The following is a 57671-nucleotide window of genomic DNA, read 5'->3' as shown; positions in this document are numbered from 1 at the left end:
ACCTGGGCCTTCACCGGCATCGCGAGCGAGAGCCAGATCCAGACCCTCGCCAACAGCACCGAGATCACCACGTATCCGCCCACCGCGCCCGAGCTGCTGCTCACGTTCGACGAGTGCGACGGCACCACGGTCTACGACTACTCCGGCAAGGGCCACGACGCCACGCTCAACGGCACCGCGAGCTGGGTGGAGGACGCACGCGGAAGCTGCGCCGCCCAGCTGACCGGCGGCGCCTACGCCAGCTCGACCTCACCGGTGCGGACTGACCGGGCCTTCTCGGTGACGGCCTGGGTCAAGCTGGACAGCGCCACCGCCAACCACGCCGCCGTGTCCCAGGACAGCGCCGGAGGCAGCGCCTTCTACCTGGGCTACGAGCAGGCCACCCAACGCTGGATCATGCGCATCAGGGCGAACGACACCTCGACCGCCGCCGCCCGCACCGCCGTCTCCACCGCCGCACCGGCCATCGGAACGTGGACCCACCTGGCCGGCGTCTACGACCCGACCAGCAAGAAGATCAGCCTGTACGTCAACGGCACGCTGCAGGGCTCGACCACCCACGACACCCCGTGGAACGGCAGCGGCGCGCTGCAGATCGGCCGCACCAAGTTCGTCAGCGGCAGCTACGGCAACGCCTTCCCCGGCGCCCTCGACGAGGTCCACGCCTACCAGGGCGCCCTCACCACCGAGGAAATCACCCTCCTCGCCAATTCCTGACGCCGCTGGGCCCTCAGGGGCCCAGCCCGCGTTCCCCCTTTCCCCGCCTGACACAGGCTTTCTGGAGGTAACCCGTGGGCAGCACGCTGCCACGCAGGCGAGACCGCTGGATCCGGGCACTGGCCGTGCTCGCGCTCAGCGGTGTCGGATTGACCACCCTGCACGCCCAACCGGTCAGCGCCGAGCCGCAGAAGAACGGCCGGCCGGACGTCACCAGTCATGACCGCGTCGCCAAGGGCGGCCAGGTGGCCGTACGCGACCGCAAGCCGGATCCGGCTACCAAGCACACGCCGATCCTCGCGACCATCGACTGGCCGCGCGCCGTCACGGTGGAAGCGGACTTGGGCGCCCCTCTCAGCGGCTCACCTCTCCAGCTCAGCGTCCCTGCCACGCCGAAGAGCAAGAGCGCTGCTCATGCCGCGGGCGGCAAGGTCAAGCTCCAGGTGCACGACCGGGCCGCCGCACAGCGAGTCGGCCTGGACGGCCCGCTCTTCAGCCTGTCCCAGAGCGAGGGGCAGCCCGGCCGAGCCGAGATCAAGCTGAACTACTCGTCGTTCAAGCACGCATATGGCGGCTCGTACGGCAGCCGGCTGCGCCTGGTGAGTCTGCCTGCCTGCGCGCTGACCAGCCCGGACAAGCCAGAGTGTCGCCAGACGACGGCGATCGCGTCGGCCAACGACCCTGCGGCGAGCACGCTCACCGGTGAGATCACGCTCAACGCGGACGCGCGTTCGCTGACCGCGAGCGGTCCGATGGTGCTGGCCGCCACCACCGGGCCGTCGGGCAGCCAGGGCGACTACCGGGCGACCTCGCTGTCTGCCTCGGCCACCTGGTCCGCAGGCGCCAACACGGGCGACTTCACCTGGTCGTACCCGATGCGCGTGCCGCCCGTGCCCGGCGACCTCACCCCGGACCTGGCCGTCTCCTACTCCTCGGCCAGTGTGGACGGCAAGACCGCCAACACCAACAGCCAGACCTCGTGGGTGGGTGAGGGCTTCCAGCTCTCCCCCGGCTTCATCGAGCGCAGCTACAAAGCCTGCCAGGACGACGGCGAGGGCACGGACCTGGAGAAGCCCGGCGACCTGTGCTGGGCCTACCCCAACGCCACCCTCACCTGGAACGGCAAGGGCGGCGACCTCGTCCAGACCGCTCCCGGCTCGGACGTCTGGAAGCTCAAGGACGACGACGGCACCCGCATCGAGCACCTGACTGGCACCACCAACGGCGACGACAACGGTGAGCACTGGCGGATCACCACCACCGACGGCACCCAGTACTTCTTCGGCCTGAACCGCCTGCCCGGCTGGAACGGCAGCGGCGCCACCAAGTCGGCCCTGACCGTCCCGGTCTTCGGCAACAACTCGGGCGAGCCCTGCAACGGCGGAGGCTTCGCCGACTCCTGGTGCCAGCAGGCCTACCGCTGGAACCTCGACTACGTCGTGGACCCGTCCGGCAACGCCATGGCGTACTACTACGAGGTCGAGGGCAACCATTACGGCCGCAACCTGAAGAAGGCGGACGACACCCCCTACGACCGCGGCTCCTGGCTGGACCACATCGACTACGGCCTGCGCTCCGACGCCGTCTACACCGGCAAGCCGCTGGGCCGGGTCGACTTCGAGGTCGCCGAACGCTGCATCCCCGAGTCCGGGTTCGACTGCGCTCCCGACAAGATCGACAACCAGCCGCAGCAGTGGCCGGACGTGCCCTGGGACCAGCAGTGCAAGAACGCCGACGGCGAATGCGAGCAGGTCTTCGCGCCCGCCTTCTTCACCCGTAAGCGCCTGACCAAGGTCACCACCAGCGTTCTCAAGGCCGACGGCTCCTACCGTCCCGTTGACTCCTGGGCACTGGACCACAGCTGGGGTGAGGCGGACGCCGACAAGGCGCTGCTGCTGAAGTCCATCCAGCACACCGGTCTGGCCACCGGCACCCCGGCCAGCCTGCCTCCGGTCACGTTCAACCACGTCCAGCTCATGAACCGGCTGGACAAGCAGGGCGACGACATCCCGCCGTTCGTCAAGTACCGGCTCGGGACGATCTACGACGAGTCCGGCGGTCAGCTGGACGTCAGCTACAGCGAGCCCGAATGCACCCTGGACAGCCTCCCTGCGCCCTCGGACAACGGCAAGCGCTGTTTCCCGGTGTTCTGGGAGCCGGGCGGCACCGCGAACCCCGTCCGGGACTGGTTCCACAAGTACGTGGTCACCAAGGTAATCGCCTCCGACCGCACCGGGCTCGCGCCCGACATGGTCACCAGCTACGCCTACGAGGGCGGCGCGGCCTGGCACTTCGACGACGACGACGGCCTGGTCAAGGAGAAGTACAAGACGTGGGGTCAGTGGCGAGGCTACGGCAAGGTCACCACGCGCACCGGCGGCGGCCCCGAGGTCGGCATGAAGACCGAGCAGACCTCGCTGTACCTGCGCGGCATGAACGGCGACCGGGCCACCAAGGACGGTTCCGACACCAAGACCGTGACCGTCTCCGACGGCGAGGGCGGCACGCACACCGACCATGAGAGCCTGGACGGCTTCCTGCTCAAGACCACCACGTACGACAAGCCCGGCGGCGCGGTCGTGTCCAAGACGGTCAACACGCCGTGGCGGCACCAGTCCGCCAGCCGCACCCGGCCCTGGGGCACCGTCAACGCGGCCCTGACCGGGATCGGCAGCACCCGCACCTGGACTGCACTGGAGGCGGGCGGCTGGCGGGAGACCCGCGTCGACCACGCCTACGACACCACCTACGGCCTGCGCACCCAGTCCGACGACAAGGGCGACGTCGCCACCACGGCCGACGACCAGTGCGTCCGCATCACCTACGCCACGCCCAACACCCGTGACTGGCTGATCAACTACGTCTCCCGTGAGGAGACCGTCGCCGTGGCGTGCGCCACGGCCCCTGATCGCTCCAAGCAGGTCATCGCCGACGTACGCACCTACTTCGACAACGGCGCACTCGGCGCGGCCCCGTCCAAGGGCCAGTCGACCAAGGCCGAGAAGCTGGCCACGCACAACGGCACCACGGCCACGTACGCGACGGTCGGCACCACCACGTACGACGCCTACGGCCGCGAGCTGACCTCGACGGACGCGGCGGGACGCACCTCGACCACCGCCTATACGCCCGCGAAGGGCCTGGCCACGTCGATCGCCAGCACCACCCCTTCCGCCAAGGCCGGGGACGCGGCGACCGCGCTGACCACCACGACCGAACTCGACGCGGCCTGGAGCCTGCCCACCGCCAACATCGACGCGGCCGGGTCGCGTACCGACCTGACCTATGACGGGCTCGGCCGCCTCATCGGCGTCTGGCTGCCGAACAACCCCAAGTCAGCCGGGCTGAACGCCAACACCGAGTACAGCTACACGATCAAGAGCGGCGCCATCGTCGCGGTCGGTACCCGCTCGCTGAACAATTCCGGCGGCTACCGTCCGTGGAGCTACACGCTCATGGACGGTCTGCTGCGCCCGCGTCAGACGCAGTCACCCGGCCCGAACGGCGGCCGCCTGCTGACCGACACCCTCTACAACGAGCGGGGCCTGGTCGACCGCAGTTACGCCGCCTACTACGCCACCGGCGCGCCGGAGCCGTCGCTGTTCAAGGTGACCGACGGCGTGGAGTCGCAGGCGGCCTACGAGTACGACGGCCTGGGCCGCGTCACGGTCGAGAAGCTACTGGCCGGCAACGGCGTCGGTCAGGAGAAGTGGCGCACCACCACCAGCTACGGCGGTGACCGCGTGCACGTGGATCCGCCGTCCGGCGGCACTCCCATCACGACGATCACCGACGCGCGTGGCCAGGTGAGCGAGAAGCGCCAGTACAAGGGCGACAGCCCCACCGGCGCCTACGACGCGACCACCTACGGCTACACGCCGGCCGGGCGGGTCGGCAAGGTCACCGACGGATCCGGCAATGTCTGGACGTACACCTACGACCAGCGCGGCCGCCTCATCGAGAGCTCCGACCCGGACAAGGGCGTCACCAAGACCGCCTACGACGACCTCGACCGCGTCACCTCCAGCACGGACGCCCGCGGCAAGACCGTCTGGACCGGCTACGACGACCTCGACCGCGTCACCCAGACCCGCGACGGCTCGGCCACCGGAACACTGCTGACCGAGTTCGTCTACGACACCCTGCGCAAGGGCGCCATCACCTCCTCCACCCGCTGGTCGACCGGACAGGCGTACACGAGCGCGGTCACCGCCTACGACACGATGGGCCGGGCCACCCAGACCAAGGTCACCGTCCCGTCGGCCGAAGGCACGCTCGCCGGCAGCTACCAGTTCGGCACCAGCTACAACCTGGACGGCACCGTCCAGTCCATCGGCTATCCGCAGGCCGGCGGCATGAACGCCGAGAACGCCGTCTACGGCTACGACGAACTGGCCCGGCCCACCACCCTCACCTCCAACCTGAACACCTACGTGACGGCCACCACCTACGGCCTGACCGGCAAGGTGGGCCAGTACGAGGTCGGCACCACGGCGGGCAAGCGCTCCTGGTTCACCTACTCCTACGAGTTCGGCACCCAGCGCCTGGCCAACTCCCGGGTGGAACGCGAGAACCAGACCGGCGTGGACCGCTCGGCCACCTACCGCTATGACCCCGCCGGCAACATCACCTCCATCGCGGACGTGTCCAAGTCGGGCACCGACACGCAGTGTTTCGGCTACGACTACCTGCGCCGCCTGACCGAGGCCTGGACCGAGGGCGACACCGACTGCGCAGCCGCCCCCGCCTCCAGCGTGATCGGCGGCATCCAGCCGTACTGGCAGTCCTACGCCTACGACGCCACCGGCAACCGCACGAAGGAGACCCAGCACGGCGTGGGCGGTGCGGCCGACACCGTCCGCACCTACACCTACCCCGCTGCCGGCCAGGGCCAGCACCGGCTCTCGTCGGTCACCCAGACCGGCGCGGCAGGCGCGCGTACCGACAGCTTCGGCTACGACCAGGTCGGCAACACCACCACCCGCAAGATCGGCGCAACCAGCCAGACACTCACCTGGGACACCGAAGGACGTCTGGAGAAGGTCACCGACGGCACCAAGACCAGCACCTACCTCTACGACGCCGACGGCAACCGGCTGATCCGCCGCGACGGCACCACCGTCACCCTGTACCTGCCCTTCGGCATGGAGCTGAAGAAGACGACCGTCGTCTCCGGCACCCGGTACTACAACCTGGACGGCCAGACCGTCGCCGTCCGCGTCGGTGCCAGCGCGGTCAGCTTCCTCGCCCCGGACCACCAGGGGACCGGGCAGGTGGCCATCCAGGGCGCCACGCAGATCGTGTCGCTGCGTCGTACCCTGCCCTTCGGCGCGCTGCGCGGCTCGACCGGCGTCTGGCCGGGCGACCACGGCTTCCTCGGCACCGGCATCAACGACAGCACCGGCCTCACTCATCTCGGCGCCCGCGAGTACGACCCGCTCCTCGGACGGTTCGCCAGCGTGGACCCGGTCATGGACCTGACCGACCCCCAGCAGATCCACGGCTACGCCTACGCCGGCAACAACCCGCTCACCTGGAGCGACCCCACCGGCCTGCTGACGGCCTGCGCCTCCTCCTGCGAAGCGGGCGACACCACCTACACGCCGAAACCCAAGCCCAAGCCCGCGGCCAAGCCGTCCACCTCCACGCCCACGTCCACATCCAGCGGAAGCCGTGCCGCCGGCACCGCCGCCGCCCAGCAGGCGGTGGCCACCGCCCAGACCAAGGTCGAGGCGGAGAAGCAGAAGATCATCCAAACCGTGGTGGCGCTGGCGAAGATCGCAGCAGACGAGGTCGGCCTCACCGCCGGCATCGACTGTTTCACCACCGGTGACCTCGCCGCCTGTGGTGAGACCGCGGTCAACGTCCTCACCTCGGTGGCGGGCGGCGTCCTCGGCAAGGCCGCCGTCAAGTACGGTCTGCCCTGGAAGTGGGGCAAGGCCATCGAAATCGGCAAGAAGGTCGGCAGCCTGCTGGTCAAGGCCAAGGACTCCTTCGTCGGCTGGCTGAAGGCCAAGGACGAGCTCGCCGTCGCCGAACGAACCTTGGCGAACTGCCTGACCAACAGCTTCGTCCCCGGCACGGCCGTCCTGATGGCCGACGGCAGCACCAAGCCCATCGAGAAGGTCGAACTCGGCGACAAGGTCAAGGCGACCGATCCGAAGACGGGCAAGACAACCTCACGGCCCGTCGTCAATGTCATCACCGGCGAGGGCAAGAAGAACCTCGTCCAGATCACCGTCGACACCGATGGCAACAAGGGCCAGGCCACCGGCGTGATGATCGCCACCGATGGCCACCTGTTCTGGGATGAATCCCGTAAGGGCTGGATCGAAGCGGATGAACTGACGCCAGGCGCGTGGCTCCGTACCTCTAGGGGTGCGTGGGTCCAGGTCATAGAGATCCAAAATTGGACGACGCAGCTACGCGTCCACAATCTGACTGTCGCCGGTGTACACACGTACTATGTCGGTGCCGGCAATCAAAAGGTGCTGGTTCACAATTGTGGTGCCGGCACTGGAATCGATCTCAACCTGAAGTACAAGCCAGGGTGGGATGCGTCGCAGAGGGCAGCGGCTGACGCGAAGGTTGCGGCGTTGAATGCCGATGGTAACCTGACAGTCACCACAGTTCAGCGGGCTGGCACGTCGGCCGCTTCCCGGTACAAGAAGGCTGGGAATTCCGTTTCGTCGGGCGAGGATGTCGATCACACAAAGGACCTGCAGCTCGGTGGTGCGGACAACGTGAGCAACATGAATCCACTCAACTTCTCTGTCAACAGAAGCCTGGGTGCCCAGATCGGAAATCAGCTACGCGGCGTTCCGGTAGGCACACATGTGTGTAGAGTAACCATCTGTTAGGGGTAACAATGCTTGATCGGTTCCTGCAGGCCTATGAGCTGACGGCGAATGTGGGGACCGACGGTGGCGTCCCTCGGGATGAGGGACGCCACGCAGCAGCCGACCGCCTGTTGTCGGGGTACGGCGGGTCTACTTTCAATGACGGCCTGTACAGGATTCACACATGGAAATCTCGTGCAGAGGCTGACGCCTTCGCCGCTCACGCCTTTCCAGAGTTCGGCAATCTGTCCTGCTTCGGGTTCGACTGGTTGGGGCGGCAGTTCTCCCTGGACCTCCGCGTAGAGACGGAAGACCCTCCGATCCTCATGCTTGAGCCTGGGACCGGCCAGGCCTTGGAAATCCCGGTGCCCTTCTCTGATTTTCACAATGGCGAGTTGGTCGACTACGCCGACGAAGCCTTGGCCAAGAGCTTCTATCAGGAGTGGCGGACTGCCGACGCGACGCCCCTGGGCTTCGGAGAGTGCGTGGGTTACAACGTTCCACTTTTCCTGGGTGGCGAGGATCACTTGGTCAATCTGAGTCGATTCGATATCGAGATCTACTGGCACATTATTGGTGAGCTCCGGCAAGGAACATCGAAGTTGGCTCCGGGAACGAGGATCGACGATATTACAATCACGGACGAAGTTCGCCGTAGTTGATGGGCACCTGTACCGCTTCAAAGGTCGTCGCGGGGGGCTTGACCTGCAGATCGACCTGAGGTGCCGGCTCAGGCAAGGTCGGTTCTTGTGTCTCTTGTCCGGTGCCAGAACTGATTGCAGCGGGTCTGACCTGGTCCTCTAGGCTCGACTCTCGTGCTGTTTCGCCTTCTGTATCTGCTGGTGGTCAGGGTGTTCGGCTGGCTGGAGCTGCTCGCACGGGGCAGTGCCTCCGCAGAGGTGGAGATCTTGGTGTTGCGGCATGAGGTCGCGGTGCTGCGTCGCCAGATCCCCCAGCCCAGGCCGGACTGTGCCGATCGGGCGCTGCTGACCGCGCTGGCAAGACTGTTACCCGCTCGTCTTCGACTGCATCGGCATCGCAACGCCCGGCACGCTGCCGGCCTGGCATCGCAGGCTGGTCAAGAAGAAGTGGACCCACCACGCCGCACAGGGCCGGCCCCCGCTCTCTGAACAGATCCGCTATCTGATCGTCCGATTGGCTCGGGGAATCCACGCTGGGACATCGGCGCATCGAGGGTGAGCTCCTCGGTCTTGGCCACAGCGTGGGAGAGGGGACGGTCCGCCGGGTTCTGGCGGCGACGGGATTGGAGCCCGCGCCGCGCCGGGCTTCACCGACCCGGCGCCAGTTCCTCATCTCTCAAGCCTCCGGCATCCTGGCATGCGACTTTCTCCACGTCGATACGGTGTTCCCCAAGCGCCTGTACGTGTTGTTCGTCATGGAGATCGAAACGCGGCGCGTGCGCATCCTCGGTGCCATGGCACATCCAACCGGCGCCTGGACGGCGCAGCAGGCACGCAATCTGCTGATGGAACTGGGCGAGCGAGCCGACAAGTTCCGGTTCCTGATCCGGAACAGGGACGGCAAGTTCGGCAGAGCATGCGACGAGGTGCTCATCGGCGCCGACGTGCGCGTCCTGAAGATTCCGCCGCGCTCGCCACGGGCGCACGCGTTCGCCGAGCGAGTCGTCGGCACACTTCGACGCGAATGCCTCGACCACCTGATCATCTATGGTGAACGGCACCTGCGTACACTTCTGGCCGCCTATGAACGCCATTTCAGCCAGCATCGCCCGCATCAGGGCCGTTCGCTCCGCCCGCTGATGCACCACCCCAGCGAAGTGATTGACATGACCGCCCCGAATCCACCGTCGAAGGACTGTCACCGGACTGATCAGCGAGTACCACAGAGTAGCCTGACCGCCTTGCAACTGCCCCGCTCAGCAACAGCATCGGCGTTTTGGCACCGCACACCCGGTCCGGGTGATCTGCTCATATCTGCGCATGCCGTGTGCGCCGCCATGCGAGGACCGTGTCGAGAAGATGGGCTCAAGAGGCAGTCGGTATGTCGTTGCCGGGTTCCAGGGTGGCCAGATACTCGGCGGCCGTGGTGGCCTCGGACACGCCGAGCCGCTGGTAAAGCGCCACCGCCTGGCGCAGCCCGGCCACCGCGGCGTCCCGGTTTCCGTTCGCGGCCGCACAGCGGGCGATGCCGTCCAACGCGTGCGCCTCATCCAACGGGCTGTCGACCTGCTGGGCCAGGTCCAGCGCCTGCCGGTACACCCTGGCTGCCTGCTCCGGCCCAGCGGAGACCGATAGCAGGTCGCCGGTGTAGTTGAGCGTCTCGGCTTCCCCTTGCCGGTCGCCTACCTGCCGGAACAAGCTCAGCGCCCGCGCCAGCAGATCGGCGGCCGTCAGATGGTCTCCGGTTTGCGTGTGCACGCAGCCCAACAGCTGTACCGCGTTGGCTTGCCCGTGCCGGTTGCCGAACTGTTCGTACAGGGCCAGTGCTCGCTCGCTCAGGTCGGCGGCCTGCGCGTACTGACCGGCCAGGCGCCGGACCTGCCCCAGGCTCTGGAGGGCGTTGGCTTGCCCGAGCCGATCACCGAGCTGCGCATACAGGGCCAGCGCCCGCTCGCTCAGATCGGCGGCCTGCGCATACTCCCCGGCCAGGCGCCGGACCTGCCCCAGGCTCTTGAGGGCGTTGGCTTGCCCGAGCCGATCACCGAGCTGCGCATACAGGGCCAGCGCCCGCTCGCTCAGGTCGGCGGCCTGCGCGTACTGACCGGCCAGGCGCCGAACCTGCCCCAGGACCTGAAGGGCGTTAGCTTGCCCGAGCCGATCACCGAGCTGCGCATACAGGGCCAGCGCCCGCTCGCTCAGATCGGCGGCCTGCGCATACTCCCCGGCCACGCGCCGGACCTGCCCCAGCTCTCGGAGGGCGGTGGCTTGCCCGAGCCGGTCGCCGAGCTGCTCGTACAGGGCCAGCGCTCGCTCGCTCAGATCGGCGGCCTGCGCGTACTGACCGGCCAGGCGCCGGACCTGCCCCAGGCTCTGGAGGGCGTTGGCTTGCCCGAGCCGATCACCGAGCTGCGCATACAGGGCCAGCGCCCGCTCGCTCAGATCGGCCGCCTGCGCATACTCCCCGGCCACGCGCCGGACCTGCCCCAGCTCTCGGAGGGCGTCGGCTTGCCCGAGCCCATCACCGAGCTGCTCGGACAGCGCCAGCGCCCGCTCGCTCAGATCGGCCGCCTGCGCGTACTCCCCGGCCATGCGCCAGACCTGGCCCAGGCTCTGGAGGGCGTTGGCTTGCCCGAGCCGATCACCGAGCTGCGCATACAGGGCCAGCGCCCGCTCGCTCAGATCGGCCGCCTGCGCATACTCCCCGACCCGGAGCCGGACCTGCCCCAGGACCTGGAGGGCGTTGGCTTGCCCGAGCTGGTTGCCGAGCTGCTCGTACAGCGCCAGTGCTCGCTCGCACAGGTCGGCGGCTTGCGCATACTCCCCGGTCAGGCGCCGGATGTCGGCTAGATGGTGCAGGGCGTTGGCTTCGGCAGCGGGGTCATGCTGGTGGCGGGCAGCTGTGGCGGCGGTGTGATGCAGGGTGGCGGCCTGCTGCCAAGGGCCTTCCTGGCGCAGGTAGGCGGCCATGGCGGCGGTGAGGTCGATGAGGGGCCGGTGCTGACTGTGGGTGGTGGCGTGGTCCAGGCAGGCCAGCAGGTTGTGATGTTCGGTACGCATCCATGCCAGCGCCGTGTCGCGGTCGGCCAGGTCTGGCCGAGCGTGGCCGGAGGTGGAGGTGGCTGGGGGGGAGGAGGGACGTGAGGTCCGGTTCAGGTACTGGTCGGCGGCTTGGGCGGTGCGGGTGTAGTGGGCGAGCAGCCGTTCGGTGGCCTGCTCGCGTTGTCCGGCTGTGTCGCACGTGGTGGCCAGGTCGTGGGTGTAAGCGCGGAGCAGGTCGTGCAGCCGGTATCGGCTGGGGGCAGTTTCGTCGAGGAGATGGTCGGCATACAGCGCCTCCAGCTCGCGGCGGGCCTGAGCCAGGGGGATGTCGGCCAGGGCGGCGGCTGCGTAGGCGTCGATGTCGGGTCCGGGGTGCAGGCCGAGGTGCCGGTAAAGTCGCTGCCGGTCAGCCGGTAGGTGCTGGTAGGACATGTCGAAGACGGTGCGTACCGCCCGGTCGCCAGCCTCCAGCTCGCCCAACCGGTTCTCGGCGGCGGCGAACTCGGCGGCGAGCGTGTGCAGGGGCCACGCATGCCGGTGCGCGATCCGGCCGGCCATGAGGGCGATCGCCAGCGGCAAGTGTCCGCACAACTGCACGAGTTCGGTCACGGCTGCGGCGTCAGCTCCGGTCAGGGGGCCGCGTCCGGCCAGCCGGGTGAACAACGCGGTCGCCTGCTCGGGTGGGAGAGGGGCCAAGGGAAGAGCTTCGGCGCCGTCGAGGCCGATCATTCGGGAGCGGCTGGTGATCAGTACCAGGGAGCCGGGCGTGCCGGGGAGCAGCGGGTCGACCTGGGAGGGCCCGGAGGCGTCGTCGAGGATGAGCAGCATCTTCTTGCCTGCCAGACGGGAGCGCCAGCGGGCGGCCCGCTCGCCGAGGTCGTCGGGGATGTGGCGGGGGTCCATGCCGGTGCGGGCCAGCAGCCGGCCCAGGGTTTCGGCCGGGTCAGCGGCTGGGATGCCGGGGGTGTGGGTGTAGAGGTCGACGAACAGTTGTCCGTCGGGGTAGTCGGCGGCGAGCAGGTGCGCCACGTGCACCGCCAGCGCGGTCTTGCCCACGCCGGGCATGCCGTCGACGGCATGGATGGCCACGATCCCGGTGCTCAGCGCGGCGGCGGTGAGCAGGTGGCGCACTTCGGCGTCGCGGCCGGTGAAGGCGGCCACGTCGCGAGGCAGAGTGCGCATCTCCGGCGGTGGGGGCGGTGAGGCTGGGGCGATGGTGATGTCGCGGGCGTTGTAGACGCGCATGCCTTCGCCGAGGTTGTACTGCAGGCCCACCAGGGGCGCGGCGGGGACATCGGCGGACGGGCCGGGGACGACCGGTGGCTGCGCGGGATCACCGGATGGAGGCTCGTCCGGTGCGGGGATGGGAACGCTGGAATCGTCCATGTGGGCCATGCCTCCTCCAGGCACGGGGGTGCCGATGACGATACGTTCGCCACGAGGCGGGGTCACCCGATCGGTCAGTTCCGCTATTGCCGCACGTGTGGTGCGGCCGACGGCACATGGGCCCGGTGCTGCGGATCAACCGGGCAGGGGGCGGAGTGAGCGCCTGGCATGCCCCGGCTGTGGCCGGTTCAGCGGTAGTGCCTGCATCCAGGCCGCGGTAGCGGAAGCCGGTGGCACGAGTCGGTGAGATGGGCACGACACCGTCGCTTGGCGCAACGTCGTCGCGTTGCCGACCGGGGGCCCGCCTGCGGGTGGACCCGCGGCCGGGCTCGTGGCCGGTTCCGGGGCTGCTCGAGGGGCTGCTGGCGGCGTAGGGCGAGGGACAGTGTGATCGAGATGGTCACCAGCAGCGCAGCGGGCAGCAGCGGGTTGACTTGCGCCAGCGCGGTGAGCGCGAGTCCCCAGACGGCCAGGGCAGGCCGGGAGGGTGAGGTCCGTACCCGCCGCGGGGCGCGCCACGCCGGATCGGGTGGCCGGTGTGGCGGCGGCGGTTCGTGGCCTATCAGTGTCCAGGCTGACTGCTCGCAGGCCGCGTCGATCCAGCGGGCCCAGCCGTGGTGAGCCTTAGGGGTGGCGGATGACCACCCTGAGCCTAGGGTGCCAGCGGTTCTCTCGGGCTGGCCCTGTGAGTCATCATTGATGTGCATCATAATGAATCAAAAATGAATCGCAGCTCGTAGAGCGTCAAGGGCTCGATGCCGAATCAGCCTGTATCCGCATAGACATAAGTCTGTGAGGCGGCTATGAAGCGGACCGCCTGGATTTCATCATCGGGAGAGAGAATGGCATCAAGATGGATCAATGGGGGTGCGGGATGGCGCCGCTGCCAGCCGCGGCTGCACAAGGAGAGGTCGGCATCGTGATGACCGAGGGCACCGCGCCGGACCCTGACCGCCCGCAGCCGCGCGGGAAGCGCCAGCGGCTGGCGGGTGAGCTGCGGCGGCTCCGCGACCTGGCTGGGCTGTCCGGCCGGGAGCTCGCTAGCCGGTTGGGGGTGAGTCAGTCCAAGATCTCACGGATCGAGTCCACCGCCCTGTTGCCGTCCTTGCCTGACGTTGAGGCTTGGGCCGAGGCCGTGCTCGCTTCGCATGAAGACCTTGAGCTGCTACGCGAGCTGACCCGTGAGGCATTCAGCGAAGCGCACACCTGGCGGACCCGCGCCCAGGCACTCCCTGACGTCCAGGAGGAGCTCCGCCGCCGCGATATCGACGCTCAAACGCTGCTTAACTTGCAGCTCACCGTAATTCCGGGGCTATTGCAGACCGCTGCCTACGCCCGCCAGATGTTCACCACGTTTGTCATCTCCTACACGCCTGAGGAGGTGGCTGCCTGGATCGCCGCCCGCATCGACCGGCAAGTGATTCTCTACGGCGAGAAGCATCTGGAGTTCCTGATCGGAGAGGCGGCGCTGCGTATCCGCTACGGCCCGGTGCGCGACCATCTGGCCCAGCTGGACCGGATCGCTTCCCTGACGACGCTGGCCAACGTTCGGATCGGCCTGATCCCGCACCGCCACCAGGCCCACACGCAAGCCCTGCACGGCTTCATCCTCTACCAGGGCGCTCGGCCGCAAGACACGCTGGTGACCGTGGAGGCCCTGCACGGCCAGCTGTACGTCACCGATCCCGACAGCATCGACCTCTACCGCCGCCAATGGGATCTGCTGCGAGCCTCTGCACTGTTCGATGCACAGGCCCGCGCGTTCCTGCAGCAGCTCATCGCTGAGATCGGCGAGCAGGAGCCATGACCATCATCGTCCGCGTTCCGGCCAGTCCTCCCTGGCCAGCAGCTCACTTCAGGCGAGGCGGAGCGTTCCGGCGTGCTGCCCGGGACGCTCCGCCTCGGCGGCTAAGCCGCTTCGTTGTCGATCAGGTCGATCAGGTGGTCGAACTGCCCGTCCTTGACCCCGGCCAGGAAGGCCGCCCACTCACTGCGGCTGAACCACAGCACCTGCCCGTCGGGGACCTTGGAGTCACGGACCACGACCCCGCCGCCAGCCGGCTGCAGCTGCACGCAATCGCCGCCGCCACTGCTGTAGGCGCTCTTGACCCACGCGACCGTCCCCCGCTGCCCGTTGTCCATCGCCATCACCTGTGTCCTTCTCGCTCCGGCAGGTCCCTCCTGCCAGGCACTGCCCACAATGCGACACCGACCTGGGCGACCGGCTTGCAGACGACCTGGGTGAGAACCTGGCAGGACCTGGCAGGTCACTTGGGAGGCCCGCGCACAGCCCTACGGCAGGGGCCAACCCGCACGACGGATACCTGTCGCACTGTTGGTTCCCCTCGCTTCCGCGTCCGATCAGAGCCCCTGCTTGCCCCCAAATCACGGAGACGACATGGAGTTCCGGCTCCTGGGCCCGGTCCAGGCCATCACCGGCGACGGCCGCCAGACCGACCTCGGCCCGCCCATGCACCGCCTGCTGCTGGCCGTCCTGCTGGCCGCTGACGGCCGACCGGTTCCCGCCGACACACTCATCACCAGGCTGTGGGACCACCAACCTGCCACCGCCCGCGACCTGCTGCACGGCTACGCCAGCAAACTCCGCGCCCGCCTGACCACCCCCACCGGCGCCGTGGACGACACACCGGCGATGCCGCCCGCGCACGAACACGGCTACCGCCTGCCCGTCGCCCGCCACCAGGTCGACGCCCACCGCTTCCATGACGCCCTGGCCGCAGCCCGCGCCCTGCCCCCCGGCGACCCGGCCACAACGGCGCGGCTGCTGCGCCAGGCCCTGGCCCACTGGCACCCCCACGGTCGTGTCGGCGACGACCTACGGCCGGCCGAACCACTGGCCGGACTGGGCGGCGCCTGGGCCGAGGACTACCGCGCCTGCCTGCTCGGCGAGCACCGCGCGGCCCTGCTCGAATGCCTGCGCGCCGAACTCACCCTGGACCGCCACGGCGCGATCATCCCCCAGCTGGAACACCTGGCCCGCGCCGACCCCACCGACGAGACCATCACCGCCCTCCTCCTGCACGCCTGCCACCAGGCCGGCCGGCAGGCCCACGCCACCCGCGCCTATCGCGAGCACTACGACCACCTCCGGCAGGCATCCCTGGTCCCCAGCCCGGAGCTCAACCGGCTGTACACGCAGATCCTCAACAACGACCCCGCCCTCAGCAGGCCGCCGCACACCGACATCGCCCGCCTCACCCCACCCGTCCCCGACCGGCCGCACACCCCCGGTCCGCTGCCGACCCTGCCCGCCACACCGCTTCCCGACCCCCACGACCACGACGACGCTGACTCAGTAGATGGCGAGCAGTCCCAACGCCCCGAGCCCACCACCGATCCCGGCACCGCCATGCCCCCCTCGCCCACATTGGGCTCGTTGATCGGCATTCAGGTCAACAGCGGCCCGGGCGCTCGGGTCTACAACGTCGGCGGCAGGATGACCGTCCACGAGGCCCCGCCGAGCTGATCACCACAGGGCTATGCCGACTGGGCCAGGCTGGGCGGTGTAGTTCAGCGGTGGGTGATCCACCAGAACAGCAGGCCGACCAGGCCGGCTCCAGTGGCTTTGGCGGCGCCTTGAGCGAGGGCGATGACGAGGGTGCGGCGAAGGCGCCGGACGCTGGCAGAGCGGCGCCGCGGCGAGCACGGATCTCCATCGGGCGCTGGGGTATCGGTGTTGGTCATGCCCGCATCACACCCGCCACGCCGACGATGTTGAAGGTATGCCGGAAGGGTCCGGACTTGCGAGGCTACGCTCCTGGTGAGCGGCGATCCTAGCCGGTCCGTGCCGGATCCGGATGACGGTCCCCGACAAGTGAGGAGGCGGGTTGCGTCATGGCGGTGTTCCGCCCGGAAGGCTCGACCTCCCAGGTCCTGGCGGAGCTGGCCCGGCTGTGGGACCAGGCCCGCGTTCACAGGCCAGGCGCAGTGATGCAGAAAGAGCTCGCGAAGGCCTCGGGCGTGCCGTACACGACGGTGAACGGCTGGGCGACAGGCAAGGCAGAACCTCGTGATCTCGATCAGCTGGTCAGGATCGGTGTGACCTTGGCCGCGTGGGCGCAGGAACGTGCCCCCTCCGCGCGGGCGTGGGATCAGCTGATGAGGGCAGATAGAGCCCGCCGCGATGCTGCGAGCCCCGCCGTGGCAGGTCAGCGGCGGGGCTGGCCACTGGCGGAGGTGTCTGACCCGTTCCGCTTCGGGCTGGAGGTGCATCGCGCCATCGACGTCGGCGATGCCGCCTTGCCGGCGCTTCCGGTGTACGTGCCGCGCGCGCATGACCGCGTACTGGAACAGGCGGTGGCGGCCGCCGCCGGCGGTACCAGCGGCATCGCGGTGCTGGTCGGCGGGTCCTCCACCGGTAAGACCCGCGCCTGCTGGCAGGCTCTTGACCTGCTGCGCGGGCGGGAGGAGCCGTGGCGGCTGTGGCATCCCATCGACCCCACGCGCCCCGACGCCGTCCTGGCCGAACTGGCCCAGATCGGGCCGTACACGGTGGTGTGGCTGAATGAGGCCCAGTTCTACCTCGCCGACACCGTTCAGGGCGAGCGCGTGGCCGCCGGGTTGCGCGAACTGCTGCGCGCCCCGGAGCAGGGCCCGGTGCTGGTGCTGGCCACCTTGTGGCGGCAGCACTGGACAGCCCTGACCACCCAGCCGAGCCCCGGATCATCCGCCCCGCACGCCCAAGCTCGGGAACTGCTGGATGGGTGCGGGCACTGCTCGCCCGCGATCTCGCCGCGCACGTCGCGCTGGACGATCCGGGCAGGGTGAGCTGGCTGCTGGACAGTCTGCGGGAGACCGGGGCCAGGGACCAGATGCGGGCACTGGCCAAGAGGCTTCCTGCCGCAGGGCTATTCGAAAAGTTCATTTGGATCGATGATCATCGGGAGCAGTTCCAATTCGGACGGGAACCCGATGGAACCGCCGCTGATCCCTGGGACTGGGGAAAACTGGATTGATCAAGGCCCGCTCTGCCTGACGGATCCGGCCGCGGCGGATTTCGGATGCGGACGACCTTCCGTACCTGTTCAGCGCGTTCATCTAACGACCGTTTGACGAACGCGTCCCGGATGCCTCGCCGAAGGAGGGCCTCCGTCCGCCGTGTCCGGTTCGAGCGTTCATTTTTCCGTTCATTTTCTGCCGGGACCTGTCATTGTTCAAATTCCTCGCGCATGACGTTTGATGAACGGAAGGCGGCCGCGTGGCGCTCATCGGCCTGGTCCGAGTCAGCACCGACAAGCAGAAGACCCAACGCCAGCACGACGCCCTCGACCCGATCTGCCTGAAGGTGTTCGAGGAGAAGATCAGCGGCAAGCTCGCCACCGATGACCGGCCCGTCCTCCTGGAGGCGCTCTCCTACATGCGCGATGGGGACATGCTGACCGTCCAGGAGGTCGACCGGCTCGGCCGCAACCTCCTGGAAGGACTCATCGTCCTCAACGACCTGTTCCAGCGCGGCATCGCGGTCAGGGTGCTGAAGGGCATCGTGGCCGGCGAGCACACCGAGCGCTCCCTGATCCTCGACCTGGCCCTGGCCCTGTCAGAGGACCGGCGCCGCGACATCGTCCGCAAGACCAAGAACGGCGCGGAGGCGGCCCGCCGCCGCGGCCAGGTCGGCGGACGCCGACCCGTGGTCGACGACGACAAGCGCGCCGCGATCCTCGCCCGCCGCGAGCGCGGGGAATCCATCCGCACCATTGCCGCCGGCGTCAACGTCTCCATCGGCGTCGTCCACAAGACCCTCGCAGACACCAAGGAGGGCGCAGGCATCGCCCCGGAGGGCTGACCGTCGCCTCCGTCCCCAAAGTGGGCCTCCATGCCGCCCGTATGGAAGGGAGCCGCCGCACTGGAGGAGGCCAAGACCACTGCCGAGGCGTCGGCCCGGGAGGCGGACGCTCCCGCCGGCGAGCTCTTGGCGCTGCTGCGCCAGCGCGACACCCCGCCTGACCAGCCGGACACCCCATGACGCCAGGCCGGGGAAGGGCCCCGGCCTGCGGAAGGAGAGACCGACATGAACGGAAACATCGACGGCATCACCGTGGCGCTATTGCGCAAGCTCAAGCCCGAGGCCCAGACCGAGTTCCTGGCCAGTCCGAGTTCCGGGGACTCTCGGATGCCGACCGTAATCGGATGTATGAGCCCGACGCTGCAATGTCGGAAACCGAACGCCGGGGGTCCCGACTCCCGCGCTGGTCACGCTGACCCACCCTCCACCTTGAACCCGATCGCCGACCCAGTACAGATGGCGATTGTACGACGTAGTAGATGGGTGCGGCTGATGGTGGCCTGGGGCATCGAGTGACACGAAGTAGAGGAAAGGAGTTTCCCCTTCACCTATTTCCGTGATACGCCTCAATATTTAAGATTACCGACGTGTCAGTTTTAATGGAACCGTTCTTGAGGGTCTCTGCCATGCCTGGATAAATGCTCGCGAGATTGCGGCCTACAGCGATGGTATCGGCGCGTACCTGTTGGCTTGAAGGCGATACAACTCGTAGAAGGGACCTTGGCGAGACACAAGTTCGTCATGGTCACCCGACTCGGCGACGCGGCCATTCGCCAGGACGTAGGCGCGGTCGCAGTATCGCACATTCTCCAGCCGATGTGTGATGAGGATGACCGCCTTGTCCTTGGCGTAGACCCGCAACGCGTCGAGAAACGCTTGTTCGCCGCGAGCATCCAAGGCAGCGGTTGGTTCGTCACAAATCAGCAAAGCAGGATCACGATAGAATGCTCTGGCCGCGGCTATGCGCTGCCACTGGCCTTTGGACAACTCGTGACCGCTCTTGAAACGCCGGTCGAGAAGCGTGTCATAGCCTGCATCCAGCCCTTCGACGACCACATTCACGCCAGATCTGAAGGCAGCCGTACTCAAGCGTTCCTGGTCCGCAGGAAGGCCCATAGTGATGTTCTCTCGGACCGAAAAGGGCCAGTGGGTGAAGTCCTGGGCGATGAATCCGATGTGCCGCCATAACTCTTCCTGGCGAATGCCCACCAGTGATTCGCCGTTCCAGCGGATCTCCCCGTGGTCGGGATCATAAAGGGCTGCGATAAGCTTCGCGACCGTGCTCTTCCCCGAGCCGTTCTCGCCCACCAAGGCAATCATCTCTCCACGGCTTACCCGAATCGACACGTCGCTGACAGCGGGGGACGTTCCGCCTGGATACGAGAAGCTCACCCCGCTGAGTTCGAACTGGGCAGGTTGGGCAAGCGCCACGACAGGGGATTGGCTGGGCGAGACACCGTCCTTCGGTCGAACAGAGGAGGCGGAGTCACTTCCCCGAGCCGCCGTGACCTCGAGGAATTCCACCAGATCCAAGAAGTACAAGCCCGACTCGTAGCAGCCGTTGAGCGAGATGACTAGGGCACCCAAAGAACTACTGCCCAGCTGAATGGCGAAGATGGCAGCACCAGCAGCCGAGAGCGGCATGACTCCTGAGGCGAACAAGACGCCAAGTGCCGCATAAACCAGCCCGATGCCAATTCCACGTAGCACTGTCCCGGTGAACCCGATGACTAGTTCCCGACGGGCAAGCCCCAGTTCCAACCCTTCCTCGTGCCGGGCGATGGCATTGTACTCCACGAGCAGGAAATCTCTCATGGTGAAGGCTCTTACCTCGAGTGCGGCACTTCTTCCAACCATCAGATCGTGAAGCATCCATTTTCTGCGCCGACTCGAAGCCAGCCGAAAGATCGTTTCAAAGCGCATGCGGGCCGAGCGGGCCGTGGTCCAGGCCTGTACCGCGATCGCGGCAGTGAGCAGTGGCAGGAGCACCGGGTGCAACACAGTAAGCGCTCCCGCCGCGGCCATCACACCCATCAGCGCCCCGAGAACGTCTACAGCACGGCTCACCATCTGCGGGGCTTCGTAGAGCCCACGATCGCGAGCGCGCGTCATCGAGTCATGGAACGTCGGATTGTCGAAGTCAGCCAGCGGCACTTTGCTGGCACCCTCCGCAAGTCTGACGGCCACGATCCGCTCGACCTGCGGTCTCAGTCTTGCCTGCGCCCACCGGGCAAGCGACAAGAGCCAGCTGCGCGCGCCGCCCGCGGCCACCACCGCGACGATCGGGCCCAGCGTCTCTAGCAAGGCCTCCCTTGTCAGGTTGGGCGACGATAGTAGTTGGGTAAGCAACTGTGCCCCTGACACCAACCCGAGGCATGCGCACAGCCCCGCCAGAGAGTTGAAGGCGATGACCGATGCCAGATCCCGTCGGCTCGCCTGCCAGCCAAGGCGCAGCGCCTGACGGAGCAGCTCAGGCAATCGCCTGACCACCTGCCACATGGTTGTCGAGATCATCTGGGCTTCGTGCGCTTGCCAGCTAGCCAGCGCAAGGTCATTCGAGTCCGCCGGTTTCTCCGGCGCTGCGACAGTCGCCGACTTTGCCATGGCACCTCCTCTACTCGTGCTGCATCGCGAATGCTGCACCGCAACAAATTCGCCAAACGATCTTCTTGTCTCACAACCCATGCTTCCGCTGCGAGGCGTGACCGCTCGACTAGACACCGAAGACGGCGGTCCAGTTGGTCGTGGCATCTCCGTCGAGGTATACCTTCAGAGCTAGAGCAATTCCTGCCGACCCTTCAAGCAGGCCCGGAATATCGACCTTTCGCGTATATCCCATACGGGGAACCCGAAAGCCGAACGGAACATCTTCTTGATATCGCTCCAGGATCTGGTCCACGATGGCATCAAGACTGGCTTGTTGGACAACGCCCGGGCTATCATTTCGATATTTGCTTAAGATCAGCAGAAGGCCGGCCAGGCCATGGCAGATGAAGGAGTTGGAGAGGTACGCCCCCTCTGGCAATCGACGAATTTCGGCGTGCATGACATCGTCGGCCAGCGACTTCCAGGAGTCACGCGCAAAGGCAATCCCTGCCATTTGAAGGGCGCGCGCAATGCCGACGCTGCCGTAACACCAGGTGGGTGCCGACCTGGGCCCGTTTCGTGCAAGGAGCATGTCTCTTTCGAGATATCTTGGCCAGTACGGCCCGGCCTCGTCCTCCTGTACGTGTCTGAGGAAAGCTTCCCCGATCGCCACGGCGCCTTCCTCGTGCTTCGGCACCAAGACTCCCCGCTGCCGAGAGAGGGCGAACAACGACAATGGCCCAGCCATTCCATGCGCCAGACCGAAATTGAGGTGCCCATTCCGGTATGGCCCGATGGGCGACTTGGGCGAGGCAGGGATCCACCACCCGGGAACCCGCACCCCATCACGTTCAACGGGTTGCCCGAGCACTACGAGTGATTCCATAATGCGAGCGAGCACGAGTGAGTCTGACTGCCCACAGGCCAGGAGGTATTGCCCGACTCCTGTTATACCGCTCAACAGATCGTATACGTCATACGATTGCATGCCGGCCAGTCTTATCTGACCTGTGAGTATCCGCTCCACGAGCTCTAACACGGCGTCCTGGATCGCACCGTTGAGCCGGGATCTCGCCCGACTGAATGCCTCCCCTCCGTCAGCGCAGGCATGGAGTGCATAGGCCAATCCAGCCGCACCATGATGCAGCCCGTACCCTTGAAGGGATTGCACATTCGCCGCAGCACTACGCAGATGGGCCAGAGCTTCCTCCTTTTGGGAAAGCTCGGCGTACAATAGCGCGAGGCCGCTGTGTCCACTGGATAGACTTGCCCTTGCCCAGATCGGCGCTTTCCAGCCGCCGTCAAGCTCGACCCACTGGCTCGTAGCTTCGACGGTGGTCGTGACACGTTCTGGTTCCGCGAGTAATTCAGCGAGTCTGGAGATTAGCTCGCGTGCACGTTGTCGTCGCTCGAACACTGCGGGCTTCAGCCGATCGTCGGCATTCAGATCGTCGGTAGGCAGCGACATACCGCTCACAGCTCGTCCTGTCGATTCAGAAGCATGCGGGCGGCGGCAACGAGCAGGGCGTTCGATTGGAGCTCGGCCTCGGAATCGATACCGATCAGGCGGTTGGCGTGCATATGGAGAAGGCTGTGCGCAATCACGGACGTGTCGGCGTACAGGTCTGTGGCCACCGCCGTAGGCGAAGCTCCCGTCGAGGACGCGACCGCGAATCTTCGGGCAACATCAGCGCGGCGCAGCCAGGAGTCGTACAGTCGGGCACCGGGGTCGCACATCTTAAGGCGGGCCCAGTCGCTACGGGGATCCAGTATCCGCACCTCGCGCCGCAACTCGGGCTTCAGCCTGGCGCCCGACAACATCGGGGCGAGCCTTGTCACTGCCCAGCGGGCCCAATCGAGGTCCAGGTCGGTAAGAAGCCGGATGTTGTTGAGCGCCACCAGGGTCTCTGGACGGACTCCCAAACTGTCGTGCATCCTGCTGCGGAGCTGGGTGACGACCATATCGCTGTCGGCGCAGAAGAGTCGTTCGGCGTTCGTGACGCTTTCCGGACCACCGTACCTGTGCGTCTCAGGCACGTAGTTATCGATCGACCAGTCGACGATCTGGCCCTCATTCCACAGGCTCTCCATGACGTCGCTGAGTACCGGAAGCACCTCACGGCGTAAGTCGGCCGAGTCCCCATGGAGCCGGAGCCGTACATGATGATCCGGATCCACATATCGGATGAAGAACCAGCGGTCCACCTGGTTCCCCAGCCTGGCCAGCAACTCGGGAAGGCGATCTCGCAGCAGTTCCTCCTGAGACTCTGCGCGCGAGTAAAGCTTCGCATAGAGCCAGTCCCCTCCGATGGGGTGCCGGGCTGGGCGGCCGCGCAGCACTGGCTTCTCGACGAGGGTCGCGATCGGCGGGGAGCCGTCTCGGCGTTCCTTGACGGAGACGACAATTTCGGCGGTGTGACCGTCGAGCCAGCAGCGCTGTTTCACGGGTGCAACCTCGACCAGCACCACCTCGTCCCGGCTCTGCAGTTCCGCCCGTAACAGTGAACGGTGGAGCGCAGAGCTCAGGTCGAGTTCCAGACGGTTGTCGCCCACACCGACCTCTACCAGGTCCGGTACCTGCCAGCGCTCCCGCCAATGTTGAAGGGCAGCCTCCCACTCGCGCCAGCTCAGTGATCGATCACGAAGCGACACATCCGGGAGCCAGCGCGCCTTGCTTATTATCGTGCGGCCGTATCTGACGCGGGGCAGGAATGGAAAGGCTTCAAACTGTCCCCAACTCCAGCGGCGCGGTGCCGTTACCCAGGTCTGGGAAATCTCAGCAAGGAAGCGGGCGAGGTTCGGTGTGGCGTCGATACGCGCCATGTGTGGCAGCATTGCAAACACGGGAGATCGATATTTCGTAGACCACAGGAAGAGTCGCTCTCCTGTCGCGCCGACTGCGATCTCGTCTGGTAGAAGCGCTGTCACGCTCTCGTCATACGGTACGCCTAATGGGATGACGGCATCTAAGACGTTCGGCACTCGTGAGACATTGATCTGACGCGGCCTGGCGGGGGCGTAGACGATCTGCGCGGATATCCAGTCGAGCGTGCATGGGGCGGCCAGCATGTCGCGGAGCAAGGCCGTTGCCCCCGGATGCTCCGCGAACCGGCCCAACATCGCACCTGGTGTGGGGGTTGAGGCGACGCCGGATAGCAACAGTGCGAAGTCCCCTGCTGCAGCCTGTTCTAGGGATTCGCAGTTCAACTCCAAACATAGATCGAAATAGGCCGGCGTCTCGATCTCAGGATGCTTATTCGACGGTTCCCCCATAGCCTCGATGAATTCGGCATCCAGAATGATCTCTTGAGCGTCGTCCAACCACGCCTGTTGCAACGCCTTTGCCAATACGAAATTTGGCTGAGCTAACGGGATCGATGCGCCGGGGGCGGGCGCACGCGTAGTGTCCCTGGGCACTTCGTAGCCGTCCGGGGCCCCCAGCCCTAGGTGCGTGTCAAGCAGCTGAGTTAGTGGGACTAAGGTATGAGTTCCGTAGCGCTCCATGAATTTGGTGTGGTAACTCGCGAGGGCAGGGGGAATCGCGTAGGGAGATTTACGAGCCATCGCGGTCAATGCCTGAGCCACACGTTCAGCCTCCCGCTGGACGCTGCGCGGCAAAGCGACCTCGACATCAAGCTCCAGATCGACCTGAAGTGCGGATCTGGAGCTTGATGTGAGGCGAGCAACGGCGTCCTGAGCGTCCCCGAGCTCGCGCCGCCCCTCCCCGACAGGCTGACTTGCGTACTTCTCGAGCTGCTGATTTATTTCGACGAGTGCGGCGCCCTCCTGGTGCGCGGAGGTACGGATGGCGAGTTGTTCGAGGCCATCATGGGAGTTCTGGTGCCACTGCAGGTCAGTTAACAGAAAGTCGTGGGTGACCAGGTTACCGATCAGCTCGTGTACGGCAGTCGGCGAAGCATGCGGCAGGACTTGGGTCAATGCCTGCTGGAGCTCGTGGTACGTCGCCGGCGTCCGCGCTGCCTTGAGGAGAGTGGTGACAGCCTTCGATGCCCTGATGGTCGTTTCGCGTGTCATGCCGTTCGGCGTACCAGAACTTATCGCAAATACGTAAGGGAGAACGTATCGCCCGCCTCGCACGTGACAAAGACTGTTCGTGGAGAAATTGACCGCCTCCAGCAAGTCGCGTTGCCATAAGTGCAGGATGGGCACGAGCCATTCAGAGTCGGGGCGCACATGCTTGCGGTGGAGCTCGCCCCAGCCCGCGCGGGGAGCATCAGAGAAGGAGCCGAGTGTCACTCCAGCGAAAAGGCCGAACGGCGTGGGGCGGCGTGCGGCGCGGATGGCGTATTTAGTGGCTTTTATCGCTATTTGTTCAAGGCGGCGCGGACTTTGCTCTTCTCGAGCCGACATCAACCCTCTTGCAAGCGACGGACTAGCGACCTGGATCGCCTCCATGAGGAGGGCATCGTCGGCAAGATCGACCAGATAGTCCCGTAGCCGTTCGGCATAGTTTTCTAGGCTCGGATGTAGGTCGATCAGTGTCCGGTTGTAACGGTGCGCAGGGAGCACCGGCGACCGAACGATGAATGATCCCTGGAGACTCACAAGACCAGCCTTTCGCGAAACTGTCCCTGTTTTCTGCATTCTCTTATGCTGGCGATCACCAGCAGATGTTCTTTCAGCGGTTTCATCGATGAACCGGCTGTGCGGGATCGGGCGCTTTGCGCACCCGATCCCGCTCACGCGGCCGTCAGCAGGTCTCGCACATGTTGAAGGCTCTCGGCGTCGTCGCGATGCACCTGGTCACGATCTGGCAGGTAGCGTTAGCGCACGTAGCCGTGGTATACCCCTCTGAACAGGCGTTGATATCGCTGTCGGTGATGGCGCGGGTCAGGAAGGCAACGTCGAGGTCGAAGTCTAGATCGTCGATCGCTTCGGGAGCAGTCAGTGTGGGGGGAGAATTCATGAAGGCCTTTCTCTATTAGGACGCATGTCGCGGCCTCGAGTGGACATTTGACAACTTAGTCACCCACGGCACATGCTCCGCACATAATCTGCACACGGCAATTGCACATGGCTCGAACGCAGCTGACGAGGTACGGAATCTTCCCCTGGCTGGTGGCCACGCTGACGTTGGGTTTTGCTTGATCCGGAGGGTCGCGCATGGCCACCACTGGCGGGAGGTCGGCACACAGTGCGGCCAGAGAAACAACGGCCTCGCGATATCCTGCAGCGCCTTAGCCGAACCTTGGCCCGATGAAGGATGAGATACCTGTCGGCATGCCTCCCTCAAGGCGGTACCGGGAACCGTCGTCGCACCTCTATCGATATCGCAGTTCGACACCGCGACCAGAGTCATCCCCGCGCTGCGCTGCCTCTCTCGTACCGCACAGCGCTGCATGCGTTGGCACGCTGGGAGGCATGCGACCATATAGAAGGCTAAATCGATCTCGTCCGGCGTGCGATGGAAGCATCAAAGAAGACATCAAATGTCACTCCGCCTAAAGACCGAGGGGCGTGGGGCGGGGCCAGCGCGCATGGCGTATTTCGTTGCTTCGATCGCCAAGCTATTTGAGTGACACAGATCTCGTTTTTGTGTTCTCTTCCCGGTACTTATGCCGACTCATCGAACTTAAGCGTGGTTGAGGCACCCACGGCTTCGTCGAGTCGTGGCGCAGCGAGTGCGTAACCTCTGGTTCTCGGGATTCCGAAAGCCATACGCGTCGCGGGCAACGGCCTTGATCACGTGATTGGTCCCTTCAGAGCGCGCGTTGGTGATGCCGGTCTGGATGAACGCGAGATTCTCGGGCCACTAAGTCTCGATTGTGCTCGCCAGTCGTTCGAGTTCGGGCAGACCCGAGGCAGCGCAGCGGTCGTAGAAACGGAACAGCCGGCCGGCGACGACAGTACGAGCGGGATACGTACGCGCCAAAGAGAGCGGGTCAAGCAGATCTTCCTTGGGGTTCCACGCGGCCAGGACCGGCACTGCGATCCGCCTCGGCAACGCCATCAGGTCATCAACCATCGGGTCGAGCTGCGAGCCGTGCATCCATGCAGCTGATCGCGTCAGCCGACTACGCAGTTCCCATTCTCGGTTGCCCTTGCGTCCACGCCGGCCTCGAACCTGGACGGTGACGCGGCAGCGGACCTCGGTCACCGCCTGATTGGCCAACTGGACCACATGAAAATGGTCGACGACGAGCCTGGCCTGAGGTAACGCGGTGCGGATGGCAGATTTGAAGATGGTGCACATGTCGATCGCGACGAAGGCCATGCCATCACGCCAGGCCTGGCCGCGCTGGCCGAGCCAGCCGGTGACGGCGGCACTGGTGCGGCCTCGAGCTGGCCGAGCAGCCCTTGGCCGCCGGAGATGTCGACGAAGCCGACATGCCATCGATCCACGACGGTCTGCCAGCTGCCAGCGGCCTCATCCCACCTCCAGCGAGGTCGGCCACGGCGGATCTCATCGATCCCCGGCACCGTCACGGGGGCGGGCTGATCCGGCAGGACGCGGGCGGCGTGCGCGGTGAACGCCGCACAAACCACCGGCTAGGACACCCCGTGGTCTCGAGCCGACTGCACGATCGTCCTCCCGCCCTCACCGACCGCCGCCCCTGCGGCCTGGTGTCATCGCCGGGTCAGCCGGGCTCGGGCAGGGACCTGGGCGACAGGTTCAGTGAACGTCTCTCTCGGACAGATTCGCTCATCGCGGTACCAGCGGCGTTTACGCCAGCGCAGCTCACAGCAGCGGCCCGCAACCGGCAGATCACGCGGGCGGCTGGTCACCCACTCCTTGACCCGGACCGCGGGCACCCCACACGCGGGGCAGACCCGGGCCTGCTCGTCAGCGGTGACCAGGTGCACGATCGGCCCCTGCTCACTGTCATCACCTGCTGAAACGACATCGACGACAGCCAGGCCCTCCAGGCCGAGCAGTCGGGTCGTATTGTTGACCAAGCTCGCGGCTCTTCTGTTGCGATCTTCCGCGTAGACAACAGAAATGATCGACGGGAGCCGCGAGCTTTCTCAAGAGGCCCCCCGCACCCGCACGGGCATGCACCGTCAGGCCTCAACCCCGATCAAATTCGATGAGCCGGGATCGGGCGCTTCGCGCACCCGATCCCGCTCACGCGCCCGTCAGCAGGTCTCGCACATGTTGAAAGCTCTCGGCGTCGTCGCGACGCACTTGGTCACGACCAGACAGGTGTACTTCGTACCCGTGCCCGTCGCCTCTGAACAGGCGTTGATGTCGTTGTCGGTGACCGCGCGGGTCAAGACGGCAACGTCGAGGTCGAAGTCCAGATCGTCGATCGCCTCGGGGGCAGTCAGTGCAGGGGGAGGAGTCATGACAGACCTTTCTCTATTAGGCGCGCATTTTTGCGGCATCGAGTGGATATTTGCCAATATAGTGACCCACGGCACATGCTCCGCACATACTCTGCACACGGTAAATGCCTATGGCTCGAACGCGATCAATGAGGTACCGTCCCTAAAAAATACGCAGAGTGTCAGGAGCGGAGAGTGGAAGTTATTGATGCTGCGCGGCGCGCACGAGCCGTGCAGATAGCACATGCGACCATGGGCACCTTGAGGGACCGCTCGCGCTTGGCCACCGCCGGCGAGTGGTCAGCGCACAGTATGCTCAGAGGTGACACTGGCCTCGCGATAACCTGCAGCGCATTCGCCGAACTGTGGCCCGATGAAGGGTGGGATGCCTGCGGGCACGCATTTCTCAAGGCGGCGCTGGGAACCGCAGCCGCGCCTCAATCGATATCGCTGTTCCACAGCGTTGCCGGAGTCACCTTCGCGCTGCGCTGCCTCTCTCGTGGCGGACAGCGCTACGTTGGCGTGCTGGAACAAGTGGAGGCCATGCTCTTCGCTCGGATCGGCGTGGCGCTTGACAAGTTGCCGCCTGAGGGAGGGCTGGCTGAGGCGGACTTCGACCTGATCGACGGTCTGAGCGGTGCAGCCGTCCCATTGACCGTAGCTGCAGAGGACTCCCGTCACCTGGCTGGGCGGACGAGTACGCCCAGCACTCATTTCACCCTGGCGAGCAGTCTTCTTGAACATATGATGCGACGTTTCACCGTGTGGGCCCGCCAGCCTGTCCCCGGAGGCTTTTGGACGCCGCCAGACCGGATCCGCGACTCGGATTCAGAAGTGCGCAGCGGACATCTCAACCTTGGAGTGGCACATGGCATCGCTGGACCGCTTGCTCTTGCTTGCCTCATCAAGCGTGCGGCCCTACTGGACTTCGACCTCACACCACTGATCACAACGCTTGCAGAGCAGTTGAACGCCTGCATCATCGAGACCTCTGGCGGACCAGATATCCCTTACCACTACCTCCCTCATGTCGCCCCATCCTTGGAGCGTCAGACCCGATCGGCGTGGTGCTACGGGAACCCTGGCGCTGCCCGGGCACTACAGCTTGCCGCGTTAGCCTGCGACCGTCCTGCTTGGGAGGACACAGCGGCCGAGATCTTGCATGCATCCCTCGGACGCAGCGAAGACGTCAAAGCCATCCCGTCTCCCACGTTCTGTCACGGCAAAGCGGGGCTGGTGCACGTGCTCCACCGGTTCGTCCGTGATGCCTCCAAACCGCGCCGCTTACTCCATGAGGCACTAGAACGAGAGCTGGATGAACTGCTCGACAAGTACGACCCTGAGGCCGACTTCGGCTACCGAGACATCCACCTGCGCATAGGCCCCCGGGACCATCCAGGGTTTCTTGAAGGGGCGGCAGGAGTAGCCGCGGTCCTTGCCGCCTTTGCTGCCGATAAACCCCTGACCTGGGAACGCGCCGTACTAATGGGATGACGACACGCGTGCAGGCGCTTGCGCGCTCTGGCAGAAACGCCTGCACAGGCACACCCGGGAGCTATGAGATCAGGCCGAACCCGCGGATGGCCCGCGAATAGTGCCGGGAGAGCTCGCAGTCGATTCGAGATGATGCCGGTGCCGTCAGCACGTCGGCATCGCCTGTGTCCATGCCAAGCTCCGAGGCTCGATCAAGCGCCGATTCCCGGATCGCGGACGTGGTAGCCCCACGCAAGGCAGCGGCTTGTACCGGCGCCAAGAATCGCGATCCTTCCATAAGCTCGGACAGCTCGCGTAGGTCGGTGTCTGTGACGACCGCACGTACCTCCGGAGGGTGCTGGTGCGTGCGCCTACCGCCGTCGGCCCGTATGAGCCTGGTCAGCAGTCGCTGAAGCAACATCACTGGCCAGCCCAGGACGTGGCCGACCACGCGCCCGATCGACCCCGCCGCTTCGTACGTGCCTGCTGGCGTGCCCTGCGCGCCGAGCACGGCGCCGATGCGTGTGTACTGCTCCTCGCGCAGGTGCGACGCGCTGCCGCGACTGCCTTGCAGCGACTCGCGCCATCGCGTCAGGGTGGACAGCGCGCTGCCGATGATCAGCCCCTCATGACCCTGGTTGGCGTACGCATGGGCCAACAGAGCTACCCGATGTCGTGCAGGCAGGAGTAGCCAGGTTGGCAGCCCGATCACCAGTGTCCTGCCCCTGAACCCGGTTCGCACATATTCGCTTGTCATTCCCAGATCTCTGACCGCCACGCTGGCCGGCGGCTGGACGTGCATGGTTCGCGCTACTCTCTCGGCCAATGCGTGGAGTTCGGGAGCGGCTGACCGCTCCACCACCTCGACGTCATCGGGTAAGCGGGGTGGCCGAGGACACATCAGTACGCCGACGCCTATGAGCAAGGCTCCGATCAGCCAGGCGAAGAGGAAGTCGGCGTTGACATAGATGACCCGGACACCCAGCGCCATCAGCGCCAGGGTGCTCGCATGAATCATCAGCGAAATCACTACGGCAGCAGCCGTTCGGATCCTATACACCTGCAACTCCTTTTCGTCTCAAGCATGATCGGGTCCTCTTCCAAGCAGCCGCTGCACCGTCCGCTGGTCGTTCCCAGCCACTCGCGACCGGCCTACTCCCGCAGCTACCGAACTGGCCGGTCACATATTGGCGGTCATGCGGACCACCCAAGGAGTCGTGAGTCCTGCCGGCGCTGCAACGATTCGTCGTGACTCAGGATCGCGCTGTAGAGGCGCTGCAGTGGAGGCGAGGGATCCACCCCAAGATCCTCTCTTAGCCGCATCGACAGTCTCCTGTGCTCGTTCAGAGCGCCGTGCGGGTCGCCACTCGAGTAGAGAACTCGGATGAGCTGCTCGGACGCTCGCTCTCTGGTCGGGTGATCAGCTACGACGGCACGAGCCTCTCCAACCAGAACATGGGCCAACCCGAGCGCGAGACCCGCCTCAATGTAGTCCTCGCGGGCGAGCAGTCTCTGCTCATTAAGAGCATAGATGTACCCTCGCATCACCGTGCTACCCGATGCGTTGGAGCATGCAGGCCCCGCCCATAGCGACAGCCCTTGCCTGAGCCTGTGCATCGCAACGTCGAATTGGCCGCGAGCAGACGCTACGCCAGCCTGGGCCGTGTGCTCATTGAACGCCTGTACATCGCTCTCACCGCTCTCGATGAACAGCTGGTATGTCGCGTCGGCTCCGCCGGTACCACGATTAGTGTGTAGGCGGTCAGTGAGACCGTATTCCCGCAGGTGTGTGCGGGCTTGTCCGATATACGTGCGAAGGTTGGACATCGCAGAACGCGGAGGGTTGTCCCAGATAAGCCGTTTTAGCCTGGATGCCGACAGGCCATGGCCCCCGGCGAGCATGAGAGCCGCAAGTATGCCCAGTGATGTGGGCGACGCGGGGCAGGGGGTGACAGCCTCCGAGCCCAGACGAACCGGTCCAAGTAGATGAAAAATCACGAGGCCTTCCTGGTTCATTCAGTGCCTTGCATTCCAAGTGTGGCCGCAGAACGGGTGGTCCTTCTGGATCATGTCGATTGACTTGTAGTGCTGCCGGTCAGGACGCACGAGTGTTGCTTGGTCTGGCGGTGATCTCTTCGGCGGTTCTACCAACGGTTGAATTTTCTGGTGAGCGTCCGTCAGATGCCCCCTCCGCGTTCGCGTTCGCCGACCGGCCTGCAGTGGCGAAAGTGGGAGGCATGGGCACAGAAAGAGATCATGTATGAGTGCGGCGCCAGGGTCAGCTGCATTTGCCAGTCAACCGAATCATCCTGTAGACGCAAGTTCGCTGTGACGGTCGGGTAGGGCACGCTCAACCCAAGAGTGGCGAAGTAGTGATCGATGTTGAACAGCAATCGGTAATGCCCTTTCTCAAGGTCTTTGGAGCCCCAGTCTCGCACCAAGCCGTCTTCATCGGTCGCGGCACGAGCTGCGGTTTGCCAGCATCCTCCTGCCAAGTGCTGCAATAGGACAGGGATCCCAGCAGCAGGTCTGCCGTACGCGGCGTCGAGCGCGTACGGGGTGATGCTCGAAGGGGACACTTGGAATCTCCTACCTGCGCCGATCGACGCATGTGCACGATGAGCGCGGTGCATTGTCTAAGCCATAATGACGCAACACACTATCCTGGCGCTTCTCGCGTGCTATCTTCCCTGACCGCCGCTCTTCCCGCTCCTCGCGTCGCCCGCTGCGGAAAGATTCGCAATAGCCTGGCGATACCTATCTTGTTATATGTTTTCGGAGCAGCGGCAATTACTACCGATGCCGCACACAGGAGGCTCGTCTTGAAGAACAGCAAGGTTTTCCTCGTCAAGTGCCTGCTCATAACGCTCGCCGTACTGTTCGTACCTTCTGCACTCCCGAGCGCCGCATGCGCCGATGGCGAAGCGAACCTTTCCGTTTCAGTATCGAATACACCGTGGGGCTGAGTCAGCGGGTGGCGGACCTGGCTTCGACATTCCGACCGCTAACCTCCAGCAGAGCTGCCGCCCGAGCATGCAACGCGGCGGCACCGATCCGGTCAGCAAGATCCAGTGCCTCACGATAATAGGCAGCGGCCAACGCCGAGTCGCCCTCAGCGAGGGCCAACTCTCCCATGCCAAGAAGAATCCGTGCCTCGGCAAGTCGCTCGGCGGAAAGCCTAGCCAAGCGTCGGCCCTCACCCAACGCTTCTCTTGCTTCGTGATGCAGGCTCAAGCGCAGGAGGGCTAGGCCGAGGCCGTGCAAGTTATATGCTTCACCCACAAGATCGGCGAGACTGCGGACGTGCACGAGCGCCTGTTCAAACGCTTTGACCGCTCGCGCCGGGTCGTCCAAGGACAGCCAGACCTCCCCGATTCTGTGCAGAACCTGCGCCTCTACCCTGGGACTGTTGGCCCCGCGTGCCAACGCGATGGCCTCTGTCAACAGCTGTTCCGCTTCAGCGGGGTTGCCAAGTTCCAACTTGAGGTGCGCGAGACCTTGCAGCACATATGCAATTGCGATATCGTCCTCAACTCGTCGGAATACCTCTAGTCCCTCGATGTAGCGAGCCTCAGCTGCTTCATAGCGGCCGGCGACGCGGTCGAGAAAGGCGATGTTGCGGACGGCGAGTGCTACCCCACGCTCGTCGCCACATTGCCGAAAGGTTCTTGCCGCAGCTTCGAGTTCATGGCTGGCTTCCGGAAAACGCTGCTCGTGGATATAGAGCGAACCGGTCGAATACAAGGTTGCGGCCTGGCCGCGCAGGTCTCCTGCCTGCCGGGCGGCCTCCAAGGCAACTTGGTGGGTCTCTCGCCAGTCATCGAGGTACATCCTGGACTCGAACAGTGTGACGGAACTCAGAGCCAGATCCCAGCACAGGTCAGTGAATCCAGCCTGCGCCGCCTGACGAACGCCGTGAACGAGACTGGACCGTTCACGCTCGAACCAGTGGAGCGGCTTGGCCATGAGTCCGTCCACGATCTCCTTGGGCAGCGGCCAGCGGGCGGCCTTGGAGTGGATCTGAACGAACGGCCCGCCGTACAGGCGGATGTGCGCTTCCTCGGCCAACGCGAGGAGGGCACTCAGGACCCTCCGCAACAGGCCTTCGCGGTCGCCGAGACTTTCGTGCGCCGCCAGTTTTTCTCGCGCGAAGACCTTGACGAGATCATGGAAGCGGTAAAGACCGGATATCCCTTCACCTACCGTGAGCGGCTGGATCAACTGGGCATCGACAAGTTCGTCCAGTAGATCTTCCGACTCCATGGGAGGGATATCCAACAACGCGATGACAACCCAACCAGAGAACTGTGGTGTGTCGAAAATGGCTAGCCGACGGAAGAGCCGCCTGGCATCCTCGCTCACCCCCTCGTAGATCAGTGAGATCGTTGCGCGGATGCCCAAGCCTGCATGGTTGAGCTCGTCTAGCCGGCGGCTTTCGTTCTCCAGTCGGTTCCGTAATTGCTCGACGCTCCAATGCTGGCGGGCGGACAGTCTGGCTCCGACGATACGCAGTGCGAGCGGTAGATTGCCGCACAGCTCGGCAACAGCTTTGGCCGAGCTCATGTCCGAGTTGATCCGCTCGTCTCCAGCAATCCGCGACAGCAGCCTCAGCGCCTGCTCCACGTCGAACAGCTCCAACTCCAAATGGTGGACGCCGGGGAGGGCGGCGAGTCGGCTCCTGCTCGTAATAAGAACAGCCGAGCCTGGGGTGCCAGGCAGCAAAGGTAGGACATGGCTCTCGCCCCCGGCGTCATCCAGCGTGACCAGCACACGGCGGTCCCCGAGCAGCCGCCGATACAAGCTGGCTCGCTCCTCCATCTCGTCAGGAATCTCCGTCCCGGGTACGCCGAGCGCGCGCAGAAAGCGCTCCAGAACCTGCATGGGGCTGAGCCTGCGAGATTCGACACCGTGCAGGTCCGCGAAAAGACAGCCGTCGGCAAAGTGCTCAGCGAGTCGGTGAGAGACGTGCACGGCAAGCGCCGACTTGCCGACACCGGGCATGCCGCTGATCACTACAATGGGCACCGCACGCGAGGCGGAGACTGCGGTGGAGGAAAGAAGAATCTGCTCGATATCCCGAGTCTGCGGCTCTCGCCCCGTGAAGTCGGCTATATCTGGAGGCAGCAGACGTGGGGCGCTCCGCGCCAAGCGAATTGACTGTCCGCTGTGCTCCCCAGACAGGCTGATACCAGCGTCACAGGTGAGTATTGCGGTCTCCAACTGCTGCAGACGCTCGTTCGGCTCGATGCCAAGCTCATTGATCATGAGTTCGCGCACCGCCCGGTAGGATTGCAACGCTTCCGCCTGGCGACCTGAGCGGTACAGCGCAAGCATGAGTTGGCCATGCAGACGCTCGCGCAGTGGGTGCTCCTTCACCAACGCCGCCAGCTCGCCGACCACTTCATGATGCCGTCCCTGTGTCAACGCCAGTTCGATGCACTCTTCGTTCGCCGTGATGCGCAACTCGGCGAGGTGGGCCGCGGCCGCTTGCACCTCGGGGCTGCTGATCCCGCACAGGACCGGTCCGCGCCACATCGCCAGTCCCTTTCGATAGACACTGATCGCCTCTTCGATGCGGCCTGCGTCCCTGGTCACTCGAGCCCGCTGGACCAGGTCTCCGAACTGATGCGAATCCAGCCGGGAGGGGTCCGTCTTCAGAAGGTATCCGTGAGGCTTGGTCTGAATGGAGTTGCTCTGCCTTCCAGCAGCGAACAGACGCCTGAGCGACGAGATCACGATCTGCAACTGAGTTCGTGCCGTTATGGGTGGTGTTTCGCCATAGAGTGCCGACAATAACCTATCGGAAACGACTGTTTGGCAGGGATGGAGAAGAAGATAGGCCAACACCGTTTGCTGACGGGTGCCCTCAAGGCCAAGAGGCCTGCCGTCGATCAAAGCCTCCAACTGGCCCAAGAGGCGAAACTCCAATGAAACTCCTTGCACGAGGCGCCTGCCCACAGTGGCGCCGTACGCGCTCCAGCTAGTCCGGAGCGCGCCAATGGGACGTTTGTACCATCAAACTATAACCTGTATCACCGCTCTGCAAACATGACGATTTGTTATCGATTGTTGTCGAACACATCCATGCGCTGACATTCCTAATAGCCGTGTGTGATTACATCGATCTGAGGCGTTACCGCTACACGGGCTCGCCTGGGGAGAGTCGAAGTCTTCTCATGTGGCGACATCGGGTAGCTGCAGTTCGGCGAGATAACTGCATTAGCGGTCCGCGGCGGCGGCGATTGGTTCAGCTGCCCGCCCGTGACACTCGAGAATGACTGCACAGCTCCCAGCGCGGGGACGACACTTGCCCGCACCCTACGGCCGCACCTTCCGATAATGCCATTCCCCCAGGTCATGGCCTTGCAGTGCTTAGCGCAGCAAACGCAATTCCGGCCCCCAGGAGAGGAATCCCAGTGCGACATGATGATCGCCTGAGCTCCTCCGGCTGGTCTATCTCACTGTCACGAACAACTTCGCCGTGCTGCGATCGCCGCCAATACACGATCGGGGCAAGGACGTGACGACCCTCGTCCTACGCCACCAGATGACCGTCCTCGAACGACAGCTCACCGCGACACCAAGGTGGAATTCGCCTGGAGGAGTGGGCCGCCTAGCTGCACTCCTGACCTCTCTGCCCCCGGGAGATACTGCGCCGGCTCCGGCTCATCGTCCAGTCGGGCATCTGCGCCTGTCGATCAGAATCTCGTGCCGCATCACCAGATCGCCGTCTTTGAAAGCGCATTCAGCACCGACAAATCTCGCAATAATCCCGCTCCTTCGGGCATCATCTCGTAGCAGGTCGTACCCGCCACCTGAAAGCCGGGACAGACACACGCGCGGTCCAGATGCACCTCGCCCCGCCGCCACTACACAGGCGACCCGCGAACCCTACGAATGGGCTGTGGGACGAGACGTAGGCGGGATAGGACGAGCGATACAGGTGAGCTTATTCCTGATCCCTGGCGGATTGTGCCCACATAGGCGCCCGGGCTTCTCCATCGAACCGCCCCTCGGGCAGCAGGCGCCCTCGCGCAGACGCAGATCCCGCTTGGACGACTCGCTCTTCATACTGTTCGTCGCGGCATCCGTATCAACCGGAGGCGGCAACGCGCCAATTGTTTCCCACTGCCGTGCTGGCGTGTCTGGGCCTCTCTTCCCATAGACAACAAGCTCGCCACTGACAGCTTTCACCGGCAAGACAAACATGAACTTAGACCGGGCAGCACGCCGACAAGGATTGGAGCGCGCCAGAAAGCTTGAATTACGGCACAGAAAACTGTCCACAACGCATTTACTCATACTCCGAGCCAACGAGAACGCCATACGCTTCTCTTTTTCCTACGTGGAACACCTTCTTTGCCACGGAAGGTCCAGAGCAGCACCAAGCACACAGAGCGTATCTTTGGACGGTTTTATACCGCAAGACCCTAACTAGCCATGTACTGTGCACTGCGTGTAATAATTACGGCTTTCATCTGCATAGCGGGTAATAACCCTAGCGGCAGCACCTAGATTCCATCTATATATCTCATCGCTCAGTCGCCCCAGTTGAACGAAAGGTAGGGCGTAATCGTGGGGCCCTCGGACCATCGAACCTTCCTCGGTCGCGTCCACGGATGTGGTGTATGAGTCGATCTTCGCGTGATCCTGTATCTGCAGGTTAAGCGGTCAGTGTCTGCGGGATCGGAGCCGGGGTGGATGTGTCGCCGGGGACGCATCGCAGGCGGGCTTTGGCCAGCACGTCCATCCCCATGTAGCGGCGAGCTTCGACCCACTCATCGCTCTGCTCGGCCAGCACGGCGCCGATCAGCCGGACGATCGCGGCTCGGTCAGGGAAGATGCCCACCACGTCGGTGCGACGGCGGATCTCCTTGTTCAGCCGTTCCTGCGGGTTGTTCGACCAGATCTGGGTCCAGATCTCGCGCGGGAAGGCGGCAAAGGCCAGCAGATCCTCCCGAGCGGCGTCCAGATGCTCAGCAGCAGCCGGGTGCTTGGCCTCCAGCGCGTCCAGCACCCAGGCGTGCTGGGCGCGCACCGAGACAGCGTCGGGCTGGTCGAAGATGGTCCGCACCAGGGTGGCCACGAACGGTTGCGCGCTCTTGGCCACGCAGGTGAGCAGGTTGCGCAGGTAGTGGGTTCTGCATCGCTGCCAGGACGCGCCCGCCAGTACGGCGCCGATCGCCGAGACCAGCCCGCGGTGACAGTCGGAGATCACCAGCTGCACGCCGGACAGACCGCGGGCGACCAGGCCGCGCAGGAACGCCAGCCAGCCCGCGCCGTCCTCGCCGGTGGTGACCTCCAGCCCGAGGATCTCCCGCCGTCCGTCGGCGTTGACCCCGGTGGCCACCAGGCAGTGCACGTTGATGATGCGGCCGCCTTCACGCACCTTCTGCGTCAGCGCGTCCAGCCAGAGGAAGGTGTAGGGGCCGGCGTCCAAGGCCCGGGTGCGGAAGGCTTCGACCTGCTCGTCCAGGATCTTGGCCATCTGGCTGACCTGGCTTTTGGAGATGTGCTTGATGCCGAGTTGCTCGACCAGCTTGTCCACCCGCCGTGTCGAGACCCCGAGCAGGTAGCTGGTGGCCACCACGCTGATCAGCGCCTGCTCGGCGCGGCGGCAGCGCTCCAGCAGCCAGTCAGGGAAGTAGGAGCCTGAGCGCAGCTTGGGGATCGCCAGTTCCACGGTGCCGGCGCGGGTGTCCCATTCCCGCCGGCGGTAGCCGTTACGCGCGTTGGTCCGCTCGTTGCTGCGCTGGCCGTACGGCGCTCCGCACAGGGTGTCGGCCTCGGCCGACATCAACGCCTCGGCCATGGTCTTGACCATGGACCGCAACACGTCAGGGTCATCGGTCTGGATCTGCTTCGCCAGCCACTGCTCAGGCGTCACACTGTTGTCTGCGGCCATCGCCTTGATCTCCTTCGTTGTTCGCACTCGAAGGATCACGCGATGGCCGTCTCCATTTCACGGCCGCCACGCTTGTGACCAGGTCAAACTCGTACACCACTCCCGTGGACGCAACCCCTTCCTCGCGCCAGTTCTGCGCGTAAACATGAGATCGCGGACGTGGGCAGGCTTGACAGGGACCTCGCCGGAGGTTGGATCGAAGTTGCCTACAACGCCCATCCATCCGGCGAGGTCGTGGTCAGTATGCGGCGGTGAGCGTGTTCGCCAATGGTCAGGAAGCCTCGCTCGAGCAGATGCGTGAGGACGTGCTCGGCAGGTGGCGGCAGGCCAGACGTGCGGTGATAGATACTGCTGCCGGCGCCTGGACTGTCCGCGGCCTATGCTTTTCCGCCTCGATGAACGGGTGCACGTTCACCGGGTCTCCTTGGCGAAGAAAGCTGTCGCTCGCTTGAGGATGTCGACGTCCTCGCGCAGCCGCCGGTTCTCCCGCCGCAACACCTTCAGTTCCTGGCGTTCGCTGCTGGTCAGCCCGTCCCGCTGACCGGCGTCGACCTCGGCCTGGCGGATCCACTGGCGCACCGCGGTCTCGGTCAGATCGAAGTCCTTAGCCACCTGGCCGACCGAGCGGTCACCGCGCTGGCACAGCTCGACGATCTCGGCCTTGAACTCCGGTGTGAACGAGCGGCGAGGACGCGGCTTCTTCTTCCCCATGCTCTCCATCATGGACATCCTTCCGGGGACAAGCCCCTGATCTCGGATGTCCGTCAAACCGGATCAAGCCCAGTACGCTCCATCGCCCTGGACACCGACACCACCCAAGTGCTGCGCGCCCACCGGCAGCAGCAACTGCAGGAACGCATGGGTCATGGGCGAGGCGTGGATCAACTCCGGGTTCATGTTCACCCAGCCCGACGGCAACCGCCGGCACCCCAGCGCGTCTCCGACCAGTTCCTGTGGCTGGCCTACCTGGCCGGCCTGCCACCCATCCGGCTACACGACCTCCGGCATGGCGCGGCCTCGCTGATGCTGGCGGCCGGGGTCGAGATAAAGGTGGTGCAGGAAACGCTGGGCCACACCTTCAGCGCGTTCACCGCCGACACCTACACTTCCGTCTACCCGCAGGTGGCCACCGCGGCGGCCGAAAAGACCGCGGCCCTGCTGTTCGGCAAGGGAGAGCGGAGCGAGACCAGGAGAGTCATCTCATTGAGGAGCTGACAGTCGGATTTAGCGTCCGGCCCCGCATTCGTCGCCTGCTCGCGGCCAGGCGGGCCGCTACTCTTCTCGGGCCGGCCCGGGATGGCGGATGATCATGGTGTGTGCAGGGTTGGTGTGACCGAGCACGCACGGAGCACGCAACCGCTAGACGAAAATTCTAGAACGCATCCGACGCCCCATACCCGCAGGTCAGAACATGATCAAAGCGCGCCCTGCAGGATTCGAACCTGCGACCGTCGGATTAGAAGACAGAGCGTCAAACCGTCCAGACAATACCGCTGACCTGCTGAGACTGTTCCTCTGCTCCTATTGCAAACGCTGTACGGGGAGACATTGGGGAAAGATCAAGGCAGAAAGCTCCCCCTGCCGCTTCGAGGGGCTGCTGCATGCGATGGCATCAGGCGATCGGGAGAACGCCGCCAGCGAGCCATACAGAGCGCTCAGGCATGAGACAGGAGGGGGCTAGAAGTGAGAGACGGACACCCCCCTCTGGGGTTCTGCCGTACCCTTGCCTTGTCAACCAACCGGAACACAGAGCCTTTCCGGGGAGCGCTATCGTGAGTCTCCGCAATCTGCGCCTCAAGCTGTCGCGCTTTTTCGCTAGAGCGAAGAACTGGCGGCTGGTGGCCGCCATATGCCTCATGGGACTTCTATGCGTTTGGGGTTCCTGGAGTATTCAGGACCAATCCTGGCCCTCTGGAGTCTTGGTCGAAATCGGGGCAACCTTTCTTCTGTTCGGTCCACTTCTTCTCATCCAAAAACGTACCGAGCGTCGCCTCAACGAGGTTCAAGATGTTCAGACCGTGATTCAGCAACGACAAGAAGAGACCGCAACGGAGATATCAGCTCTGTCGGATGAGCTAGCGCTTACGAAGGACGAACTCCAGGCTACAAGGGAAGAACTATCTGCGAGAGTGATGGAGCGCCTCAATGAAGCTCGCAGAGAGGATGAGCTAGCCTTTGAAGCGGTCGATAAAGCGCCCTCAGTAGCATCCGTGGCAGGAGCTCTTAATCGTGCCCAGACTCTAGGACTGGTAGCACAGCGTGGCCCTCGTGTTGAAATCTTCGATACGTCTACCTATCTACGATTCGACTTCATCGAGGATGATGAGGGTGGCTGGGTAGTTGAGCTCTTCATTGAAGATCAGGATGGAGCGCCTATCGACGCAATCGGCTGGCACAAGGAAGAGAGAGCGGAGGATATTCTTGTTACTCTAGGGGAAAAGCTGCTGGCCAACCGGCTATACCCTGGAGATAGAGACTTCGACTCTGCACAAATCTTCGCAGATCTGAGTTCCCTGCTGAAAATCGCGCACAGTAAGAGTAGTGGCTACAACCCCCTAGGGCGGGTCATACAGATTTGTCCACCACAGTGGGCGGTTACAGAAACTGGCATCAAGACTATTAAAGACTCCTCATATGGGATTCCTGCATCCAGACTCCATGAAGATGATTGGCTCGACCACATGCGGGGGAAAGTTTGGGTCGACTACGATTCGTTCAGCCAGGCATTGCAGGATGCCATCGCACTGTTTGATGCAGGAAGGCTTGCAGTTAAACCACAGGGCTGGAAGGAGGAGGTACCGTTCTAGCCCTATCTGAAGCAACAACGCCAGGGAGACCCCCAGACGTCTACCAATCTTGGGAGGATTATGATGGAAAGTCCCCCTAGTTCATCTTATAGTCATTCCGCAGAAGAGCTCAATATTTTAGAAGAGTACGGGAGTTACGAGGCAGCGGCGAGTGCGACTTTCGTCCATCAGTCCGAGCTTGATTCGTCCCATGAAAGTAGAATTAGTGATGGAATCACTCGAAACGATGATGGGTGCGAGCCGGATCGACCTCAGGCAATAGCCTGGGACGTATACGAATCATGGCTTACCGAGGAGTGGCGTAGGCTCCTGCAATCAAACCCGCCAGAAACGCTCGTGCAAGCATTCCTGGAGCAGCATCCTTCCCTGCTACCAGGTGCTGCGGATGACGTTGGGCGAGGACACCACGGGCCGTGCTGGGATGCCGTAATAACACAGCCACGCCTAAAGGGGCTGGGGCGAGATCGGATTCCTGACTTCATGTGGGTTCGAAGGGATACAGCGACAGTGCACGTCTTGTGCATTGAGATTGAAGCCCCAGGCAAGCCTTGGTTCACTTCTAGTGGTCAATCAGCAGCCGAACTAACCCAAGCCCTCGATCAGCTTCTTGAGTGGAAAGTGTGGTTCACCAATCCGGAGAACGCGCTGGCATTCCGGCATGCATACATACCTCCAGAATTCAGCGACAGGAGGATAGAACCACAGTTTCTGCTCATTTATGGGCGAGACTCGGAATTTCAGCGCGACAGTAGTCGACATGAGCGACCTGAGCATCTCAGAAGAAAGCGGGATTTTCTACCTCGCAGGTCAGAGTTTCTGTACACCTTCGATCAGTTGCGCCCGGAGAAAGACGCACAAAACTGCTCTACTATATCTGGCATACGCGCGGAGTTTGAGCTGGTTGCTATGCCTCCCACGATAAGGACGGGAAGCTCTACCAAAACCCTCGCTTCGGAGATCGCAGAGATAGGGCAAGTTTTGGGGTCCGCGCCCCTGATCTCAGAAGAGCGAAAGGCGTACCTAATTAAGCGATGGCAGTATTGGCGAGAGCAGGCTCTAGGCGGCCGGACAAGAGGCAGCAGATTTGTCTGGACCAACGGATACTTTGACGAGTAGCCGCCTGGTTCTGTAGCTCCCTTAGGTCGGCCGCATGAGGGGGGACCTACATGCCGGACGACACAGTCGTCAGGCAACTCCCAAGAAGCATGGCATGGGCGCGTGTAGTGCGAGAAACTTGCAGTATGGGCAAGCTGACCATGACATCGAGCCGATGGGACGAACTAACCGCGCTGCTGGAGGACGAACAACGACTTCAGGCCGAATACCCGAAGGTGGCGGAGTATTTGGACATGGCGGCAAGGCTGGGAGGAACCGGCGACGAGCAAGCCGACGCACAGTTCGACCTGCGGTTCGTTCACTTCATGACTGGTGGCGACGCCGTAAGCCCGAACCCCTACTGGGACATCGTTGAACCGGCCGTGGTCGAACACGAGGGTCGCCGGGTGGTGAACGGTGGCCACCCAGAGGGCAGCGCGCGACTCGCCTTCGCGCAAATCCTCCTACAGGCGTCCTACGCGTACGCGATTCCTGCCCCCCAGACCATCGAATGGATGGCGGGCTTCTGCGCTGATGTCCCGGTCGTGGAACTCGGTGCCGGTCGAGGGTACTGGGCCGCACAGTTGGCGCACGCAGGACTGACCGTTGAGGCGTACGACTCGGCACCACCGGACAAGGCCGCAAACGTCTCATTCCCCGGAGCGGCCGGCCAGCCCAATGTCTGGCACCCTGTGGGCAGCCTGGCCGAGTTCGCGACCCGTGCCCAGTCGGCGGACTACGTGCTGTTCCTCTGCTGGCCACCTGGCTGGGGAGACACCATGTCGTCTGACGCGCTCACGCAGTTCGAGAATGCCGGGGGCGAGCGACTCATCTACGTCGGCGAGCCAAAGGGGGGCAAGACCGGCAATGACGCCTTTTTCGACGCACTGTCCGCTCGATGGCGGCTGGACTCCGTAGATCCGTCCTTCGTCTCATGGTGGGCGGAGGCAGACATGGCCCAGGGCTGGGTCCGGAGCTAAGAACACGCGTACGACAAAGGGGGCGCCGACCTGTTCGGCGCCCCCTTTGTCGTACCTCTACTTGAGGGCCATGCGGAACACGAACGCGTCGTAGCGATCTCGCGGGTAGGAGATGCGGGAAATCATGATGACCCGGTCATCAGCCGAGACGAACCGCTGGTAGACCGTCTTGACCAGATCGCCAGGGTTTGTACGCAGCCATTCGGCATGCTCTGGCGTCGGTAGCCGGTCGGAGACGGTCTCTTCCAGGAAGTCGGCCCCCGAGATGTCGGTGACACCCAACGGCGTGTAGGTGTCGGAAATCGAGATTGGCCGTCGATCCTCGGTCGCCCTGGTGATGACGTGATTGATCTCCTCCCCGACTGTGACCCCGAGAGCCTGCGCGAGTTCGTCCGTGGCGAGGATCCGCTCAGTCTCACGTTCTACTTGGACCTCTTGGTCGGACTCGTTCTGGAACGAGTGCTCGGCGCTCTCCATCTGGCGCTCAGGAGACACACGGATGAGGTTGGGGCGGTTGGCGACGTAGACCCCACGTCGCGGTACGACTCGAACAAGCCCCTGACTCTGGAGTAGTTCGACAGCCTTCCGAACCACGATGTCTGACACACCGTTGCGTTCGGCGATCTCAGCGTAGGTCGGCAGTTGCATGCCGGGCGGGATGTCCCCGCCGCGGATACGTCGGGCGTACTCGCCTGCGATGCGGACGTAAGCCGGTTCTGTCACTGCGCGATCAGTCCCTTCGGACACTCTTCGATGCTTCCCTGACCAGCGTATACACACCATTGTATACCTAGGGCTTGTGCGTATACGCACTAGTGTATACGCTAGCCCTAGTGAGCAGCCCCGAGGGGGTGAATCACCGGCAGTACTCGGAAGGCGGTCCGACGGGATCGCGCGCCGACGCTGACGAAACCGCTCGGGCTGACGGGCCAGACGCGATTGGTGCTGCATGACTAACTCAACAGCGACGCCGAAGGGCCACCGCCTCCCGACAAAAGGCGGCTCCGCAGGCAAAAGCCCTGCGTACTGATCCATGTTCACCAGCCACCAGGAGAAGCCATGAGCATGTTCGCTCGCATTCTCGGCAACGCCGATCACCTGAGCCAGACGGACCTGGACGACTTCGCGTCGTTCATGGAACCCGATCAGGCCACCGCGTTCCTGAGCGAGGTCAACGCCATCCGCAACGACAAGTAGATCGTCCGCCCCGATGGTCGCAGGCAGGGTTCGACTCCCTGCCGGGGCGCTCCGGCCCATGCCGGCCATGCGCGTTCCCACTATCCACAAGGAGTGCTGATGCTGTCCATTCGTCTGGTCGGCGAGCCGGCCGAGGTCGCAGATGCCGTGCTGACCCTATGCGAGACGTTCTCCATCACCGCGATTAAGGGGCTGTGCCCTTCGGCGCCCATGCAGCCGAGTGTCCGCGTCTACGTCGAGGTGGACGGCGGCGCCTGACAACTGCATATCCGAGCAAAGCCCGACCAGCAGACACCCGGCGTGCAAGTCCCGGGCGGGCACTGGCCAACGCGCCGCAGGCGCAGTTCCGATCACGAAAGGAAGCACGTTCGTCCGCAACGTTGCCGGTGATGGCGCGCCCTACCCCGCCAAGAGAAGAACGCGCCGCCGGCTCCACCAAAGGAGATGTCCAGCATGTCACAGACGCCGCGTGACGAGGCTTACGCCAGGGCGCAGGGCCGGCTTATTCGCGATGCCGAGCACCGCTACCACCAGCCCGACTGGGGCACCGAGGACCCGCGCGCTCGTGAGGCGTACGACCGCGAACTGTCGCAAACCATGCCGGTCATTGGGCGCAGAGGCCGCCGATGATGAAGCGCCGTAAAGCTGTCGAGTTCTACAACCCGCACGGCAGCGAGAGGTGGGTGGGCGACTGCCCCCGCTGGATCGCTCTCACTCGGCGCATCCGCCGAGACCTGCACGAGCGCACGGTCATCGTCTACGGCCCCGGCCCGTGGCCGTGTCACTCCTGCTAACCCGTTCCCGTCAATCAGCCCCGATGGTCGCAGGCAGGGTTCGACTCCCCGCCGGGGCACTCCGTCACGCCACTGCCGAATCTCCAACCATCCCCGCCGAAAGGACCAACGCAATGGACACCGTCAAGACCCCGACTACCACGAATGACCAGGACACGTACATGTGGATGGTCACGGTGCAATGGCCCACGGGCAGCGGCTTCAGCAACGCCACCTTCGCCAGCACGGTGGACCTCCCAGCCGGCGCTTCTCGCATGGACGTCTACATGCAGGTTTGCGAGCTGGCCAAGAGCAAGACCCGCGCAGCCAATCTCAACGTCCTGTTCTTCTCGCTGGAGCCCGACCGGCTGAATGGCTAAACCAAAGGAGAAAAGAATCATGGGAAAGAGCAAGAAGAACAGCAAGGCGGACAAGCCGAAGCGCGAAAAGACGGTCACCAGCCGTAACGGCACGATTTTCGTTGCCCAGGGCTCGATCACGACCCCGAACGGAGTCAAGATCACGGCGAAAGCGGGCGGGGTTGTCCGCTACTGCGACGGTGATCTCGACGTGCACTACTGACCAGGTGCTGCGGTCAGCTTGCACCTGAGTGCGGCCCGATCATCCCTTGACACCGGGCAGCAACCTTCGCCATGGCGCTGGCCGAACGACTGGACCGCGATGAATTGACGGTCGCCATCTCCCACCACGACCGGGACAAGCCCGTCGTCCAGCGCTGACGCGCGCCCCGATCCACCGCCCCGACGGTCGCAGGCAGGGTTCGACTCCCTGCCGGGGCACTCCGGCTGCTCTGCCGGGTTCACCACAACCAACGGGAGCTTCCCATGCAGCCTGCCAAGAGCGTCGGCCGGTTCCTGCCGACGCTGTTCCTGATCGGGTTCGGCATCTACCTCTTCACCGACCCTCACGGCGCTGCCGTGGCGGTCAAGTGGGCCTTCGAGGCCATCGTGACCGGCGCGCAGCAGTTCGCCGAATTCATCAAGACCGTCAGCAAGTGACCGCCCATCCACCCGACCAGCGAGGTGATCCCCATGATGCCCTACCCGATCGAGACGACCAGGTCCGCGGACATAGACGTCCGGGCCGTGGCTTACGTGCTGGCGCACATGCACCCCGACCTCATCGTGCCGGTCCTGCCCGGCGAGAGCTGGGAGGACATGAGGGCTCGCCGCGCCGCCGCCGCCGACATCCTCGACGACCTCCTGAGCGAGGCCGCCGCTGAGCTGGCCGAGGCCGAGGTGCAGGTGCGATGACTATCCTCGGCCCCGCGCTGGTTGTCGTCTGCGCGTTCCTTGCCGTGATGTTTCTCGCCGCCCTGTGGGGTGGGCGATGACCGCCGTTGCGACGTTCGCTGGGGCGTTCGCAGCTCTGTATGCCGCTCACAGCGTGGGAGACCACTGGGTGCAAACTCACCGGCAGGCATGCGGCAAAGGCGCACGCACCGTCGCCGGTTTCCGCGCCTGCCTGACCCATGTTGCCACGCTCACCCTCACCAAGGCGTTCGCCATCGCTGCGGTCATGGCGGTGACCGGCTTGCGGCTCACCGCGGCACCGCTCGTACTTGGCCTGCTGGTGGACGCTGCCTCCCACTACTGGGCGGACCGGCGCCACACCCTGGCCCGGCTCGCCGGACTGCTTGGCAAGAGCGACTTCTACCGGCTAGGCGAGCCCCGCGAAGGCCGCGACGACGCCCCGCATCTGGGCACCGGCGCCTACGCCCTCGACCAGTCCTGGCATGTGGCGTGGCTGTTCATCGCCGCCCTGATCATCACTGGAGGCCAGGCATGAGCCGCATCCGCGCCGCCTTCTGGGACCCGGCCGGCGACCGGTACAGCCTCCCTACCTACCCGTGGAGGATGGCGCCGCCGCACCTGCTCACCCGGCGGCAGCTCACCGCCAAGGGGCTGCGGCCCGGCGGGCAGGGCGTACAGGCCCAAGTGCTGTGGCGCTCCCGCCGCTACCGCACTCCCGGCGGCATCCGCGCCGCCTACCTCTACGACGTGCGCTTCGCCCTGCCCAAGCGCACCGCCACCGCGCGCCAGCGCATCGCCCTCGGCAGGGCCAACGCCGCCCGCCGCACCTGCCCCGAATGCCTACGCGATGTCGGCTACGTGCTGCCGCGCCACCTCGGCACCTGCCTCGACTGCGCTCAGGAGCTTGCCGCATGACCCCGGCTGAGATCCGCGCCGAACTGCTACGCCTGCACGCGCACATCGATGCCGAGCTGGACGACGAGCACCGCGACAGCCAGTACGTGCTTGAACAGGTCGCCGACGACCTGAACCGCCTGATCGCCGCGATCACCATCACTGGAAAGGAGAAGTGACCCATGAGCCTGGCTACACCGACTCCCGAGCCGAGCCCGGAGGATGTATCCCGCGCGCTGGCCGAGATCGAACGCCACCTGCTTGTCCCGACCTCGCCGCCCCCTCCGCCCGTGGATCTGGACGACCCAGAAGAGGTCGGCGACACCAAGCGCGTGCGCCGGTTGCGCGCCGAGGTCGCCGAGGCTCGCGCGCTGGCCACCCTCCAGGACGACGACACGCCGCTCCTGCTGGACACCCCCCGCGTGCGCAAGCGGCGCAAGAAGGCCCACGAGGCCGCACGGCTGCACCTGCTGGGGCAGGATCCGGCCATGCGCGCCTGGCAAGCCGCCCGAATGCGGCGCCTGCTGGTGACCGCGGCCATGGTGGCGCTGACGCTGGCGCTGGCCTGGTCGACTGCCGGCGTGCAGCACTTCGCCGCCGACGGTGCCAAGGCATGGTCGCCCGGCTGGATCTTCGCCTGGCTGGTCGAGCCGTTCATGTCCCTGGCTCTGCTGGTCGTCGTCGGCGCCCGCGCCTACCTGGGCACCCGCGGGCAGCCGCTCAACGATCCCAAGCTGATCCGCATCGAGTACCAGTTCCTCGGGCTCACGCTCGGCATGAACGCCTGGCCGTACCTGCCCTGGACCGACGATGACTTCACCTTCTCCCGACTGGTGTTGCACACGCTGGGACCGGTCGTGGCCGTGGCTATCGTCGCCGCCCTACCGATCATCCTGGCCGCCTTCTCCCGACTGGACCACGCCCACGCCGGCGGCGGGCTTACCGGCCTTACGTACAGCGCAAACACCGATGATCGGGTAAGGCGAACCGCCGCCGAGGTGGCCCCGCTGATCGAACGCGCACAGATCCTCATCACGGCCGGCACCCTGCCCGCCAACCCCAGCGCCTACAAGCTCCAGCGGGCGCTTCGCTGCGGCATGGACGACGCCCGCACAGTCCGTGACGCCCTCGCCGAGGAAGCCGCGTGATGACCACGCCGGCCGTCCTTCACCGCGCACCCGCGCAGGGTGCGGCCTCATCCGCCAAGACGCCGGCCGCACCCTGCCACCCCGCCCGCTGCAACGCACACGAGGTGATCCCATCATGACGCATGACCCGTTCAACCCCGCCGACCAGCCCGAACCGCTTCCCGCCGGTACCGAGCCGCCCGCCGACATCACCGACCAGGCCACCGAGACGGGCGATGGCAAGGGGGCGGACGTCGTCAACCTGGATGCCGCCCGCGCCGGCCGCCACCCCTACCGCCCCGCCCCCGACGATCCCGAGCCGACCACCCCGGCCCCCGCCAGTGACCGCCCGACGCTGGAAGGCCAGGTCATCCGGGTTGACCAGCCCGGCGGGGAGCATCACGACTGGCGCGCCGACCTGGAGGCCAAGGCGCGCACCCGCCAACCGATCATCCCGCTGTGGCTGCGTTCGCCCGCCGAGGCCACCGACACCCTGCGCTGGGTCGGCCTGCACTACGCGCACGTCGCCGGCTACCAGCTCACCCGCACGCCGCTGTATGCCGGACGGCTGGCCCTGCGCACCCCGCGCGGCTTGGTCCGCATGGTGGGCGGCATGGTCCGCTGGACGTTCGACCTGGAGGGCGAGCCGGTACGGCTGGCCGCGGTGCAGAAGGCCGAACCCGAGGCGTACCTGAAACTGTCGCGGCAGCGTGACTCCCGCGTCCGGCTGCGCGTGTGGATCTCCGGCCTGGCGCTGGTCACGTTGCTGATCGCGGCCATCATCGTGGCCAACCAGCCCAGCATCGTGCAGTGGGCAGCCCTGGCCGCCGCGCTCGCCCTGCTGGGCATCCTCGGTAAGCCCGCCGACCGCCCGCTCATCGATCGCGCCGTGGTGCCGTCTGCGGTGGAGAAGCTGACCAGCGACATCGTGATCCGCGCGCTGACCGTGCTCGGCATCGCGGGCATCAACCAGGCCATGGCCAAGAACCCCAAGGACGCGATCCGGTTCGTGGCTCCGATCACCCGCGACGGTCCCGGCTGGCGCGCTGACCTCGACCTGCCCTACGGCGTGACCGTGGGCAACATCCTGGACAAGCGCAAGGAGATGTCCGGCGCCTTGCGCCGCCCGCTGGGCTGCATCTGGCCCGAAGGCGACTCGACCATCCACGAAGGCCGGCTGATCCTTTGGGTCGGAGACAAGGACCTGTCCAAGACCGTGGTCAAGTCGCCGCTGGTCAAGGCCAGTAGCCACGACGTGTTCAAGGGCGTGCCGTTCGGCTGCGACCCTCGCGGCCGAGCCATCACGGTGCCACTCATCGAACAAAACATCCTTATCGGCTCCCAGCCCGGCCAGGGCAAGACCGCATCGGTGCGCGTGCTCGCCTCCGGCGCCGCCCTCGACCCGTCCACCGAGATGTGGATTCACGAGCTCAAGGGCACCGGCGACCTGGACCCGCACGAACAGAACTGCCACCGCTACGTCTCCGGCATCGAAGACGAAGCCATCGCCTACGCCGCCGACTCCCTGACGCTGCTGCGCAAGGAGGTCATGCGCCGCGCCGCCGCGCTCAAGGCCCTGCCCCCGGACCTGTGCCCGGACAAGAAGGTCACCCGGCAGATCGCCGACAAGCGATCGCTGGGCCTACACCCGCTGGTGGCCATCTTCGATGAGTGCCAAAACCTGTTCGCCCACGACGAGTACGGCGCGAAGGCGGGGGAGGATGCCGAGTTCATCATCAAGCTGGGGCGCGCCCTCGGCGTGATCCTGGTCCTGGCCACTCAGCGCCCGGACAAGGACAGCCTGCCCACCGGCATCTCGGCGAACGTCACCATCCGGTTCTGCCTGCGCGTCGCCGGCCAACTCGAAAACGACATGATCCTCGGAACCTCGGCGTACAAGAACGGCATCCGCGCCACGGTGTTCCAGCCCAAGGTAGATGCCGGCATCGGCTACCTGCTGGGTGCTACCCCGATGCCCAAGGTGGTGCGCACGGCCTACCTCGACACCCCCGCCACCCAGCGCATCGCCGACCGCGCCCACGCCCTGCGCCACGGCGCTGGCCTGCTCACCGGCCATGCGGCAGGCGAGCGCGCCGAACTGGTCACCCCCGCGTTCGACCTGCTGGCCGACATCCTGGCCGTGGTCCCGCCTGCCGAGGCCAAGGTGTGGAACGAGGTCGTGGTGGACCGCCTCGGCGACCTGCGACCCGACGCCTACAGCGCATGGGCAGCGCTGGAGGGCGGCGCGAAGACCGGCCAACTCACCACCGCACTCAAGCCCTACGGCATCAAGACGATGCAGGTGTGGGGCACGCCCGAGGGCGGCGGCAAGGGCGCCAACCGGATCGGGATCGCCCGTGACGACATCCTCAACTCCATCACCCAGCGTGACAAGAGTCGGGCGTCTGGGGCGGCTTCTTGACCCCAGATCGCCTCTAGACCTAGAGGCCGCCCCCTCTAGGTCTAGAGGCTCCTCTAGACCCCACAATCGCCCCTCAACAGGGATCTAGCGCCTAGGTGCTGACCTGTGACAACCCCGGAAACCGGCTCGGAGGCCACCATGGCTACCGTCATCGCCCTGCTAGTCGTCTGCCTACCGATCATCACGCTCTGTTACTCCTGCTGGTGCTACGCCTCCCCGTGGGGCATCTGCCGGCGCTGCGCCCCGGGTGGCAAGAACCGCACCTGCCGCGCCTGCGAGGGCACCGGCATGCGGCCCCGCCTCGGCTGGCAGCTCTTCGTCTACCTACGCCGCCTGCACCACGACGGCACACGCTGACTCCAAGACCCGGAAGGAAGATCCCGCCATGTCCGGAGAGACCACGATCACCATCGTCGGCAACCTGACCGACGACCCGAAGCTTAACTTCACCCAGACCGGCACCGCCGTGGCGAGCTTCACCATCGCCTCCAGTGCCCGCACCTACGACAAGAGCGTCGAACAATGGAAGGACGGCGAGGTCCTGTTCATGCGCTGCTCGGCGTGGCGCGACCTCGGCGAGCACGTCGCCGAATCGCTCGCCCGAGGCACCCGCGTCATCGCCTTCGGCCGGCTGCGCATGCGCACCTACGAGACCAGCGACGGCGACAAGCGCACCGTCACCGAGATGACCGTGGACGAGATCGGCCCCAGCGTGCGGTTCGCCACCGCCAAACCGCAGAAGGCCGCGCGCACTGGCAACAACGGCCACACAGTCGGCGCACCCGCCGACCCATGGGCTACCGCCACCCCCGCCGGCACCGGCGGCCAGTGGCAGGGCGACGAACCGCCGTTCTAGGTGAACCAGGCGCGGCCTCGGCGACAAGCAGTCGAGGCCGCGGCCGAGGCTCTGCCGCCCTCCGATCACAGCCCCCACCGAAAGGCCCCTGATCGTGAACATCTCGCACACCGACTCGCCTGCCAGGGAGATGTGATGGGTCGCCGTTACGCCAGCAACCTGGACCCGATGTTGCCCGGCATGCCGGACGCCGTGGCCAAACAGCCCGTCAAGGCCTCCGCACCTCCGCCGGCGCGCACCCTTGATCAGGCGATCGCCCGTAGCCACGACATCATCGCCGAAGCTCTGGACCGCTACCCCATCGTGGCCCGTCAAGCGCTATTTTCCGGCGGCAATGACTCCAGCGTCCTGCTGCACCTGGCTCAGAGCTACCTGGACTCCGGCCCGCATGACGCCGTCGTGCACGTCAACACCGGCATTGGCATCGAAGAGACCCGCCAGCACGTCCGCGACGTGGCCCAGGCTTGGAACCTGCCGCTGCGCGAGCTGCACCCCCGTGACTCCTACGACGATCTCGTCTTGGGTCGGGTGCTCGCTCGCACCGGCCCCAACGCCGGCCGGCGCCCCGTCTGGAAGGGCTTCCCTGGCCCGGGCGGGGACTCGCACAAGGTCATGTATCGCCGGCTCAAAGACGAGCCGTTGCAGCGCAACCGCGCCGCCATCATCGGCACGCGAGGCCGCCGCGAGAAGGTGCTCTACCTGGCCGGCATGCGCTGGGACGAGTCCGAACGGCGCATGCGCAACGCCGAAGAGATCGACCCTGAAGGCGGCATCATCTGGTGCTCACCCATCGTGCACTTCACCAACGCTCAGATGGCCGAATACCGGCGCCGGTTCCACCTGCCCTGCAACCCCGTCTCCCAGCATCTGCACATGTCTGGGGAGTGCGAGTGCGGCTGCTTTGCCAAAGACGGTGAACTGGACGAGATCGAATTCTTCTACCCACAGACCGCCTACCGCATCCGCTCCCTGGAAGCCAAGGTCGAAGCCGCCGGCATCACCGCCTGCAAGTGGGGGCAACGCCCGCCCGGGAGCCGCGACACCACCAAACCCGGCAGCATCGCCGGCCGGCTCTGCTCCAAGTGCCCCAGCGGCGACGGCCAAACCGACCTCATGGACCTCTGGGCGAAGCAAGGACTTCTCACGCCGGCCTGTACACCCGCGCCGACGCTGCCCCAAGCAGCGTGACCGCCGGCCGGTATGCGGCCTCGGCGACAGCCGCCAAGCAACCGCGGGCCGAGGCCGCCCCCTTCAACATTGGAAGGAAGGAGAACCCGTGACCGCACCTGGCCAACTGCGCTACGCCCTGGCCGCTGCCACGCGCGGGTGGCATGTCTTCCCGCTCGCCGTAGGCGACAAGCCACCGATTAAGGGCTTCACCGACTGGGAGGCCCACGCCACCACCGACCCCGGTCTAATCCGGCGCTGGTGGGCGCGCCACCCGTACAACATCGGCATCGCATGCGGACCTTCCGGGCTGCTGGTGGTGGACCTGGACAAGCCGAAACCCGGAATGGAGGGGCTTCGTCCCCCGTCTCCTTGGGACCTACCCGGCGTCACCGAAGGCGCCGATGTCCTAGCCCTGCTGTGCGAACGCGCAGGCCAACCCCTGCCCTTCGAGACGTTCACCGTCCGCACCCGGCGCGGCGGCACCCACCTGTACTACACCGCCCCGGAGACGCCGGCCCTGGGCAGCACGAAAGGCAAGCTTGGATGGCTGATCGACACCCGCGCCCATGGCGGATACGTCCTCGGACCCGGCAGCTACGTAGATCTGCCCGACGGTACTGGCCACTACGAGGTGATCCACAACACCAGCCCGGCCCCACTCCCCCCATTGTTGGTCCAGCCGCTTGTTCCTAAAGTCCACCCACAGCAGCCGCCCGTGCCCATCCCCGCACCGCAAGGCCGCCGCAGCACTTACCTGAACGCTGCGCTGCAAGGCGAAGCCGACCGGATCGCTGCCGCTCCACCCGGCCAGCGAAACCACACCCTGTGGGTCGCTGCCGTCGCTCTGGGGCAACTTGTTGCCGGTGGCGCTCTGACCGAAGCCGAGGTCACAACCCTGCTGTACCAACAAGGGGCGGCCGTAGGACAGACCCACCGCGAGATCACCTACACCATCGCGGCAGGGCTCAAAGCTGGAGCCAAACGCCCCCGGACGGTGGCCGCATGAGCCGGGGGCACGTGGACTGTCCCTCAGCGATGTGGCCCGAACGATCGCCTCAGGATTGCGCTACGGCGCGTGCCGTCCCCGCCATCTCACCGCAGACTGCCCACTGTGTAGCGCGCTGCTACCGCGATCCTTCCCGAGGCGTCAGGTCCCAGTACCTGCCGTTGTGGACCCCAGCGCGCTCCGACCAAATGCGCTCCCCGTTGACCAAGATGGTTAGCCCGTATCCCCACTGCAACACCAACTCGCCGACACCGAGTTGTCCAGCAACGCGCTTGACCACGAGCACCTCAGACGCCCGGCCGTCGCGGGCTGGCAGATAATCCTTCAGGTAGGAGGTGACTCCGGGGCAGGTCAGCACAATACGCCGCCCGTAGCCGTCCCAATGCACGTGCGTGTAGTCCACAGCCTGCGCAAGCCACCGGGTGTAGACGTTCAACCCCGCATACCGGTCGGGCAGTTTGAACTCCACCCCGAACGCCACATCGCGATTGCGCCACTGCGCCACATCACGAGGCCGCAACATCGCATCCACTCGCAGCCGACGCCCCGAGCATGATGTGCCAACCACCTCACGCTGAACGTGAAACCAGGGCTGCATCCGCTCCAGCACCCGATCCACCAGCTCGCGTTCCGAGGCGAAGTTATTCATCGGACTCTCTGATTCCGTCCACCCCGCTCGCCCCTTAGTCGGCGCAGGCGGGCCTAACGGATCTGGTTCACCGGCCAGCGGACGAAACACCCTTCGCGGTTCACCACTGTGCTGCCCCGACGCGTCTGTGAGGTCCGTCACATGCTCAAGTGTCACCCACCCTGGCCACCTGCCCAACCTCCCAAACGGATCAATAACTGCACCGTCACCGCCAAGGGGGAGCCCACAATGACCCAACACCCGATCGGCGCGGCGCTACTCGACCGGCTGCGTGCCGTCCTGACCCGCTACGTCATCCTGCCGACGCCCGAGGCCGCCGACGCCGTAACACTATGGATCGCAGCTACGCACGCCCAACCTGCGTGGGCGCACGCGCCCCGCCTGGTCATCCGGGGGCCGGAGAAGCGGTGCGGCAAGTCCCGGCTACTCGACATCGTGGAGGCCACCTGTCACAACCCGTTTATCACCGTCAACTCATCCAGCGCCGCCGTCTACCGCTCCATCACCGACGACCCGCCCACCATGCTCGTGGACGAAGCCGACACCATCTTCGGCCCCAAGGCCGACGGCAACGAAGACCTACGCGGCCTGCTCAACGCCGGACACCAGCGCAACCGGCCCGCCAAACGCTACGACGCCGCCACCAACCGCGTGGAAAGCATTCCGACCTTCGCCATGGCCGCACTCGCCGGCATCGGCGCCATGCCCGACACCATCGAAGACCGTGCCGTCGTCGTCCGCATGCGCCGACGCGCACCCGGCGAAACCGCCGCCCCGTACCGCCACCGCCGCGACCGCACACCACTGCGCGACCTGGCCGCCGACCTCAACCAGTGGCTCCGCGCCGACCTGGACACCCTCGAACAGGCCGAACCCGCCATGCCCGTCGAAGACCGCGCCGCCGACACCTGGGAACCCCTGGTCATCGTCGGCGACCACGCCGCCGGCACCTGGCCCGAGCGTGCCCGCGCCGCCGCCCTGGCCCTCACCGCCGAGGCCGACGACAACGACCAGGCATCGGCGCGCGTGCGGCTGCTGGCCGCCTGCCGCGCCGCATTCGGCGCCAACACCGCACTGCCCACCGCCGTACTCCTGGAACGACTCAAGGCCGACCCCGAGGGCGAATGGAACGAGCACGGACCGGCCGGCCTGACACCCATAAGACTCGGCACGATGCTGCGCGAATACGACATCCGCCCGGCCGCGATTCGCTTCCCCGACGGTCCGCTGAGGGGCTACCGCCGCGGCGACTTCGCCGACGCGTGGGCGCGCTACTGCCCGACCCTGGAACCCGCTCCGGAGGCCGACGTTCTGCATCTGGAGCGGGGTAGCCGTTACAGCCGTTACAGCCGTAACACTGCAGGTCAAGGCGATACGGCTTACGACCCTGTTACGGCTTAACCCGTAACACCGCAACAAGCCGTTTCGCCCCTGACCTGCGATGTTACGGCTGTAACGGGTTGAAACGGCTACCCCTCCCAACCTGGCATCGGCCCCTCGGCGGCAAGCCGCCTAGCACGACCGCCGAGGGCGCCGAACCTCTTTCCGATCACGCACACCCGGAAGGAACGCGCCGCCATGGCCACCGTCACCCGCCTGCCCGCGATGCTCACCGTTCCCGAGATCTGCGCCGAACTCCAAATTTCCCGATCCACCTTCTACGACTGGCGACAGAAGGGCCGCGCCCCGCGCTGCATCAAACTGCCCAACGGCGACCTACGAATCCGTCGTACCGACCTCGACACATGGCTGAACGCCCGAGAGGACGCCGCCTGATGGAGAACACCACCTACCGCGTTCGCGTTCATAAGACCGAGGTCCGTAAGAACGCCGCAGGCAAGGTCACCTCATACCGCGTCCAGTGGTCCACGGATGGCAAACCGTGGAAGCGGACCTTCCAGAGGAGTGCGCAGGCAGATGCCTACCGAAGCAAGCTGCTCACCGCGGCTCGGGAGGGTGAGCCGTTCAGCTTGGCCACCGGCGAGCCGGTGAAATGGAGCCGCGTTGAGCGGCCAGAGATGACCTGGTACGACTTCGCCTGCAAGTTCGCCGACTTCAAGTGGAAGGCCGCCTCGGCGAAGTACCGGCAAGACATCGCCCGCGCCCTCACAGCAGCCACGCCGGCCATGCTCACGAGCGGCAAAGGCAAACCGTCTGACCTCGACCTTCGAACCGCCATGCGCCGATGGGGGTTCAACACGAAACAGCGCGCCGAAGCGTCCGAGGAAACGGCCGAGGTGTTGGCGTGGCTGGCCAAGAACACCCGTCCCGTTTCCGCCCTGACCGAGGCGGCCACTGTCCGTGCGCTGCTCGACTCCGCCACCTCCCGCCTGAACGGCAAGACCGCTGCCACAAGCACGATTCGCCGGCACAAGACCATCCTGCAGAACGCCATGGACTACGCCGTAGAGCTGAAGCTCTTGGATTCCAACCCGATCAAGGCTCTGAAGTGGAAGCCGCCGCGGGTCACCTACGAAGTAGACAGACGTAGCGTCGTCAACCACACTCAAGCGCGCCGCCTACTAGCCGCAGTGGAAGCACAACAGCCCAGCGGAAAGCGGCTGGTCGCGTTCTTCGCCGTCATCTACTACGCGGGGCTACGTCCCGAGGAAGTAGTCAGGCTCCGAAAGGACAACGTCATCCTTCCCGAGCTAGATCGCTGATGTGAATTTGGGTCAATGGTCGTAGGCGGTCAGTGATCGTTTCACGGGGGCGCCGGTGTTCCAGTTGTGCCAGATCGCGGCG

The 57671-nt window shown here is 65.1% G+C and carries 49 protein-coding genes and 3 pseudogenes (1 of these 52 running past the window's edge); 35 read left to right on the top strand and 17 right to left on the bottom strand.

The genetic code is table 11. From position 1 onward, the window contains the following. The 5 genes and pseudogenes from ACFYYW_RS45010 to ACFYYW_RS44990 form a co-directional block, all read left to right on the top strand. Positions 1-717, top strand: partial view of a LamG domain-containing protein gene (locus tag ACFYYW_RS45010; protein ID WP_387659674.1) — the final stretch only. Its footprint begins 3285 nt before the window's first position; the window shows 717 of its 4002 coding nt (coding positions 3286-4002); the start codon falls outside the window, past its left edge; the stop codon is at positions 715-717. A 74-nt stretch (positions 718-791) separates the two neighbouring features. After that, positions 792-7577 (top strand): polymorphic toxin-type HINT domain-containing protein, encoded by a 6786-nt coding sequence (locus ACFYYW_RS45005; RefSeq protein ID WP_387659671.1) that lies wholly within the window; start codon positions 792-794, stop codon positions 7575-7577. Between the two features lie 8 nt (positions 7578-7585). Next, positions 7586-8218, top strand: a complete 633-nt coding sequence (locus tag ACFYYW_RS45000; RefSeq protein ID WP_387659668.1) for a T6SS immunity protein Tdi1 domain-containing protein — start codon at positions 7586-7588, stop codon at positions 8216-8218. 153 nt (positions 8219-8371) lie between these two features. Next, positions 8372-8686, top strand: a complete 315-nt coding sequence (locus ACFYYW_RS44995; protein ID WP_387659665.1) for a hypothetical protein — start codon at positions 8372-8374, stop codon at positions 8684-8686. A 266-nt stretch (positions 8687-8952) separates the two neighbouring features. Then, positions 8953-9258 (top strand): annotated as a pseudogene (locus tag ACFYYW_RS44990) (hypothetical protein); the annotation flags it as partial. A gap of 304 nt (positions 9259-9562) precedes the next feature. Here the strand turns inward: ACFYYW_RS44990 and ACFYYW_RS44985 are convergent. Continuing rightward, on the bottom strand, positions 9563-12622 hold the full coding sequence (locus ACFYYW_RS44985; protein ID WP_387659662.1) for a tetratricopeptide repeat protein: 3060 nt from the start codon (positions 12620-12622) through the stop codon (positions 9563-9565). 922 nt (positions 12623-13544) lie between these two features. Here ACFYYW_RS44985 and ACFYYW_RS44980 point away from each other — a divergent pair. Further along, positions 13545-14429, top strand: a complete 885-nt coding sequence (locus ACFYYW_RS44980; protein WP_387659659.1) for a helix-turn-helix domain-containing protein — start codon at positions 13545-13547, stop codon at positions 14427-14429. Positions 14430-14530: 101 nt separating this feature from the next. On the opposite strand, the gene ACFYYW_RS44975 is transcribed toward ACFYYW_RS44980, so the two are convergent. Further along, positions 14531-14770 (bottom strand): DUF397 domain-containing protein, encoded by a 240-nt coding sequence (locus tag ACFYYW_RS44975; protein WP_387659656.1) that lies wholly within the window; start codon positions 14768-14770, stop codon positions 14531-14533. A gap of 250 nt (positions 14771-15020) precedes the next feature. On the opposite strand from ACFYYW_RS44975, the gene ACFYYW_RS44970 reads away from it, so the two are divergent. Then, positions 15021-16109: a BTAD domain-containing putative transcriptional regulator gene (locus ACFYYW_RS44970; protein ID WP_387659653.1), complete on the top strand. Its 1089-nt coding sequence runs from the start codon at positions 15021-15023 to the stop codon at positions 16107-16109. Between the two features lie 44 nt (positions 16110-16153). On the opposite strand, the gene ACFYYW_RS44965 is transcribed toward ACFYYW_RS44970, so the two are convergent. Further along, positions 16154-16327, bottom strand: coding sequence for a hypothetical protein (locus ACFYYW_RS44965; RefSeq protein ID WP_387659650.1), 174 nt, complete (start codon positions 16325-16327; stop codon positions 16154-16156). A 150-nt stretch (positions 16328-16477) separates the two neighbouring features. Between ACFYYW_RS44965 and ACFYYW_RS44960 the strand changes: the two genes are divergently transcribed. From ACFYYW_RS44960 to ACFYYW_RS44940, 5 genes are all read left to right on the top strand, one after another. Then, positions 16478-17410: a hypothetical protein gene (locus ACFYYW_RS44960; protein ID WP_387659647.1), complete on the top strand. Its 933-nt coding sequence runs from the start codon at positions 16478-16480 to the stop codon at positions 17408-17410. Continuing rightward, positions 17407-17598 carry a hypothetical protein gene (locus tag ACFYYW_RS44955; RefSeq protein ID WP_387659644.1) on the top strand — a complete coding sequence of 64 codons (192 nt, stop codon included), beginning with the start codon at positions 17407-17409 and terminating at the stop codon, positions 17596-17598. The genes ACFYYW_RS44960 and ACFYYW_RS44955 overlap by 4 nt, the downstream gene beginning before the upstream one ends. Positions 17599-17840: 242 nt before the next feature. Further along, a complete protein-coding gene (locus ACFYYW_RS44950; protein ID WP_387659641.1) occupies positions 17841-18425 on the top strand; it encodes a recombinase family protein in 585 nt (194 codons plus the stop codon). Positions 18426-18455: 30 nt separating this feature from the next. Continuing rightward, positions 18456-18605 carry a hypothetical protein gene (locus tag ACFYYW_RS44945; protein WP_387659638.1) on the top strand — a complete coding sequence of 50 codons (150 nt, stop codon included), beginning with the start codon at positions 18456-18458 and terminating at the stop codon, positions 18603-18605. A gap of 45 nt (positions 18606-18650) precedes the next feature. Beyond that, positions 18651-18941, top strand: a complete 291-nt coding sequence (locus tag ACFYYW_RS44940) for a hypothetical protein (RefSeq protein ID WP_387659635.1) — start codon at positions 18651-18653, stop codon at positions 18939-18941. 141 nt (positions 18942-19082) lie between these two features. Here the strand turns inward: ACFYYW_RS44940 and ACFYYW_RS44935 are convergent, their stop codons facing one another. The 6 genes and pseudogenes from ACFYYW_RS44935 to ACFYYW_RS44910 form a co-directional block, all read right to left on the bottom strand. Then, positions 19083-21029: an ABC transporter ATP-binding protein gene (locus ACFYYW_RS44935; RefSeq protein WP_387659632.1), complete on the bottom strand. Its 1947-nt coding sequence runs from the start codon at positions 21027-21029 to the stop codon at positions 19083-19085. 109 nt (positions 21030-21138) lie between these two features. Beyond that, positions 21139-22479, bottom strand: a complete 1341-nt coding sequence (locus tag ACFYYW_RS44930) for a lanthionine synthetase C family protein (RefSeq protein WP_387659837.1) — start codon at positions 22477-22479, stop codon at positions 21139-21141. A 5-nt stretch (positions 22480-22484) separates the two neighbouring features. Then, positions 22485-25616, bottom strand: a complete 3132-nt coding sequence (locus ACFYYW_RS44925) for a lantibiotic dehydratase (RefSeq protein WP_387659629.1) — start codon at positions 25614-25616, stop codon at positions 22485-22487. A 988-nt stretch (positions 25617-26604) separates the two neighbouring features. Further along, positions 26605-27366 (bottom strand): annotated as a pseudogene (locus ACFYYW_RS44920) (transposase). A 233-nt stretch (positions 27367-27599) separates the two neighbouring features. Further along, positions 27600-27758, bottom strand: coding sequence for a hypothetical protein (locus ACFYYW_RS44915; RefSeq protein WP_387659834.1), 159 nt, complete (start codon positions 27756-27758; stop codon positions 27600-27602). A 351-nt stretch (positions 27759-28109) separates the two neighbouring features. Continuing rightward, positions 28110-28319 carry a hypothetical protein gene (locus tag ACFYYW_RS44910; protein WP_387659627.1) on the bottom strand — a complete coding sequence of 70 codons (210 nt, stop codon included), beginning with the start codon at positions 28317-28319 and terminating at the stop codon, positions 28110-28112. Between the two features lie 174 nt (positions 28320-28493). On the opposite strand from ACFYYW_RS44910, the gene ACFYYW_RS44905 reads away from it, so the two are divergent. Then, complete coding sequence (locus tag ACFYYW_RS44905) at positions 28494-29792, top strand: lanthionine synthetase C family protein (RefSeq protein ID WP_387659624.1); 1299 nt, start codon at positions 28494-28496, stop codon at positions 29790-29792. Positions 29793-29853: 61 nt separating this feature from the next. Here the strand turns inward: ACFYYW_RS44905 and ACFYYW_RS44900 are convergent, their stop codons facing one another. From ACFYYW_RS44900 to ACFYYW_RS44875, 6 genes and pseudogenes are all read right to left on the bottom strand, one after another. After that, positions 29854-30831 (bottom strand): hypothetical protein, encoded by a 978-nt coding sequence (locus tag ACFYYW_RS44900; protein WP_387659621.1) that lies wholly within the window; start codon positions 30829-30831, stop codon positions 29854-29856. 134 nt (positions 30832-30965) lie between these two features. Next, complete coding sequence (locus tag ACFYYW_RS44895) at positions 30966-31787, bottom strand: BTAD domain-containing putative transcriptional regulator (protein ID WP_387659618.1); 822 nt, start codon at positions 31785-31787, stop codon at positions 30966-30968. Positions 31788-31948: 161 nt separating this feature from the next. Then, a complete protein-coding gene (locus tag ACFYYW_RS44890) occupies positions 31949-32350 on the bottom strand; it encodes a hydroxyisourate hydrolase (protein WP_387659615.1) in 402 nt (133 codons plus the stop codon). A gap of 388 nt (positions 32351-32738) precedes the next feature. Further along, complete coding sequence (locus tag ACFYYW_RS44885; protein WP_387659612.1) at positions 32739-35699, bottom strand: BTAD domain-containing putative transcriptional regulator; 2961 nt, start codon at positions 35697-35699, stop codon at positions 32739-32741. Between the two features lie 1735 nt (positions 35700-37434). After that, complete coding sequence (locus ACFYYW_RS44880) at positions 37435-38676, bottom strand: IS256 family transposase (RefSeq protein ID WP_387659609.1); 1242 nt, start codon at positions 38674-38676, stop codon at positions 37435-37437. Between the two features lie 423 nt (positions 38677-39099). After that, positions 39100-39387, bottom strand: a pseudogene (locus ACFYYW_RS44875) (transposase); the annotation flags it as partial. 108 nt (positions 39388-39495) lie between these two features. On the opposite strand from ACFYYW_RS44875, the gene ACFYYW_RS44870 reads away from it, so the two are divergent. The 4 genes from ACFYYW_RS44870 (at position 39496) to ACFYYW_RS44855 (ending at position 43558) form a co-directional block, all read left to right on the top strand. Next, the gene (locus ACFYYW_RS44870) at positions 39496-39891 is read left to right on the top strand and encodes a tyrosine-type recombinase/integrase (RefSeq protein ID WP_387659606.1); all 396 of its coding nucleotides are present in this window, start codon (positions 39496-39498) and stop codon (positions 39889-39891) included. Positions 39892-40448: 557 nt separating this feature from the next. Further along, entirely contained in the window at positions 40449-41483 is a 1035-nt protein-coding gene (locus tag ACFYYW_RS44865; RefSeq protein ID WP_387659603.1) for a hypothetical protein, read from the top strand. 60 nt (positions 41484-41543) lie between these two features. After that, on the top strand, positions 41544-42599 hold the full coding sequence (locus ACFYYW_RS44860; RefSeq protein WP_387659600.1) for a Shedu anti-phage system protein SduA domain-containing protein: 1056 nt from the start codon (positions 41544-41546) through the stop codon (positions 42597-42599). Positions 42600-42724: 125 nt separating this feature from the next. After that, a complete protein-coding gene (locus ACFYYW_RS44855) occupies positions 42725-43558 on the top strand; it encodes a hypothetical protein (RefSeq protein ID WP_387659597.1) in 834 nt (277 codons plus the stop codon). Between the two features lie 57 nt (positions 43559-43615). Here ACFYYW_RS44855 and ACFYYW_RS44850 read toward each other — a convergent pair whose 3' ends face one another. Further along, positions 43616-44305, bottom strand: coding sequence for a GntR family transcriptional regulator (locus tag ACFYYW_RS44850; protein WP_387659595.1), 690 nt, complete (start codon positions 44303-44305; stop codon positions 43616-43618). A 312-nt stretch (positions 44306-44617) separates the two neighbouring features. Here ACFYYW_RS44850 and ACFYYW_RS44845 point away from each other — a divergent pair, with 312 nt between their 5' ends. From ACFYYW_RS44845 to ACFYYW_RS44775, 15 genes are all read left to right on the top strand, one after another. After that, entirely contained in the window at positions 44618-44755 is a 138-nt protein-coding gene (locus ACFYYW_RS44845) for a hypothetical protein (protein ID WP_387659592.1), read from the top strand. Between the two features lie 99 nt (positions 44756-44854). Beyond that, on the top strand, positions 44855-45013 hold the full coding sequence (locus ACFYYW_RS44840) for a hypothetical protein (RefSeq protein WP_387659589.1): 159 nt from the start codon (positions 44855-44857) through the stop codon (positions 45011-45013). Positions 45014-45662: 649 nt separating this feature from the next. Beyond that, a complete protein-coding gene (locus ACFYYW_RS44835; protein WP_387659586.1) occupies positions 45663-45908 on the top strand; it encodes a hypothetical protein in 246 nt (81 codons plus the stop codon). A gap of 19 nt (positions 45909-45927) precedes the next feature. Continuing rightward, positions 45928-46110 (top strand): hypothetical protein, encoded by a 183-nt coding sequence (locus tag ACFYYW_RS44830; RefSeq protein WP_387659583.1) that lies wholly within the window; start codon positions 45928-45930, stop codon positions 46108-46110. Between the two features lie 263 nt (positions 46111-46373). Further along, positions 46374-46547 (top strand): hypothetical protein, encoded by a 174-nt coding sequence (locus tag ACFYYW_RS44825; RefSeq protein WP_387659580.1) that lies wholly within the window; start codon positions 46374-46376, stop codon positions 46545-46547. Between the two features lie 33 nt (positions 46548-46580). Then, entirely contained in the window at positions 46581-46802 is a 222-nt protein-coding gene (locus ACFYYW_RS44820; protein ID WP_387659577.1) for a hypothetical protein, read from the top strand. 76 nt (positions 46803-46878) lie between these two features. After that, positions 46879-47337, top strand: a complete 459-nt coding sequence (locus tag ACFYYW_RS44815; RefSeq protein WP_387659574.1) for a DUF3307 domain-containing protein — start codon at positions 46879-46881, stop codon at positions 47335-47337. Beyond that, positions 47334-47717, top strand: coding sequence for an RRQRL motif-containing zinc-binding protein (locus ACFYYW_RS44810; protein WP_387659571.1), 384 nt, complete (start codon positions 47334-47336; stop codon positions 47715-47717). Before ACFYYW_RS44815 ends, ACFYYW_RS44810 begins: the two co-directional genes overlap by 4 nt. Then, the gene (locus ACFYYW_RS44805) at positions 47714-47875 is read left to right on the top strand and encodes a hypothetical protein (protein ID WP_387659568.1); all 162 of its coding nucleotides are present in this window, start codon (positions 47714-47716) and stop codon (positions 47873-47875) included. Before ACFYYW_RS44810 ends, ACFYYW_RS44805 begins: the two co-directional genes overlap by 4 nt. A 111-nt stretch (positions 47876-47986) precedes the next feature. Continuing rightward, positions 47987-48844 carry a hypothetical protein gene (locus ACFYYW_RS44800; protein ID WP_387659565.1) on the top strand — a complete coding sequence of 286 codons (858 nt, stop codon included), beginning with the start codon at positions 47987-47989 and terminating at the stop codon, positions 48842-48844. Between the two features lie 115 nt (positions 48845-48959). Next, a complete protein-coding gene (locus ACFYYW_RS44795; RefSeq protein ID WP_387659562.1) occupies positions 48960-51245 on the top strand; it encodes a cell division protein FtsK in 2286 nt (761 codons plus the stop codon). A 138-nt stretch (positions 51246-51383) separates the two neighbouring features. After that, on the top strand, positions 51384-51602 hold the full coding sequence (locus ACFYYW_RS44790; protein WP_387659560.1) for a hypothetical protein: 219 nt from the start codon (positions 51384-51386) through the stop codon (positions 51600-51602). 28 nt (positions 51603-51630) lie between these two features. After that, on the top strand, positions 51631-52101 hold the full coding sequence (locus tag ACFYYW_RS44785; protein ID WP_387659557.1) for a single-stranded DNA-binding protein: 471 nt from the start codon (positions 51631-51633) through the stop codon (positions 52099-52101). A gap of 135 nt (positions 52102-52236) precedes the next feature. After that, positions 52237-53289, top strand: a complete 1053-nt coding sequence (locus ACFYYW_RS44780; protein WP_387659554.1) for a phosphoadenosine phosphosulfate reductase family protein — start codon at positions 52237-52239, stop codon at positions 53287-53289. 88 nt (positions 53290-53377) lie between these two features. After that, entirely contained in the window at positions 53378-54277 is a 900-nt protein-coding gene (locus ACFYYW_RS44775) for a bifunctional DNA primase/polymerase (RefSeq protein WP_387659551.1), read from the top strand. Between the two features lie 118 nt (positions 54278-54395). Here the strand turns inward: ACFYYW_RS44775 and ACFYYW_RS44770 are convergent, their stop codons facing one another. Then, positions 54396-54926 (bottom strand): hypothetical protein, encoded by a 531-nt coding sequence (locus ACFYYW_RS44770; protein WP_387659548.1) that lies wholly within the window; start codon positions 54924-54926, stop codon positions 54396-54398. Between the two features lie 228 nt (positions 54927-55154). Between ACFYYW_RS44770 and ACFYYW_RS44765 the strand changes: the two genes are divergently transcribed. From ACFYYW_RS44765 to ACFYYW_RS44755, 3 genes are all read left to right on the top strand, one after another. Continuing rightward, positions 55155-56327: a DUF3631 domain-containing protein gene (locus ACFYYW_RS44765; protein ID WP_387659545.1), complete on the top strand. Its 1173-nt coding sequence runs from the start codon at positions 55155-55157 to the stop codon at positions 56325-56327. A gap of 87 nt (positions 56328-56414) precedes the next feature. Next, positions 56415-56702: a helix-turn-helix transcriptional regulator gene (locus ACFYYW_RS44760; protein WP_387659831.1), complete on the top strand. Its 288-nt coding sequence runs from the start codon at positions 56415-56417 to the stop codon at positions 56700-56702. After that, positions 56702-57589, top strand: coding sequence for a hypothetical protein (locus ACFYYW_RS44755; protein WP_387659542.1), 888 nt, complete (start codon positions 56702-56704; stop codon positions 57587-57589). The genes ACFYYW_RS44760 and ACFYYW_RS44755 overlap by 1 nt, the downstream gene beginning before the upstream one ends. Positions 57590-57671: the final 82 nt, after the last annotated feature.

The sequence above is a fragment of the Nonomuraea sp. NPDC001831 genome (assembly GCF_042892035.1).
In the GTDB taxonomy this organism is placed as follows: Bacteria; Actinomycetota; Actinomycetes; order Streptosporangiales; family Streptosporangiaceae; genus Nonomuraea.
The sequence above is the reverse complement of the archived record's forward strand: the minus strand, read 5'-3'. Positions and strand labels throughout refer to the sequence as shown.

Coding starts and splice junctions, on each gene's coding strand:
- ACFYYW_RS45000 (WP_387659668.1), top strand. CDS start 7,586: ATGCTTGATCGGTTCCTGCAGGCCTATGAGCTGACGGCGAATGTGGGG.
- ACFYYW_RS44985 (WP_387659662.1), bottom strand. CDS start 12,622: ATGGACGATTCCAGCGTTCCCATCCCCGCACCGGACGAGCCTCCATCC.
- ACFYYW_RS44980 (WP_387659659.1), top strand. CDS start 13,545: ATGACCGAGGGCACCGCGCCGGACCCTGACCGCCCGCAGCCGCGCGGG.
- ACFYYW_RS44975 (WP_387659656.1), bottom strand. CDS start 14,770: ATGGCGATGGACAACGGGCAGCGGGGGACGGTCGCGTGGGTCAAGAGC.
- ACFYYW_RS44970 (WP_387659653.1), top strand. CDS start 15,021: ATGGAGTTCCGGCTCCTGGGCCCGGTCCAGGCCATCACCGGCGACGGC.
- ACFYYW_RS44965 (WP_387659650.1), bottom strand. CDS start 16,327: ATGACCAACACCGATACCCCAGCGCCCGATGGAGATCCGTGCTCGCCG.
- ACFYYW_RS44960 (WP_387659647.1), top strand. CDS start 16,478: ATGGCGGTGTTCCGCCCGGAAGGCTCGACCTCCCAGGTCCTGGCGGAG.
- ACFYYW_RS44945 (WP_387659638.1), top strand. CDS start 18,456: ATGCCGCCCGTATGGAAGGGAGCCGCCGCACTGGAGGAGGCCAAGACC.
- ACFYYW_RS44940 (WP_387659635.1), top strand. CDS start 18,651: ATGAACGGAAACATCGACGGCATCACCGTGGCGCTATTGCGCAAGCTC.
- ACFYYW_RS44935 (WP_387659632.1), bottom strand. CDS start 21,029: ATGGCAAAGTCGGCGACTGTCGCAGCGCCGGAGAAACCGGCGGACTCG.
- ACFYYW_RS44930 (WP_387659837.1), bottom strand. CDS start 22,479: ATGTCGCTGCCTACCGACGATCTGAATGCCGACGATCGGCTGAAGCCC.
- ACFYYW_RS44925 (WP_387659629.1), bottom strand. CDS start 25,616: ATGCAGAAAACAGGGACAGTTTCGCGAAAGGCTGGTCTTGTGAGTCTC.
- ACFYYW_RS44910 (WP_387659627.1), bottom strand. CDS start 28,319: ATGACTCCTCCCCCTGCACTGACTGCCCCCGAGGCGATCGACGATCTG.
- ACFYYW_RS44895 (WP_387659618.1), bottom strand. CDS start 31,787: ATGAACCAGGAAGGCCTCGTGATTTTTCATCTACTTGGACCGGTTCGT.
- ACFYYW_RS44880 (WP_387659609.1), bottom strand. CDS start 38,676: ATGGCCGCAGACAACAGTGTGACGCCTGAGCAGTGGCTGGCGAAGCAG.
- ACFYYW_RS44860 (WP_387659600.1), top strand. CDS start 41,544: ATGATGGAAAGTCCCCCTAGTTCATCTTATAGTCATTCCGCAGAAGAG.
- ACFYYW_RS44855 (WP_387659597.1), top strand. CDS start 42,725: ATGGGCAAGCTGACCATGACATCGAGCCGATGGGACGAACTAACCGCG.
- ACFYYW_RS44845 (WP_387659592.1), top strand. CDS start 44,618: ATGAGCATGTTCGCTCGCATTCTCGGCAACGCCGATCACCTGAGCCAG.
- ACFYYW_RS44840 (WP_387659589.1), top strand. CDS start 44,855: ATGCTGTCCATTCGTCTGGTCGGCGAGCCGGCCGAGGTCGCAGATGCC.
- ACFYYW_RS44835 (WP_387659586.1), top strand. CDS start 45,663: ATGGACACCGTCAAGACCCCGACTACCACGAATGACCAGGACACGTAC.
- ACFYYW_RS44830 (WP_387659583.1), top strand. CDS start 45,928: ATGGGAAAGAGCAAGAAGAACAGCAAGGCGGACAAGCCGAAGCGCGAA.
- ACFYYW_RS44825 (WP_387659580.1), top strand. CDS start 46,374: ATGCAGCCTGCCAAGAGCGTCGGCCGGTTCCTGCCGACGCTGTTCCTG.
- ACFYYW_RS44820 (WP_387659577.1), top strand. CDS start 46,581: ATGATGCCCTACCCGATCGAGACGACCAGGTCCGCGGACATAGACGTC.
- ACFYYW_RS44815 (WP_387659574.1), top strand. CDS start 46,879: ATGACCGCCGTTGCGACGTTCGCTGGGGCGTTCGCAGCTCTGTATGCC.
- ACFYYW_RS44810 (WP_387659571.1), top strand. CDS start 47,334: ATGAGCCGCATCCGCGCCGCCTTCTGGGACCCGGCCGGCGACCGGTAC.
- ACFYYW_RS44805 (WP_387659568.1), top strand. CDS start 47,714: ATGACCCCGGCTGAGATCCGCGCCGAACTGCTACGCCTGCACGCGCAC.
- ACFYYW_RS44795 (WP_387659562.1), top strand. CDS start 48,960: ATGACGCATGACCCGTTCAACCCCGCCGACCAGCCCGAACCGCTTCCC.
- ACFYYW_RS44790 (WP_387659560.1), top strand. CDS start 51,384: ATGGCTACCGTCATCGCCCTGCTAGTCGTCTGCCTACCGATCATCACG.
- ACFYYW_RS44785 (WP_387659557.1), top strand. CDS start 51,631: ATGTCCGGAGAGACCACGATCACCATCGTCGGCAACCTGACCGACGAC.
- ACFYYW_RS44780 (WP_387659554.1), top strand. CDS start 52,237: ATGGGTCGCCGTTACGCCAGCAACCTGGACCCGATGTTGCCCGGCATG.
- ACFYYW_RS44770 (WP_387659548.1), bottom strand. CDS start 54,926: ATGAATAACTTCGCCTCGGAACGCGAGCTGGTGGATCGGGTGCTGGAG.
- ACFYYW_RS44765 (WP_387659545.1), top strand. CDS start 55,155: ATGACCCAACACCCGATCGGCGCGGCGCTACTCGACCGGCTGCGTGCC.
- ACFYYW_RS44755 (WP_387659542.1), top strand. CDS start 56,702: ATGGAGAACACCACCTACCGCGTTCGCGTTCATAAGACCGAGGTCCGT.